Annotated in this window: 40 protein-coding genes and 1 pseudogene; 28 read left to right on the top strand and 13 right to left on the bottom strand. The window is 64.8% G+C overall.

Annotated elements, in window-relative coordinates; genetic code table 11:
- Nucleotides 1–348: 348 nt before the first annotated feature.
- Nucleotides 349–819, top strand: coding sequence for a GNAT family N-acetyltransferase (locus EV292_RS21730; protein ID WP_132911362.1), 471 nt, complete (start codon nucleotides 349–351; stop codon nucleotides 817–819).
- Between the two features lie 200 nt (nucleotides 820–1,019).
- Here EV292_RS21730 and EV292_RS21725 read toward each other — a convergent pair whose 3' ends face one another.
- Complete coding sequence (locus tag EV292_RS21725) at nucleotides 1,020–1,202, bottom strand: hypothetical protein (RefSeq protein WP_132911361.1); 183 nt, start codon at nucleotides 1,200–1,202, stop codon at nucleotides 1,020–1,022.
- 247 nt (nucleotides 1,203–1,449) lie between these two features.
- Between EV292_RS21725 and EV292_RS21720 the strand changes: the two genes are divergently transcribed.
- Together EV292_RS21720 and EV292_RS21710 are read left to right on the top strand one after the other, a co-directional pair.
- Entirely contained in the window at nucleotides 1,450–1,998 is a 549-nt protein-coding gene (locus EV292_RS21720; RefSeq protein ID WP_132911360.1) for a MucR family transcriptional regulator, read from the top strand.
- Between the two features lie 1,255 nt (nucleotides 1,999–3,253).
- On the top strand, nucleotides 3,254–4,471 hold the full coding sequence (locus tag EV292_RS21710) for an aldo/keto reductase (RefSeq protein WP_243693911.1): 1,218 nt from the start codon (nucleotides 3,254–3,256) through the stop codon (nucleotides 4,469–4,471).
- 2 nt (nucleotides 4,472–4,473) lie between these two features.
- Here EV292_RS21710 and EV292_RS21705 read toward each other — a convergent pair whose 3' ends face one another.
- Nucleotides 4,474–5,721 carry an MFS transporter gene (locus EV292_RS21705; RefSeq protein ID WP_132911358.1) on the bottom strand — a complete coding sequence of 416 codons (1,248 nt, stop codon included), beginning with the start codon at nucleotides 5,719–5,721 and terminating at the stop codon, nucleotides 4,474–4,476.
- Between the two features lie 116 nt (nucleotides 5,722–5,837).
- Nucleotides 5,838–7,088, bottom strand: coding sequence for an MFS transporter (locus EV292_RS21700; protein ID WP_132911357.1), 1,251 nt, complete (start codon nucleotides 7,086–7,088; stop codon nucleotides 5,838–5,840).
- Between the two features lie 259 nt (nucleotides 7,089–7,347).
- On the opposite strand from EV292_RS21700, the gene EV292_RS21695 reads away from it, so the two are divergent.
- Nucleotides 7,348–8,163 (top strand): class III extradiol ring-cleavage dioxygenase, encoded by an 816-nt coding sequence (locus EV292_RS21695; protein WP_132911356.1) that lies wholly within the window; start codon nucleotides 7,348–7,350, stop codon nucleotides 8,161–8,163.
- An 8-nt stretch (nucleotides 8,164–8,171) separates the two neighbouring features.
- A complete protein-coding gene (locus EV292_RS21690; protein WP_132911355.1) occupies nucleotides 8,172–8,666 on the top strand; it encodes a VOC family protein in 495 nt (164 codons plus the stop codon).
- Between the two features lie 147 nt (nucleotides 8,667–8,813).
- Here EV292_RS21690 and EV292_RS21685 read toward each other — a convergent pair whose 3' ends face one another.
- The 4 genes from EV292_RS21685 to EV292_RS21670 all read right to left on the bottom strand — a co-directional run bounded on the left by EV292_RS21685 (nucleotide 8,814) and on the right by EV292_RS21670 (nucleotide 13,540).
- Complete coding sequence (locus EV292_RS21685) at nucleotides 8,814–9,920, bottom strand: TauD/TfdA family dioxygenase (protein WP_132911354.1); 1,107 nt, start codon at nucleotides 9,918–9,920, stop codon at nucleotides 8,814–8,816.
- 110 nt (nucleotides 9,921–10,030) lie between these two features.
- The gene (locus tag EV292_RS21680) at nucleotides 10,031–11,533 is read right to left on the bottom strand and encodes a carboxylesterase family protein (protein ID WP_132911353.1); all 1,503 of its coding nucleotides are present in this window, start codon (nucleotides 11,531–11,533) and stop codon (nucleotides 10,031–10,033) included.
- A gap of 19 nt (nucleotides 11,534–11,552) precedes the next feature.
- Nucleotides 11,553–12,542: a bile acid:sodium symporter family protein gene (locus EV292_RS21675; protein WP_207913543.1), complete on the bottom strand. Its 990-nt coding sequence runs from the start codon at nucleotides 12,540–12,542 to the stop codon at nucleotides 11,553–11,555.
- 17 nt (nucleotides 12,543–12,559) lie between these two features.
- Entirely contained in the window at nucleotides 12,560–13,540 is a 981-nt protein-coding gene (locus EV292_RS21670; RefSeq protein WP_132911352.1) for a PDR/VanB family oxidoreductase, read from the bottom strand.
- 231 nt (nucleotides 13,541–13,771) lie between these two features.
- Here EV292_RS21670 and EV292_RS21665 point away from each other — a divergent pair, with 231 nt between their 5' ends.
- Together EV292_RS21665 and EV292_RS21660 are read left to right on the top strand one after the other, a co-directional pair.
- Nucleotides 13,772–16,078 (top strand): acetamidase/formamidase family protein, encoded by a 2,307-nt coding sequence (locus EV292_RS21665; RefSeq protein ID WP_132911351.1) that lies wholly within the window; start codon nucleotides 13,772–13,774, stop codon nucleotides 16,076–16,078.
- A gap of 448 nt (nucleotides 16,079–16,526) precedes the next feature.
- Entirely contained in the window at nucleotides 16,527–17,426 is a 900-nt protein-coding gene (locus EV292_RS21660; RefSeq protein WP_132911350.1) for a ribokinase, read from the top strand.
- A gap of 251 nt (nucleotides 17,427–17,677) precedes the next feature.
- Here the strand turns inward: EV292_RS21660 and EV292_RS21655 are convergent, their stop codons facing one another.
- Nucleotides 17,678–20,128, bottom strand: a complete 2,451-nt coding sequence (locus tag EV292_RS21655; protein ID WP_165927236.1) for a TonB-dependent receptor plug domain-containing protein — start codon at nucleotides 20,126–20,128, stop codon at nucleotides 17,678–17,680.
- Nucleotides 20,129–20,391: 263 nt separating this feature from the next.
- Here EV292_RS21655 and EV292_RS21650 point away from each other — a divergent pair, with 263 nt between their 5' ends.
- The 4 genes from EV292_RS21650 to EV292_RS21635 all read left to right on the top strand — a co-directional run bounded on the left by EV292_RS21650 (nucleotide 20,392) and on the right by EV292_RS21635 (nucleotide 24,720).
- Nucleotides 20,392–21,204: an oxidoreductase gene (locus EV292_RS21650; protein ID WP_132911348.1), complete on the top strand. Its 813-nt coding sequence runs from the start codon at nucleotides 20,392–20,394 to the stop codon at nucleotides 21,202–21,204.
- Between the two features lie 142 nt (nucleotides 21,205–21,346).
- The gene (locus tag EV292_RS21645) at nucleotides 21,347–22,549 is read left to right on the top strand and encodes an SRPBCC family protein (RefSeq protein ID WP_132911347.1); all 1,203 of its coding nucleotides are present in this window, start codon (nucleotides 21,347–21,349) and stop codon (nucleotides 22,547–22,549) included.
- A gap of 97 nt (nucleotides 22,550–22,646) precedes the next feature.
- Nucleotides 22,647–23,747 (top strand): acetamidase/formamidase family protein, encoded by a 1,101-nt coding sequence (locus tag EV292_RS21640; protein WP_132911346.1) that lies wholly within the window; start codon nucleotides 22,647–22,649, stop codon nucleotides 23,745–23,747.
- Nucleotides 23,748–23,760: 13 nt separating this feature from the next.
- Complete coding sequence (locus EV292_RS21635) at nucleotides 23,761–24,720, top strand: helix-turn-helix domain-containing protein (protein WP_132911345.1); 960 nt, start codon at nucleotides 23,761–23,763, stop codon at nucleotides 24,718–24,720.
- Between the two features lie 400 nt (nucleotides 24,721–25,120).
- Here EV292_RS21635 and EV292_RS21630 read toward each other — a convergent pair whose 3' ends face one another.
- Nucleotides 25,121–26,026: a LysR family transcriptional regulator gene (locus tag EV292_RS21630; RefSeq protein WP_132911344.1), complete on the bottom strand. Its 906-nt coding sequence runs from the start codon at nucleotides 26,024–26,026 to the stop codon at nucleotides 25,121–25,123.
- Between the two features lie 145 nt (nucleotides 26,027–26,171).
- Here EV292_RS21630 and EV292_RS21625 point away from each other — a divergent pair, with 145 nt between their 5' ends.
- From EV292_RS21625 to EV292_RS21590, 8 genes are all read left to right on the top strand, one after another.
- The gene (locus EV292_RS21625; protein ID WP_132911366.1) at nucleotides 26,172–27,155 is read left to right on the top strand and encodes an aldo/keto reductase; all 984 of its coding nucleotides are present in this window, start codon (nucleotides 26,172–26,174) and stop codon (nucleotides 27,153–27,155) included.
- A gap of 20 nt (nucleotides 27,156–27,175) precedes the next feature.
- Complete coding sequence (locus tag EV292_RS21620; protein ID WP_132911343.1) at nucleotides 27,176–28,030, top strand: aldo/keto reductase; 855 nt, start codon at nucleotides 27,176–27,178, stop codon at nucleotides 28,028–28,030.
- Nucleotides 28,031–28,120: 90 nt separating this feature from the next.
- The gene (locus EV292_RS21615; RefSeq protein ID WP_132911342.1) at nucleotides 28,121–28,633 is read left to right on the top strand and encodes a nuclear transport factor 2 family protein; all 513 of its coding nucleotides are present in this window, start codon (nucleotides 28,121–28,123) and stop codon (nucleotides 28,631–28,633) included.
- A 32-nt stretch (nucleotides 28,634–28,665) separates the two neighbouring features.
- Nucleotides 28,666–29,832, top strand: a complete 1,167-nt coding sequence (locus EV292_RS23290; RefSeq protein ID WP_132911341.1) for a carboxymuconolactone decarboxylase family protein — start codon at nucleotides 28,666–28,668, stop codon at nucleotides 29,830–29,832.
- A 17-nt stretch (nucleotides 29,833–29,849) separates the two neighbouring features.
- Nucleotides 29,850–30,476, top strand: coding sequence for an aldehyde dehydrogenase iron-sulfur subunit PaoA (paoA, locus tag EV292_RS21605; RefSeq protein ID WP_132911340.1), 627 nt, complete (start codon nucleotides 29,850–29,852; stop codon nucleotides 30,474–30,476).
- Complete coding sequence (locus EV292_RS21600; RefSeq protein WP_132911339.1) at nucleotides 30,473–31,441, top strand: xanthine dehydrogenase family protein subunit M; 969 nt, start codon at nucleotides 30,473–30,475, stop codon at nucleotides 31,439–31,441. The genes paoA and EV292_RS21600 overlap by 4 nt, the downstream gene beginning before the upstream one ends.
- Nucleotides 31,442–31,445: 4 nt before the next feature.
- Nucleotides 31,446–33,704 (top strand): aldehyde oxidoreductase molybdenum-binding subunit PaoC, encoded by a 2,259-nt coding sequence (paoC, locus tag EV292_RS21595; RefSeq protein ID WP_132911338.1) that lies wholly within the window; start codon nucleotides 31,446–31,448, stop codon nucleotides 33,702–33,704.
- A 919-nt stretch (nucleotides 33,705–34,623) separates the two neighbouring features.
- On the top strand, nucleotides 34,624–35,433 hold the full coding sequence (locus EV292_RS21590; protein WP_132911337.1) for a hypothetical protein: 810 nt from the start codon (nucleotides 34,624–34,626) through the stop codon (nucleotides 35,431–35,433).
- A gap of 122 nt (nucleotides 35,434–35,555) precedes the next feature.
- Here the strand turns inward: EV292_RS21590 and EV292_RS23415 are convergent, their stop codons facing one another.
- The gene (locus EV292_RS23415) at nucleotides 35,556–36,596 is read right to left on the bottom strand and encodes a diguanylate cyclase (protein WP_279432448.1); all 1,041 of its coding nucleotides are present in this window, start codon (nucleotides 36,594–36,596) and stop codon (nucleotides 35,556–35,558) included.
- 311 nt (nucleotides 36,597–36,907) lie between these two features.
- Here EV292_RS23415 and EV292_RS21580 point away from each other — a divergent pair, with 311 nt between their 5' ends.
- The 7 genes from EV292_RS21580 to EV292_RS21550 all read left to right on the top strand — a co-directional run bounded on the left by EV292_RS21580 (nucleotide 36,908) and on the right by EV292_RS21550 (nucleotide 47,456).
- The gene (locus tag EV292_RS21580; protein ID WP_165927235.1) at nucleotides 36,908–37,309 is read left to right on the top strand and encodes a hypothetical protein; all 402 of its coding nucleotides are present in this window, start codon (nucleotides 36,908–36,910) and stop codon (nucleotides 37,307–37,309) included.
- 678 nt (nucleotides 37,310–37,987) lie between these two features.
- Entirely contained in the window at nucleotides 37,988–38,518 is a 531-nt protein-coding gene (locus EV292_RS21575; RefSeq protein WP_132911334.1) for a sigma-70 family RNA polymerase sigma factor, read from the top strand.
- A complete protein-coding gene (locus EV292_RS21570; protein WP_132911333.1) occupies nucleotides 38,515–39,537 on the top strand; it encodes a FecR domain-containing protein in 1,023 nt (340 codons plus the stop codon). The genes EV292_RS21575 and EV292_RS21570 overlap by 4 nt, the downstream gene beginning before the upstream one ends.
- A 74-nt stretch (nucleotides 39,538–39,611) precedes the next feature.
- Nucleotides 39,612–42,824: a TonB-dependent receptor gene (locus tag EV292_RS21565; protein WP_207913535.1), complete on the top strand. Its 3,213-nt coding sequence runs from the start codon at nucleotides 39,612–39,614 to the stop codon at nucleotides 42,822–42,824.
- A gap of 118 nt (nucleotides 42,825–42,942) precedes the next feature.
- Nucleotides 42,943–45,324: a glycoside hydrolase family 127 protein gene (locus tag EV292_RS21560; protein ID WP_132911332.1), complete on the top strand. Its 2,382-nt coding sequence runs from the start codon at nucleotides 42,943–42,945 to the stop codon at nucleotides 45,322–45,324.
- A 294-nt stretch (nucleotides 45,325–45,618) separates the two neighbouring features.
- Nucleotides 45,619–46,122 carry an FCD domain-containing protein gene (locus tag EV292_RS21555; protein WP_243693909.1) on the top strand — a complete coding sequence of 168 codons (504 nt, stop codon included), beginning with the start codon at nucleotides 45,619–45,621 and terminating at the stop codon, nucleotides 46,120–46,122.
- On the top strand, nucleotides 46,119–47,456 hold the full coding sequence (locus tag EV292_RS21550) for a mannanase (protein WP_207913533.1): 1,338 nt from the start codon (nucleotides 46,119–46,121) through the stop codon (nucleotides 47,454–47,456). Before EV292_RS21555 ends, EV292_RS21550 begins: the two co-directional genes overlap by 4 nt.
- Before the next feature lie 16 nt (nucleotides 47,457–47,472).
- On the opposite strand, the pseudogene EV292_RS21545 reads toward EV292_RS21550, so the two are convergent.
- Nucleotides 47,473–47,697 (bottom strand): annotated as a pseudogene (locus EV292_RS21545) (hypothetical protein); the annotation flags it as partial.
- A 157-nt stretch (nucleotides 47,698–47,854) separates the two neighbouring features.
- Between EV292_RS21545 and EV292_RS21540 the strand changes: the two are divergent.
- Entirely contained in the window at nucleotides 47,855–49,273 is a 1,419-nt protein-coding gene (locus EV292_RS21540) for an ISNCY family transposase (RefSeq protein WP_132911330.1), read from the top strand.
- A 1,409-nt stretch (nucleotides 49,274–50,682) separates the two neighbouring features.
- Nucleotides 50,683–51,084, top strand: coding sequence for a hypothetical protein (locus tag EV292_RS21535; protein WP_132911329.1), 402 nt, complete (start codon nucleotides 50,683–50,685; stop codon nucleotides 51,082–51,084).
- A gap of 328 nt (nucleotides 51,085–51,412) precedes the next feature.
- On the opposite strand, the gene EV292_RS21530 is transcribed toward EV292_RS21535, so the two are convergent.
- Both EV292_RS21530 and EV292_RS23280 read right to left on the bottom strand, forming a co-directional pair.
- Nucleotides 51,413–52,231, bottom strand: a complete 819-nt coding sequence (locus tag EV292_RS21530; protein ID WP_132911328.1) for a hypothetical protein — start codon at nucleotides 52,229–52,231, stop codon at nucleotides 51,413–51,415.
- Between the two features lie 35 nt (nucleotides 52,232–52,266).
- Nucleotides 52,267–52,959 carry a PEPxxWA-CTERM sorting domain-containing protein gene (locus EV292_RS23280; protein ID WP_243693908.1) on the bottom strand — a complete coding sequence of 231 codons (693 nt, stop codon included), beginning with the start codon at nucleotides 52,957–52,959 and terminating at the stop codon, nucleotides 52,267–52,269.
- Nucleotides 52,960–53,409 lie beyond the last annotated feature (450 nt).

The following is a 53,409-nucleotide window of genomic DNA, read 5'->3' as shown; positions in this document are numbered from 1 at the left end:
TCACCGTCGTTGTAACGCCTGGTCGTAAGCTCAGTCATATGCCTCACTCTTATCCAAGAGCGAGGCCCTGTCAGGTCAATTAGGGGGCCACCTCACGCCCACGCCGGTCCGCTCATAAATCCGCAGCGTAGTTGCAACGGTAATGCGTACCGATCCTCATCACGCTAAACCAGCGAGATAGCTGCGCCGAATGGTCGGATCACCTCGGAGGCCGACATGAACGAGTGACCGGAGTTGGGTGGCCGGCAGGTGGATCTGAGTGACCGAGCTTGGGTCTTGAAACGAGAGGACAGCGCACCGCAAGCGCCGCGATGGCGGATATATGCTGCCTAGTTTAAGGAGCAGCTTATGCACATCCGCTCCTTCTCCTCCGCCGACGGTCCCGCCCTCGCGCAACTATTTTACGAGACAATCCACCGCATTGCGGGACAGCACTACTCCTTCGAACAGGTCCAAGCGTGGGCACCAGGCGTACCAAGCGTTGAGCGGTTCGAGTCTTGGGCGCGAGACGGCCGACTCTTCCTTGTGGCGGCCGGCGAGCAGGACGAGCCGCTCGCTTTCTGTGATCTAGAGCGTGATGGGCACATCGATCATCTTTTCTGCCGCGCCGATTTGGCAGGTACCGGCGTGGCTTCAATGTTGTACGATGCTATCGAGCGCGAGGCGCAGAACGACGGTCAACAGCTCCTCTACGTGGAGGCAAGTGAACCGGCGCGGCGCTTCTTCTCACGCAAGGGCTTCAGCCTGGATCATCGCCGCGACCTCCTCGTCAGCGGAGTGCCCATTCACAACTATCGTATGACCAAGCACCTCGAGTGATGGTCGGAAAACGACCGCTTTCCTGCCAAGCCTCGACCAGATCAACGGCCTTGCGGCGCGTCACGGGTGTCGGTGGCGGAGATGAACGGGCGTCCGAAAATGGGAGCCGGGCAGGGCGCTGAAAGTGACCGGTTTTTTGGGTCCTCGGCACGAGAGGGTATGGGTCGCTAGCGCACTGATACCGGTTGGCACTCCTGACGCTACCAAGCTCGAGGTACTCCGCCGACTCTCTTAGCAGCGGCGGCCTCAACCTCGTTCAATTCCGCTTGCGTCAACACGCTGGCACTAAGAACCTTGCGCATCAGCTCGTCTAACAGCGCAGCGAGGAAGTGAACTTCGGCGCGCTCTGACTCAGTGTCTTCACCCTCTGCGTTCACCTGCATGCCGCGGCTCCCTCGATCGTTGAATGCGATCCAGGCATGACCACGGCAGCGGAGGGCACGCAAGAGGCGTGAACAGATGACGGCAGGCTCATGTTCGAGGGCGAGTGAGGCGCCACGCGTAACCGCGCCTGGGTCTCAGCATCAAAAGGTGACTTAGAGATCAAAAAACACACAGTAGATTGGAGAGGGGCGATCAGAACGCTGGACAGCGGATTTCCCGCCTCACTAGACCCAAAGAACCACCATTATGACCTCCGAGCCAAGCGCGCATGCGCCCGATACCATTGCGCTCGCCGCGGAATTGACAGCGGCCTGGCTCACTAATCCACACACGCGTGCAAGCTCGGCCGAGGTACTCGCCTTCCTGACGTCGATGCACGAGGCTGTGGAGGGTTTGTCGAGCCGCACTTCGGTCGCAGACGCCACGTCAGCGGCTGAGCATATGCCGGCGGTGTCGGCCCGCAAGTCGCTCGCTGATCCGGATCGGATCATCAGCATGATAGACGGCAAGCCGTACGCCAGTTTGAAGCGTCATCTCGCCAGCCACGGGCTCACGCCTGCTGAGTATCGCGAGCGCTTCAACCTCAAGTCAGATTATCCGATAGTGGCGCCGGGATACAGTGAGCGGCGCCGCTCACATGCGAAGCAGATCGGACTGGGGCGAAAGGCTGCGACAGGGGTGGAGAGCGCCGATGCTGCCATCGAGCAGGTGGCCGAGGAGGTCGTCGGCAAAGCGGAGAAGAGCGGCAGAGCCGCGCTTGGCGCCGCGCGCAAGACGCTGGGTATCCGCACTTAAGCTCGCTGCGCAGTGCGCCTTAGCAAGTTAGCAGCCGGTTGAACGACACGCCGTCTGGTTAGACGTGGGTCCTCGAAGAGGTCGCGAATGGCTCGGCGCCGGAACCTATTCCACCAACGTTGCCAGCGGTGCTCCGCAGCATCGTGGACCAGATGACAACGCTGGCAGAGCGCAGCCAGGTTGGAGCGCGCATTGTTGCCGGGATCGTGGTCGAGATGGGCGCAGGCCAGCACGACCTTGGTCGATCGCACAGACGAGAGTGCGAGATAGCCTGAGAGCGAAACTCGTCTTCCCAGATGCGATCGCCAGCACCCGGCGTCCGCGTCCCACCACCTACCATCTCCTAGGTGGATGATCCTGCGCAAGTGAGGGCGGCCACAGTGGTCGCACCGCGAACCTGCGCGTTTGAAGCGTACCGTTGCCGACAGCTGCTCCCAGTCAATGGGGTAGAGCCAGCGGTTCTCGGGACGTATCGGCATTCGGATTCTATGAGTCAGCGAGCGCGAGAACAAAAGGGAAAACTGACGGTATGACGGAAGAGCAGCTGGCGGTGGTTGCCGCTGTTGTTAGCCGGGCACCTGACTGGATCCGCCGGGATCTGTCATCCACCAACCCGGCCTTGAGGCAAAGGGCTGAGGAAGCGCTGGCCGCTATGCTCGCGGCAGGCCTTGGACACGCTCATTGAGCGAGAAGAGGTGCGGCCTGTGTGTGGCGTAGGTCGACGCATCCAGATGAACGAACGACGAAGGTCGGAAAGCGACCAGCGCCCTCTGGGTGACTGCTTTTGGATCCGCCACGCTTTCGGCATTGCTCGCGCGTAAACGGCGCCCGGATTGCGGCAGGGCAGCCTTGCAGCGTCATAGATTGAAGCGTATATAGGCCTGGCTGCGATGTTCTATGTCTATAGGTCATCCCCTGAGCCCCGAGCGTTCCAGCGTTCGGGGCTCAAACTTTTTTTAAGGACGCCCCGACGTTCCAGCGCCGGGACGTCCCCAACTCGGCCTAGTGGCGCGACAGCTCGATAATTTTCACTACCAAGCTGAGGAGCGCGACGACGAGCGTCGCGACGCCGAGTACCAGTGCTACGATTGTTGCGGTGTCTATATATATCACCTCCCTTGACCGCCCGGGTTGGGCTGCCACGGTCCGGATAGGCTCTATGGCAGTGATAAACTAGCCTTTCGACGCGGAGATGGTGGGGCCGCTCCGCTGAGGTGAGCCGACACGCCCTGACAGTGCCGGACAGCCGAACCATGTGTTGATCGCCGACAGCTCCGGATCGCTGCAGGCGGTTTTTGTTGCGGGCGCATACGCCCCGGGCAGTTTCAACGGTTGCACACAAACGAAAACGCTTCGTCACAAGGCGCAATCAAGAATAAGGGGTCTGTGGGTCAAGCCATTCTCCCTCGCGGCGGCGCTAAGGACGCTCATTCGAGAGAGGAATTGGGCGATGCAGGTCAGCAACATGGTCGCGACGTTGCCGGTCGTCGACCTGGGTAGCACCGGTCTTGCGATCACGCGGGTCGGCTTCGGCGCCTGGGCGATCGGCGGGGCGGACTGGGCGGTCGGCTGGGGCGCGCAGTCGGACGATGAGTCGATCCGCGCAATTCGCCACGCGGTCGATCGTGGCGTCAATTGGATCGATACGGCCGCGATCTATGGTCTCGGCCATTCGGAGGAGATCGTCGCGCGCGCGCTGGCGGAGTTACCAGAAAGCGGACGCCCTTATGTCTTCACCAAATGCGGGCAGGTGTGGGATCCGGCGGACCGCTACAGTAAGCGGCGCGTCGGGCGGCGCGACAGCATCCGGGGCGAGGTAGAGGGCTCGCTCCGCCGCCTGCGCGTCGATGTGATCGATCTCTATCAGATGCACTGGCCCGCTGAGGACGGATCGCCGCTGGAAGAATATTGGGGCGCGTTGCTCGAGCTGAAGGCGGAGGGCAAGGTGCGCGCGATCGGCCTGTCGAACCATGACGCCGCGCAGCTTCAGACCGCTGAGGCGATCGGCCATGTCGACACGCTCCAGCCGCCGCTGTCCGCGATCCGGCGTAAGTCGCTCGCCGCCGAGCTGCCATGGTGCCGCGCGCACGGCACCGGGGTGATCGTCTACAGTCCGATGCAGTCGGGGCTATTATCGGGGGCTTTCTCGGCCGAGCGCGTCGACGCGCTGGCCGATGATGACTGGCGCAAGCGGCATGCGGATTTCTCGGGCGAGGCGCTGCTCCGTAACCTGACAGTGGCCGAGGCGATCCGCGAAGTTGCGGCACAGCGTGGGGTGAGCGCGGCGGCGGTGGCGGTCGCCTGGGTGCTGGCGGTGGAGGGGGTGACGGGGGCAATCGTCGGCGCGCGTGCGCCCCAGCAGGTCGATGGCTGGCTCGCCGCCGCCACGCTGTCGCTTGGGGCGGCGGACCTCGCGCACATCAATGCAGCGATCCGGGAGAGCGGTGCAGGCGGTGGCCCGATCCCGGACTGATCTCAAGCGCGGTACAGCGCCGCAGCCGCGACTTTGCGAGGCGCGCGCGCGATCCGCGCCGGCAGTGGTACTATCGCCAGCGTCGCGATCAGCATCACCATCTGCATCGCGTCAATAGCGGGGCGATATGATCCGGTCGCGTCGAACACCGCGTTAAGCCCCGCGGGTATAAACCCCGAGACAACAGCAACGATGCCATAGGCCAGTGCCGAGACCTTGCCGAAATGCACCAGCCCGAACCAGCGCGACAGCAGCACCGGCAGCGCGCTATATTCCGCTCCCAGGCACACCCCCATCATTACCGCCGCCGCCAGCAGCGAGGGAACGGTGGTTGAACTGGCCAGCAGCCACAGCCCCGCAATGCCGACAAGGTAGAAGGGCACCAGCACCGCCGGTCGCTGAAACCGATCAATCAACATCCCGATCGCCCATTGCGCGCCCGCGCAGACCAGCGCGAAGGTGCTCACCGCTGTCACCGCCTCGCCCATCGCCATCCCGTTCGACAGCGTGATCGGCACCACCTGCGTGAACATCGCGGTCATGCATCCAGCGCAGATCCCGACGCTGAGCATCAGTCCCCAGAAGGCGGGAGTGTGGAGCACCTGCGTCAGCGTCAGGCCTTCCGCCGCGCCCCTCTCGACCTCGCGCGGTGGCGGGTCGCGGAACAGCGCGAAAACCACCGGCACGCCGAGAAGCAGGATGATCGCGGCGATCAGCATCACCACCCCGCGCCAGCCGAGCGATGGCAGCGCGCTCCCCGCGACCACCGGGAAGACCGCGGATCCGATACCGGTGCCCAGCCCCGCCGACAGCCCGATCGCGGCGCCGCGATCGCGGTCGAACCAACCGGCCAACGCCTTGGCCAGCGTCGGCCCTGCCATCGGCGCGCCCAGCGCGCAGATCAGCCCAAAGCCGGCGTAGAAGATCGTCACCTCGCCCGGCAACGTGGCGAACACGATCAGCCCGATCGCATAGAGCGTCAGCGCGCTCAGCAGCACGCGGCGTGGACCGAAGCGATCGACCAGCGTTCCGACGAGCAGCGTGAGCGCGAGCGCCTTGACCACCACAAGGCTCATCACGCCCGCCACCAGCGCGCGCGGCCAGCCAAAATCGGTCGCGATGGGGACGAGCAGGATGCCGAAAATTCCCAGCATTGTCTGCGACAGGCCTAGCCCGAACCCCACCGCCGCCGCGATCGCGACCCCGGTGGCGGGCGCCACAAGGCCGGTGTTGCCGATCGAACGAACCATCGCGCCACCTCCGTCACAGGCCGCGCCGCGGGGACGCCGCCTTGTGACCTCAGTCTATGCGCGGGCGTGTGTGATGCTTGCCCCTGCGCGTCCGCAAAGTTGACGTGCCGCGCGCTTTACAGCCCGACATGCGCCAGCCCGGCGACATCCTCATGCGTCACCCGGCGCGCGCCGAACGGCGGCAGCACCAGCATCAGCGCGGAGATACCCAGCAGGCACGCCTCGATCAGCAGGATCGACGGTGCATAGCTGCCATAGGAATCGAACATCCAGTCCATCGCCACCGGCGTGCCGCCCTGCGCGAGCATGACGATCGCGTAGATCACTCCGCCTATCGTGCCGTAACTGCGTAGCCCGAAATAACGCGAGATGAACAGCGGCAGCGCGCCGAACACCGCGCCTAGCCCCACGCCCAGCATCGCGCCCGCGACCAGCAGCGTCGCGCCGTCGCGATGTTCGAGCAGCCACAGCCCGGCGGTCGCGATCGCGAACGCGGGGGCGACAACCCGCGGCGAGGCGAAGCGGTCGAGCAGCGACCCCGACAGGATCTGCGCGGCGCTCGTCACCAGCGCCAGCGTCGACATGACGGAGGCGGCAGTGGCAAGGTCGAACCCGCGATCGGTCAGCACCGGGATGACGTGGGAGAACACCGCCGTCAGGCACCCCGATCCCAGCCCCAGCGTCGCGAGGATCAGCCAGAAGGCGGGCGTACGCAGCGCCTCCGCCAGCGTATGCCCCGCCAATTGCGGCACCGGTGCATTGATGCTGGCTGCGACGGGCGCGGGATCGCGCAGCAGGAACCATTGCAGCGGGAAACCGACGACGAAGATGATCGCGCCGATCAGCGCGTAGCTGGTCTGCCATCCCAAAGCGGCCAGGCTAGCGGCGGCGATGATCGGCATGATCGTCGCTCCCACGCCATTGCCGACCCCGGCGGAAATGCCGAGCATCAGCCCGCGCCTTTTGTCGAACCAGCCCGACACCACCTTGGAGAACATCGCTGTACACGGGATAGAACCCGCGAGCCCGACCAGCACGAAATGGCCGTAGAAGCTGGCGACCGTGGCGTGCGCCAGACTAATCGAGGCGACGCTCGCCGCTAGCAGGACGTTCCCCGCCAGCAGGATCGGGCGCGCGCCGAAGCGGTCGATCGTGCGGCCCACCAGCGGATAGGCGAGCGCGTTGATGATCGCGATTAGCCCCAGCACGCTTGTCACCTGCGCGCGCGGCCAACCGAAATCCTGCGCGATCGGGACCAGGAACACCCCGAACACCGCGCTGACCGTTGTTGTCATGCACAGCATGTTGCCGATCGTGCAGGCGATGACCACGCCCAGAGCGGTTCGCGAATTCTCGGTGGCTGACATGAAAGACGCGCCTCACAGAGTCGGTTGCCCCGGCAGACGAACGCCTCGCGGGCTCCACGTCAAAGCCAAAGCGACCAACGCCCGCGTCGGACAAGAAACAGTTCGCGAGGCGTCTAGTCCGATCCGGCCCTGTTCCGCTCGATGGGTGGGCTGGATGCGCGCAACAACTTTCCCGGCGCATCCCGACAAGTGGAACTGCGCGCCGCGTGGCTAGAACCCACTAGCATCATCCACTGTATCGAAACGGGGATTTCATCGCATGACGGGCGTAACGCAGCCGACCTTGTTCATCCCGCACGGGGGCGGGCCGTGCTTCTTCATGGACTGGTCGCTGATGGGCGAACCGGCGGATACATGGGACAAGACCGCTGCCTGGCTGCGCGGGCTCGCCGCCGACCTGCCGGAGAAGCCCAAGGCGATCCTGGTCGTCTCGGGGCACTGGGAGGAGGCGGAATTCACCGTGGCCTCAGTGCCGGCGCCGGGGATGATCTACGATTACAACGGCTTCCCGCCGCACACCTATCAGCTGCAATATCCCGCCCCGGGATCGAGCGACGTCGCGCGCCGCGTCGTCGAGCTGATGCAGGACGCCGGAATCCCGATCCGCGTGGATGTGCGCCGCGGGTTCGATCACGGGGTATTCATCCCCTTCCTGCTTGCCTTTCCGGACGCGGATATCCCGGTGGTGCCGCTGTCGCTCAAATCGAACCTCGACCCCGCCGAGCATATCGCGGCGGGCAAGGCGCTGGCAGCGTTGCGCGATGAGGGCGTGCTGATCGTCGCGTCTGGCATGAGCTATCACAACATGCGCGCCTTCCGCACGCCGATGGCAACCGCACCCTCCGCCGCGTTCGACGGCTGGCTCACCGACGCGCTGGGGCAGGACGACGCCGGTGCGCGGTTGGGGCAGCTCGCCCAATGGAGCGAGGGTGATGCCGCGCGCAACGCGCACCCGCGCGAAGAGCATCTGCTGCCGCTGATGATCGCGGCGGGCGCGGGTGCCGACTCTCCCGGTGAGCGCATCTTCTCCGACGTCGTCATGAAGGCGACCGTCTCCGCGTTCCGCTTTGGATAAGGACCGACATGGAAAACCCGACCACCCTGATCTTCGTCGATCTCGCCTCCGATGACCCCGAGGCGACCGGCGCCTTCTACGCCGAGGTCTTCGGCTGGACCAATGAGGGGCGCCCGACGGGGGTCTATCACCGCCTAGTCCCGGGCGGGAACTTCCGCCACAAGGACGGCACCGAGAGCGCGATCGGCAACCTCCACGTCGGCATCTACAATTCCGCCAATGCGCGCCCGCATCCCGCTACCGAGGGTGCCGGCCCGCGCCCGCTGTCGCGCGGCACCGATCACAAGGCCCGCATCTGGCTATTGATAGGCGACAACCAGAACGCCGACGACATCCTCGCCGCCGCTGAGGCGCGCGGCGCCAATGTGCTTTGGCGCAACCATTATTGGAAAGAGTTCAACGGCCTGAACTGGGCGTTTGAGGACCCTTGGGGCAATGAGATCATCCTATGGGGCAAGGCCGGAGAACCGGCGGTGGTACCCGAGGGCTTCACCCGCGAATAAAGCGCGCTTGAGTCGGAAAATGAAAAGGGGGCCGGACATGCAGCGTGTCCCGCCCTCTTTTCTTGTCCCCCGGCGCTCCTGCGTGCGCAGAAGCACATAAGCCGGCTTCGCCTTCCCTCCTGCGATCGAAGAAGCCGGGCTCCGAGCTTAGCCGTGGTCCGCCAGCAGGCGCGGCACCGGCGCGTCCTTGATGCGGAAGAAGCCTTGGTCATCTACGGTCACGCCCTCGCGCGGCTTGTGGCGCACCTGCACCACGCCGTTCTTGCCGAAGCCGTCGATCACCGGGCGGTCGCCCTGCCGGCTCAGCCACAGGCGAAGCAGGTGCCGACGGCGCTGCGGCTCGGGGTAATCGTCGAACCCGGTACGCGCATGCAGCGCGGCATAGTTCGACAGCCACTGGATATCGCCGGGGCGAAAATCCATCTCGATCGCCATGCCGGGCTCATAAGCGATTTCGTCGAACAGCTTGAGCACCTCGATCTGCGCGTCAGTCAGTTTCGGCACGCCCGGGTAATCCTGCGCGGTCAGGATGTAGAGCGATCCCGCATACATGCTGAACACGCCGTCGGTCAGGTCAATGATCGGCGAGGTATAGGTGTCGGCGGGCGCGCGCACGTCCTGGCGGCGCCAGTCCCAGTGGTATGGCTCGAGCAGCAGGGGCGCGAGATCGGGGCGGCGGCGCAGGATCTCGTTGTAGATCTGCGCGCCCGAGACGAGGCACGACGCGCCGCCTTCCTTGGCCGGGCGCAGGCACATCAGCGCGACGATGTCCGACGAGTCCGAATGATAGACGAGGCCGTCGCGCACCTTGGACGATTTGGCGGTGGGATCGTCCATCGTCTTGTCCGAGGTGGCATAAACCGAATCGATCAGGTCGCCCTTCTCATTCTGGCGGATCGGATCGCCCATGTGCAGCCCGAGGATGTAGTAGATCGCGGCCGACAGCGCATCCGAATAGAGATGCGTGCGCAATCCGCGCACCAGCACAAAGCCGCGCCCGCTATCGACATCGCGACCCCATTCCAGCACCGCTTCGGCACAGGCGGTCAGCGGATATTCTTCCTTCTGAACAAAGCGCAGATCGGGATCGGCCTCGACAAAGCGCGTACCGAGCTCTTCCAGCTCCGCCAGCTCCTCGGCGGACAACTGGTAAATCCAGCCGTCGCCCTTTGATAGCACGTCGCCGCGCCATGCGGCTTCAGTGTGGATTTCCTCCAGCGGAGCAGCGGGCGTGATCGCCGCGGCGATGTTCATGATGATGGGCCTCCAGCCATTGCCGGGTTCGGGGGAATATCCACCCGACCATCGTTAGGATAACAGCGCCCCCGCCGATCGACTTGTTCGTGCGGACCCCATTGCTTGATCTACCTGGCGTCCGCCGATCCTGCCGCCGCCTCGATCAGATCGAGGCGCGGGCGCGCGAAGTCGATGACCGTGCTGGTGCCATAGGCGTTCATCAGTTGCAGGCGGTCGGCGTGGGGGGTGAACGCGGGCCAGTCGGGCGCACCGGCATGGTTGGGGTTGCCCGTCCTCGCGAACGCGAGCCAATAATCCCCCATCAGCCGCGCGGTCGCATGATCCGCCGCGGTCCATTGATAGCCCGGGCGCGGCGGGCCGTTGTCGAACACGAACGGTATTTCGTCGGCATGGCCCACGCCAGGCGTGGTCGCGCGCAATTCTTCGGGCACATAGGCGAAGCGATAGAGATAGACCGGCGCGCCGTGCGCCGCCTGCAGCTTGGCGCGCCAGCGTGCGGGTTCGGTCATCGCATTCTCGCCCCAGAGCCGCCCGATCTGCCTTTCACGCGTATTACCTAAGGCGGCGTAGGCGGCGAGCAGCGCGGGGGCCTTGTCGCCGAACTGGCGCACCATCATCTCACCTCCGCCGGGAAACCAGCGCAACAGGCTTTCCTCGAAATCGTTGGCGCCGACCAGATAGGGTACCTTCGCCGCCAGCCCGATGCGGAACGCGACATCGGTGCGCGCGACGACCAGCTTTCCGTCGATTACCGGGCGCGCGGGGACGATGACCGGGGCGTCGAGGATCGTGTCCGCGCCGAGCGCACGCAATTGCGCGAGCGTCGTCGCGTGCTTGGTCGTAGCCCAGGCGCTGCATTTTGCGGCGGCGGCCTCGACCGAATCGAGCACGTCGTTGCGCCCGCCAGACTCCGATATCGCCTTGGCGAACAGCCCTTTGGCGGCGGGTGAGGTCATCAAGAAATTGACCGACGAGGCGCCCGCCGATTCGCCGAAGATCGTGACATTCGCGGCATCGCCACCGAACGCCGCGATATTGTCGCGGACCCATTTGAGCGCGGCGATCTGGTCCATCATCCCGTAATTCGCGATCGGCTGCCCCGCCTGTTCCTTGAGAAGTTCGGGATGGACGAAGGTCCCGAACCGCCCGAGCCGATAGTTGAGCGTCACCACGATCGCGCCGCGAGCCGCCAGCGCGGCACCGTCATAATCGGGCATTGACCCCGAACCCATGATGAACGCCCCCCCGTGAATCCACACCATCACCGGCAGTCGCGCGGCGGGCGTCCCGTGCGGACGCCAGATGTTGAGAAACAGGCAATCCTCGCTCTGCTGATTGGTGTAGCCGGCGGGGAGCGGGTTGTTCTTCGAATCCTGCACGCAGTCCGCGCCGATCACGCTCGCCTGCCGCACTCCCGTCCATCGCGATGCCAGGGCGGGCGCGCGCCAGCGCAGCGCGCCGATCGGCGCCGCGGCATAGGGCACCCCCAGAAACGCTTCGACCGCCCCCGTGTCCTTTCCCTCGATCCGTCCCGCCGGCGCATCGACACGCGGACCGGCGAGGGCAGGCGAAGCGATCGCGCACAAGACGAGCAGGGCAAAGCGCTTCATACGGGTCGCTCCCTTGAGGTCAGGCGGTGGCGGGGTTCGCGGCGGCTGCATCGTCCGCGCCGCGCGCGAACGCCTGCGCCATCGCGGCGCAGACGATGAGCTGGAGTTGGTGGAACAGCATCACCGGCAACAGCACCGGCCCCAGCGCCGCCGGCGGGAACAGCGTCGAGGCGATCGGCACCCCGGTCGCGAGGCTCTTCTTCGAGCCTGCGAACAGCATCACGATCCGGTCCTCGCGCGCCAACCCGATCCGCGCCGATGCCCACCAGGTCAGCGCCATCACCGTAGCCAGCATCGCGGCGGAGACGAGCAGGATCGCGGCGATATCGGCGGCGTCCACACGATTCCACAAGCCCTCGACGACCGAGGCGCTGAATGCGGAAAAGACGATCAGCAGGATCGAGCTGCGATCGACGCGGCCCACCAGCTTGCGATGCCGGTCGATGACCTTCCCCATCCACGGGCGCAGCAAATGCCCGGCGGCAAATGGCAGCACCAGTTGCAGCACGATCTTCTCGATCGCAGTGGTCGATACGCTTGCGCTATGTCCCATCAGCAGCGCAACGAGGAACGGCGTCGCCATCACGCCCAGCAGGCTGGAAAAGGACGCGCTGCACACCGCCGCTGCGACATTGCCGCGCGCGATCGCGGTGAAGGCGATCGACGACTGGACAGTGGAGGGCAACAGGCACAGGAACAGGATGCCGTCGAGCACGCCCGGCGCCATGTGCCCCGTCAACGCGGCGCGGATTGCCAGCCCCAGCAGCGGGAAAAGCGCGAAGGTCGTCGCCAGCACCGCCGCATGGAGCCGCAGGTTGCTGAACCCCGAGACGATCGCCTCGCGCGACAGCTTGGCGCCGTGAAGGAAGAACAGCAGCACGATGGACACTTCCGCGGCGATCTCCACCGCCTGCGCTGCGAGCCCGCGCACCGGCGCGATGCTGGCGAGCACCACTAGCCCCAGCATCAGCACGATGAATGGATCGACCCAGCCGATCGTACGGGACATTATGCGCCGCAACGCGCTCACAGGTCGAGCACCAGATGCGCGGACTTGGCCCCTGAACAGCAGACCATCATTGTCCGGTTCGCGGCCTTTTCCGCATCGGACAGCACTTCGTCGCGGTGATCGGGCACGCCGTCGAGCACCGTCGCCTCGCACGCGCCGCAAATCCCCTCGGCGCAGGAATGCGGGATGTTGATCCCCGCCGCCTTCAGCGTCTCAAGGATCGTCGATCCTTGCGCGACCGCGTAGCAGCCGCCGGTGCGCGCCAATTCGACGGTGAACCCGCCCTCGGTCGCTGCGATGCCGGTGCCCGAGAAGCGCTCCAGATGGACGACGGCGTTGTTCACCCCGGCGGCCTCTGCCGCATCGACATAGGCATCGAGCATCCCGGACGGCCCGCAGGCATAAAAATGGCTGCCCGCGGGTGCCTCGGCAAAGATCCGCGCGAGATCCAGCCGCGCGCCGTGATCCGCCTCGAACACCGTCTCGAACGTCGTCGCCAACCCTTTCAGCACCGGCGCGATCTCGTCGAGCAGCGGCGCGGTTGCGGCGCTGCGCGCGCCGAAATGGAAGGAAAAGGGCCGTCGCAGCGTGCGCAGCCGCTGCGCCATTGCCCAGAGCGGCGTCACGCCGATTCCGCCCGCGATCAGCACACTGTGCGCCGCGTCCTCAATCAGCGGAAAATGGCAACGTGGCGCGCTGACGGTGATGACGTCGCCTTCGGAGACCTGTTCGTGCAGGTGCCGCGACCCGCCCCGGCTGTCGGCGTCCAGCGCGACCGCGACGACATAGCGCCCGCTGTCCGCCGGATCGTTGAGCAGCGAATATTGCCGGATCAGATCGGGGGTCAGGTGGAGGTCGATATGCGCGCCCGCGACGAACGGCGGCAGTATTTCGCCGGCGTCGGGCAGCAGATCCAGGATCGCCACCGCCCCGGCGCTGCCTGTCGCCCCCGTCACGCGGATCCGATCGACCCGCACGCTGATCTGTTCGACGTCCACCGCTATCTTATCCCGCCCCCTGCGCGCTCAAAATGCTGCGACTGCGTGAGCATAGGTGACATGGCCTGCGCGCGACGGCTTGCCTGATACGGCACGAATTCTTGCGCGTAGCCGGCTGTCAAGCGCGGCCGTGGCGTCCCGCTATGGTCACCGCTGCTGCGTTGCGGCATCTTTATCATCGCCGGATAGCCGAGCATGCTGCGGGTGCTCGGTAGATGCGGGGATGTTGAATTGCGGTTCACCACCAATGCCTATCCCAAGGAAGAACGCTGGGAGGCGTGGCGCTTCGCGCTGAAGCGCAAATCGGTACTGCTCAACGTCATGAGCGAACCGGCCTATGGCGAGCTGTCGAGCCATCGCGGCGCCAACGGGCCCGAGTTCATCAGCATATCCTCCACCAGCCAGAACGTCACGATCGACCTGTCGGATCGCGCCGATCATATCTGGATGGTGCAGCTGCTGGAGGGCGAGCTTTCCGCCACGCTCGGCGCGCAGACGCTTGTCGTGCGTGAGGGTGACGTGCTGATCGGCGGGAACGATGCACGCGCGGTGCTGGATCTGCCGCGCGATCATCGCTTCCTGATGATGCACGTCCCGCGCGCGTTTTTCGGCCCGGCGGTGCGCAACCTGCTACCCGCCGATCTTAGCCTGATCGCATCGGATACCGGGGCGGGGCGGTTGCTGTCAGCGATGCTGCGTTCGGTCGCGGATACGATCAACGAGCTCACCAGCGACCGGCTGCGACCGGTCGAGCTCAGCCTGTCCGAATTCCTGCTCACCGCACTGCTGGAGGGCGCGCCCGCGCGCTCGCTCGGCGGGTCGGCGGGTGCGCGCGCGATGCTGCTGGAGCGCGTCTTTCAGTCGATCGAGATGCATCTGTCCGATCCGACGCTCAACCTGCAATTCGTCGCCACCGAGCACGGCATCTCGATGCGCTACCTCCAGAAGCTGTTCGAATCGATCGACGACAGCTTCGGCCATTATGTGAAGCAACGACGGCTTGAACGCTGCCGGATGGACCTGGTCAGCCCGCTGCACGCGCAGAAGTCGATCTCCGACATCCTGTTTCAATGGGGCTTCAACGATTCGGCCTCGTTCAGCCGAAGCTTCCGCGAGCGCTACGGCGTGTCGCCGCGCGAATATCGCAAGGCCTCGCCCGGCGGCGAGGACGACAGCGTTCCCCAGCGCGGCAGCCCCGTCGCGCGCACCGCCGACGCGCCGACCGACGAACCGCTGGAGCTTGAGGCTGCGACCGAACCCGGCATCGGCGCCGACGATGTGGTCCCCGCCGGCGACGTGCGCCATCATCATCTGCGCGCGACGGTGGATACCGTCCATTGGGGCTATCTCAGCCGTAACCTGCGCCCGGTGCTGCGCGTCCGGTCGGGCGATTACGTCACGATCGAGGCGGTCACTCATCACGCCGGTGACGATCACGAACGGATGATCGACGGCGACCCGGAGGTCGAGCGCATCTACCACTGGGAAAAGGGCGACAAGGCCATCAACCGCCGCGGCGCCGGGCCGATGGATGCCTCCGCGGTCGGGCGCGGCGCGGGCGAGGGGTTCGGTGTCCATATCATGACCGGCCCGATCGCGATCGCGGGGGCGGAGCGCGGCGACGTCGTGGAGGTGCGCTTCCTGGAGATGACCCCGCGCCCCTCGGGCAGCGCAAAGTTCGCTGGGCGCAGCTTCGGCAGCAACGTCGCGGCCTATTGGGGCTTTCATTACGGCGACATGTTGACCGAGCCTAAGCCGCGCGAGGTCGTCACCATCTATGAGGTCGAGCGGCGCCACGGCGGGCATTGCGCGCACGCCGTCTACAATTACCGTTACGTGCCGCAGACCGACCCCAATGGCGTCGTTCACCAGCGCTATGATTACCCCGGGGTGATCGTCGATCCCGAAATGGTGACGAAGAACTTCAACGTGCTGCGCGACGTAGAGGTGCCGGTGCGCCCGCATTTCGGCTTTGTCGCGATGGCGCCCGCGCATGACGGGCTGATCGATTCGGTCCCGCCCGCCAATTTCGGCGGCAATATCGACAACTGGCGGATGGGCGCAGGTGGATCGGTGTTCCTACCGGTCAATGTCGCGGAAGGACTGCTGTCATTGGGGGATCCGCACGCGTCGCAGGGCGACTCCGAATTGTGCGGCACCGCCATCGAATGTTCGATGAGCGCGGTGATCCAGATCGTGCTCCATCGGTGCGGCGACCAGCCCGAGAAACTGCGCGACCTCGATTACCCGTTGATCGAGACGCGCGACGAATGGGTGATCCTGGGCTTTTCGCAGCCCAATTACCTGCGCGATCTGGGCGGCAAGGCGCAGAGCGACATCTACAAGCAGAGCTCGATCGAAAGCGCGATGCGCGACGCCTTTCGGAAGGCGCGCCGCTTCCTGATGACGACACGAGGGCTGACCGAGGACGAGGCGATCTCCTTGCTGTCGGTGGGGGTGGATTTCGGGGTGACACAGATAGTTAACGGCAATTGGGGGGCGCATGCGATCATCCGCAAGGCGCTGTTCGTGCATTGATGGAGAGCACCGATTACGGAAGCGGGCGAATGTCCGGTTGTGGTGGGGAAATGTCGTTCCACCCTCCGTTGGGTTCGATCAGCATCGAGCTGGCCGAGATGCATTGGTCGAGATCCCGTTTGGCGTCGTGGCTCCCCGACATTTCGACTCCAAGTCTGAGCTTCGCTTGACTCCGCGCTTGAAGCGAGCGGGTTCGTTCAGCAGACATTCGTTCGTGCTGAGGAGAGGCTGAGGTCGTCGAAGCCTCGTCTCGAAGCACCGTGGACCACCGCCTTTCGAGCGGCCAGATCGACAAGCTTAATGATTCCGCAGGACGAACGGAGTTCGTGAGGGAACCGCCGGAAAATGCGTGGACTCCCGACCCGCCAACCGACCATGCACCTGACGACAAGTCGCCGTGTGCGCAGCATCAACGCGCGGGGGCGTCGGCTGCGCTAGCATCGCGGGCATGAGCATCGCGCCCCGCATCGCCGTCGTCGGCAGCATCAACACCGACATCATCATCGACGTGGCGGCACTGCCGCGCCCGCACGAGACGATCATGACCCGCGGGCTGCGGCAGGGGATCGGGGGCAAGGGGCTCAACCAGGCGATGGCCGCGCGGCGGATGGGAGCGCGTGTGAGTATGATCGGCGCGGTCGGCAACGATGCCGAGGGGGCGGCGGCGTGCGACCATCTGCTCGTGGCGGGTATCAACATTCTCCATGTCGATGGCGTCGCGGCGCCGACCGGGACCGCGCACATCATGGTCGCGGCCGATGGCGTCAATGTCATCGCGGTGACGGCGGGCGCGAACGCACTGGTGACACCCGCGCTGGTGGAGGCGGCGGAGGCCTCGATCGCGACCGCGGGGTTGCTGATGGTCCAGCTCGAAACTCCGTTCGACGCGATCGAGGCAGCGCTGCGCGTCGCGCGGCGGCACGATGTCCGCACGCTCCTGAACCCCGCACCTGCCGATCGCGCGGCGCTGTCGATGTTACCGCTGGTCGATCTGGTGACGCCGAACGAGACCGAACTGGCGAGCCTGACCGGCACCGATGACGTGGCGGCGGGGCTGAAGGCGCTGGTCGCGGCGGGGGCGGGCGCCGCGCTGGTAACGCTAGGGGGAGATGGCAGCGCCGCGCTGATCGGCGACGAACTGGTGCGCCAGCCCGCCTTGCCCGTGTCGGTTGTGGATACCACAGGGGCGGGGGACGCCTACAACGGTGCGTTGGCCTATGCGCTGGCGCTGGGCGAGCGCCTGCCCGCCGCGATGCGGCTGGCGGCGGCGGCGGGCGCGTTGGCGGTATCGCGCGCCTCGGCGGATGCGGCGCCAACCTATCGCGAGGCGCTGGCGCTGCTGGAATAGCGCAGCGGCGCTCCTTCGCGTCCTGCCAGCAACGGCTGGCATCGCTATCTTCTTAGGGAATTGCTGCCCTGCGACGGCCAGAAATATGGACCTCGCGCCCCAATGGGATGAAGATGGCGTGATGCGCGGCGAGGCGCCGCCGCTCGCATCAATGCGCTCCCCCGCGGCTTCGGACAAGGCGCTTCGGTGTAGACCTAGCGAACTTTCACTCCGCCACCCGCGCCCATCTGGGAGCGGGTGGCGCACCGCCATTAAAAGTTTCGGCTCAGGCGGACCTGTACGGTGCGGCCGATGCCCGGCAGGACATTGGCGTTGGCATCGGTGTCGTAACCGGCGATGAAGTACCGCTTGTCGAACAAGTTGTTCGCGTTCACGTCCACGCGCCACGGGCCGTCGATAACATAGGCGCCCGCGCGGAACAGCGCATAGCCCGGCACCTTGATCGCCCCAGGCAGATAGCCGCCGGTCTGTGACGCATAGGTCACGCCGCCGGTCAGCCCCCAATGCCCCCGCCGGTCATAGGTGGCGAATAGCGATGCGCTCGTGTTCGGGGTGGCATGCAGGTAATAACCGTCCTGAAGCTCCGGGATGCGGTTGGCGTTGGTGAAGACATAGCCGCCATAGCCGTCGGTGCACGCAATCCCGGCAAGGCACGACGGCACCGTTAGGAAGAAGCCCGCACCCGCGGTCGGCAGCACCTTGGTCCGCTGATGCGTGAACGTGCCGGTAACTCCCAGCGAGCGGGTGACGAGATAGCGCAGCTCCGCTTCGATGCCCCGCGTCCGCCGCGCATCGACCGACTGGACCCCGGTGGGAGGCGTGGAGAGATACGAGCGCTGCTGCTCATAGGCGTCGATCGCCGCGAACAGTCGCCCACCGAACTGCGAGGTCTTGATCCCCACTTCCTTCAGCTTGGACGGCCCGAGATAGGCGTCGTTCTGCACCAGCGCGGGGTTGATCCCGCCGCCTTGATCGACCTGGACCGAGCGCGCCTCTGCATATGTGCCGTAGAAGGTCGCCCATTGGAATTTGTACGCCAGCGAGGTGTTGAAGCTGCCCGTCGTGTCAGTTGCGCGGAAGGTTTGGCGCGCGTCGTCCACCTCGCTGCCGGTGTTGAGCGACTTCACCTTATAATTGTCGATGCGCCCGCCTACGGTCAGGCTGACCGGCCCCAGCGTCGCATCGACCAGCGCGAACCCGCCGATGTTACGGATCGTGCTCTGCACGTCGGTCGCCCAGGCAAAATTGTCGACCGCGAACGGATTGTTGAACCGGTCGTCGATCGTCGCCCCGACGCTCAGATCGCGACGGTCCTCGGACAGGACGAAGTCGTTTAGGCTGCTCTGCACACGCGCGTCAGTGAAGCGGTAATTTCCGCCGAATACTGTCTTCCACTCAACCGGCCCGGTCGCAAAGTCGGCGAGATAGCTCAGTCGCTGCTCTGTCACGGTCGAGCGATAATAGCTCCCGAAGCCGTAGCTCTGATAGTTGCGCGACCTTAGCGTGTTGACGAAGCTTTCGAACTTCAACGTGCTGCCATTGTCGAACGCATAGGCGAGGCGACCATAGCCGGTGTTGGTATAGGCCTCGTTGACGTCCACGCCCTCGTCAATGAATGTTGTGCGCGGGCTCAGCTTGACCGTACGGATCGTCGCCGGATCCAGCTTGGTGAAATCATTCGGCGACACCGGTACTCCGATCGCGGGGCCGTAGAACATCAGCGTCGACCCGCCGGTCACCTGAAAAAATTGCTGGGGCGTGATATAGGGCGAGACGCCATCGGAGATCTGCGCGATTGGGCGACCGGCGACGTAATTGCCGTTGTCGATGAGATCCTGCGTTACGCGGTTCCAGCCGATGTTCTTTAGATAACCGTCCGAATGGATGTATTGATAGGTCAGCTCGACCGACAGTTTCGACGTCAGGTCACCCGCATAGGATGCCTGCCCGATCTGCGACTCGGGGTGCATGCCCTTGTAGAAACTGTCCGAGTCTTCCAGCTTGCCGAACAGGTGCAGCCCGCCCGCATTGCCGCCGATGCCGAGCGGGATCGCGACATTGCCGGTCAACTCGCGCTGGTTGTAGCTGCCCAGCACGCCCGTCAGGTTGCCGCTCAGCTCGTTGACGTATTTCGTCTTCTCGCCATAGCCGGTCTTGGGGATGAAGTTCAGGTACCCGCCGACCTGCCCCGCGCCAAAGACGGGCGAGGCGGGGCCGCGAACGATCTCGATCGAGGAGGTCGCATCGACCGGCGTCGGGTAATTGGCGAAGTTCGACAGCCCCTGGAAGCCGTTGAAGTAGTTGTCCGCCATGTTGCCGCGCAGATTTAGGCTGCCCGGCACGCCGAAATATGAGCCGGTCGAGGCGCCCGCCGACACGCTGGCGAGATCGAAGACGTTGCGGATGTTGTAGCGCGACAGCAGTTCGTCCGAGACGGCGGTGATCGAGCGCGGGGTGTCGACAAGCGGCTTGTCGATGCCGAACACGCTTCCGGTCGATCCGGCCTGGATCACGCCGTTCAGGTCGCGCGCGCCGGTGACGACGACGTCGGCGCCTTCCTGCGGAGCATCCGCAGGATCGGAGGCGGCGGTCGCGGCGGCGGCCGGTACGGCTTGGGCGTGCGCCGAACCGGCGGCGAGTGCCAGCGCGACCGCGGATAGGCTAAGCGATTGCAGGCGCAGAATGCGCGGCGGATCGAACATCGATCGTCCCCCTCTATTTGGTTGATCCCCGGCCCGGCGCGGCATGGGCGTGTTCGCTCTCCTGCCGACGGGTTCCCGTGACCCGAATGTTCGATGCGGGCCGGCCGATCGTCTTGTGTCGGCGCGCACTGGAACTTTGCGTGGCGCACCTTCTGCCGCCGCCCTCTCAACAAGCATGACGCGCAGCGACAAGAGCGGTCGGCGCGGCTGTGGCGAAGGCGGCGAGGGCTGCGATCGGCGCGGCATGGCGGTGGGATAATCGAATGCGGTGGTTCATCACGGGCGCGTCGAAGGGCTTCGGGCGCGCGATCGCACAGGCGGCGCTGGAGCGCGGCGACACGGTGTTCGGCACGGTGCGCGGCGAGGCGGATGCGGCAGCGTTCGCGGCGCTGGCGCCGGGGCTGGCGACCGGGCTGGTCGCCGATGTCATCGACCGCGCGGCGATCAACCGCGCGGTGGCGGCGGCGGGCGAGATAGACGTGCTGGTCAACAACGCGGGAGTCGGGATCACCGGCGCGATCGAGGAATATAGCGGCGAGGATGTCCGCGCGCTGTTCGATGTCAACGTCTTCGGCGCGATCGCGGTGTTGCAGGCGGTACTGCCGGGGATGCGCGCGCGTCGGGCGGGGCGGATCCTCAACATCACCTCGGTCAGCGGCTGGGCGCCGTGGGCGGGAACCGCGCTTTATGGCGCGACCAAGTTCGCGCTGGAATGCGTCGGGCGCACGCTGGCGCAGGAGGTCGCGGACTACGGCATCCGCGTCACCAACGTGGCGCCGGGCGGGCTGCGCACCGACTTCTCGGCCGGCTCGCTGCGATCGGCGTCGAACCCGATTGAGGGCTATGAAGGGCCGGCGCACGAGGCGGAGCGGACGTTGCGCGGCCATGCGGGCGAGGAGCCGGGCGACCCGGTGCTGGCGGCGGCGGCGGTGCTGCGCGTAGCTGACTCCTTCGAACCGCCGCTTCGCCTGCTGCTGGGCACTGATGCGCTGGGCTATGCCGAGGGCGAAATGGCGGCGATGAAGGCCGATATAGACGCCTGGCGGGAGACCACGCTGTCGATTGCCTATCGGTGAACCGAGGCGCCGCGCAACTTTGTGTGCGCCGCCAAACAAGAGAGGCGGGCGGCAGCAGGGGTAGCAATGGGACGTTGGCATCCGCCGGCCACATGTAGTCTGCCGGGGCGCTGCCACGATACGAGTTGCTAGGAGCGCCGTGATGGTCGCTTTGCCTAACCAGGAATTCATCGCCTCGCTGAACACGTCCGCCATCGACCTTGCCGATGCCGAGACGCTGCCGCCCGCCTGCTACACCGACGCCAGCTTCTACGAGTTCGAGAAGGAAGCGCTGTTCTTCCACGAATGGCTGTGCGTGGGTCGTGAGAGCTGGGTTGCGGCGTCGGGCGACTATTTTACTACCACGATCGTCGGTGAGCCGATCGTGGTGGCGCGTGCGCGCGACGGGAAGATCAACGCCATGTCATCGGTCTGCGCGCATCGCGCGATGTTGGTCGCGGAAGGCGCGGGCAACACGCGGATGTTCCTGTGTCCCTATCATCACTGGGCGTATGGGCTGGACGGCAAGCTGGTCGGTGCGCCCGCGATGGAGAAGACCTGCAACTTCCAGAAGGAGGACCACGGCCTCGCGACCTTCAAGGTCGAGCTGTGGCAGGGGTTCATCTTCGTCAATTTCGATCATCAGGCTTCGCCGCTCGCGCCGCGCCTCGCCGCGGTGACCGAAGCGATCGCGGGCTATGACCTTGCCAGCGCCGAGGGAGAGAAGCCGGGCGAGCCGGGCGTTTTCGCTTGGAACTGGAAGGTCATGTTCGAGAACAACAACGACGGCTATCACGCGTCGAAGCTGCATCAGGGGCCGCTGCACGATTTCGTGCCGTCGGAACTGTCGGTGTTCCCGGACGCCGACCCCGCTGACGCCGGCTTCCTGCGCTACAATGGCACGCTGCATCGGGACGCCAGCTTCAACGCTACCCAGAAGGCGCTGTTGCCGGTATTCCCGGGGCTGGACGAGACTGCGCGCAGCCGCATGACCTTCGCCAACATCCCGCCGACGCTATCCCTGGTGATGATGAGCGACATGGTGATCTACCTGATCCTGCGACCGACCGGGCCGGAGACGATGGAGCAGGATACCGGCGTGTTGGTCGCGCCCGGCGCGTCGAAGCACCCGTCGTTCACGCACAAGATGGCGATGAACATGACGGCGGCGTCCCAAATCATCGATCAGGACATGCACGTCGACGGGCTGGTGCAGGTCGGGCTGCGCTCGCGCTTCGCGCCGCGCGGCCGCTATTCGTGGCAGGAAGGCGCACAGATCCAGTTCAATCGGTGGCTGGTGACCCGCTACCGCGACACCTGGGACCGGCTGAACGGCGGCGCGAGGCCGATCGTCCGCGCCGCCTGAGGTCAGATAATCCGGATTGAGACATCCCGTCGGCGCCGATCACGCCGGCGAACCACCCGGCGCGTGCCGGACGACAGATCATACGAAGGGGGTTCTCATGTTGATGACCACTGCGACCGGCGAGAAGCGCTTCGATACCGAGGCGCGCGCGCTACATTTGCTGAAGGCGACCCCGGAGACGATCCATTGGGGCTATTTTCATCCCGAGGTGAAGCCCGCGCTGCGCGTCAACTCGGGCGATCTGGTGATGGCCGAGGCGATCACGCATCACGCGGGCGATGCGCCCGAGCTGATGATGGACCCGGCGATCCACCGCATCTACGCCGAGGTGCCCGAGGCGGATCGCAACCCCGGCGTCCACATCATGACCGGCCCGATCTATGTCGAGGGTGCGGAGCCCGGTGACATGCTGGAGGTGCGTTATCTGCGCATGGTCCCGCGCAACAATCATGGCTCGAACCTCGCCGCCAACTGGGGGCATCTGTACGAGGAGTTCGGGAAGAAGGAGCGCGTGACGATCTACGCGCTCAACCCCAACACCAACACTGCGACCGCGGAATATGCCTATGATTTCCCGGGCACCTATCTGACCCCGGGCACGATCACGCATTGCCCCGAATGCGACCGGATGCCCGCGCTGGAGGGGATCACCGTGCCCGCGCGCCCGCACCTGGGCACCGCGGGCGTCGCCCCGGCGGTCAACGAACGCGTATCGACCATCCCGCCCGGGCTGCACGGCGGCAACATCGATAATTGGCGCATCGGCGCGGGCGCGACCATGTATTATCCGGTGCAGGTGAAGGGCGGGCTGTTCTCGATCGGCGATCCGCATGTGTCGCAGGGCGACGGTGAAATCTCGGGCACCGCGATCGAGGCGTCGCTCGACGTGCTGTTCCAGATCGTGCTGCGGAAGGACTTCAGCTTTCCCTCGCCGCTGCTGGAGACGGCCGATACCTGGATCGTTCACGGATTCCACGAGGACCTCAACCAGGCGATGAAGAACGCCTCGCTCGATATGCTGACGCTGTTGACCGAGCACCAGCGGCTGTCGCGCGACGACGCCTATTCGCTGATGTCGGTCGCCGCGGACTTCGGGGTCACGCAGGTCGTGGACGGGACACGCGGTATCCATGTACGCATCGATCGCGGCATCTTCCCGTCGAAAGGCGTGGTGAAGGACCCGCGCCGACTAGAGTGACGATGAAGGTGGCATGGCAAGCTGGAGCTTTTCGCTAGACGAGATCGAGGCAGGGGAGCGGCAGTCGGCGTGGATCGACGTGCTGTCGCGCCTCCGCCTGCCCGTGGCGGATCCCGGCTCGATGCAAGCGGCGGCTGGCGCGGTGACGGTCGCCACCGCGCCGCTGGGCACTGAATTCGCGCTGATGAGCGCGTCCGCGCAGACATTTTCAGGGCGCAGCGTCGATCTTCGCTCGAGCGCGTGGATCGTAGCGATCATCGCGGGCGAGGGCGTGCTGGCGGGCGCCGGCGGGGAGACCCCGGTGGCGCGCGGATCGTTGATCGTCGGGGCTCCGGAGATCGACACGACGCTGCGGATGGACAGCGATTTTCGGCTGCTCTTCGTTCGCTTCCCGCAGGTTGCGGTCAGCTCGCGGCTGGTGACTCCGGTGGAGCGGACGGTGCGCGCGGTGTGGCCGGATGCGGGCTTCAATGCTCTGTTCTTCGGGTTTCTCGACACGCTGGCGGAGCAGATCGGAGCGCTCGGCGAGGATCACCTGCCCGCGATCGAGCAATCGACGATCGAACTGCTCATCACGCTGGTGGCCAGTTCGGGCGGGATGGCGGCGCGCGGCGGCGCGGCGGGGGCGCGCGCCAGCCATTTGCGCCGCCTGTGCCAGCGGATCGAGGCCCGCCTGTCCGACCCCGAGCTGTCCCCGGTCGGGATCGCAGCCGAGGATGGCATTACGCCGCGCTATCTTCAGAAATTGTTCACCGCCGCCGGCCTTCGTTTTTCCTCTTATGTGCGCGAGCGGCGGTTGGAGCGCTGCTATGCGGATCTCGTCAGCCCGATCCACGCGCAGCTGTCGATCTCCGAAATTTGCTACCGCTGGGGCTTCGGCGACGCGCCCCATTTCAGCCGTGCCTTCCGCGCGCGCTACGGCATTTCGCCGAGCCAGCATCGCGATAAAGTCGCAGAGGCGGAACTAGCTTAGACATTGGGTCTTGCTTTGGGAGCAGTTGGCGGGATGCCCCTTGCGTCCGACGTCGTGTGTAACAGGTCCGACAGGGCCTAGAACACGAAAGGACATTAGCGCATAACGCTACGCGCTCCCATCTAGCGCCGGGACCACGCGCTGCATCTCGATCCTTGCGTTTAAATACCTACTTGCCCGATCTACCAGCCCCTCTCGGAAGGCCCGAGCGGCAAGATTAACAAGCGTCCGACATCGGGAGGCGGGTAAACCGCTTTGGATGACCGGTATTGGGTCAAATGGCTGGCAATCTCAATGCCAGCTACTGAGTATGACACCGCAAGTAAATAACAAACTGGGCAGAGCTGCGCATTAACGTGAAAGCATTTAGTCGCCGTATCGTCTACGGTATTGAGATAGTCTAACTACCTGTGCGCGCACGTAAGCGTAGGGCTTCAAGGACAAGCTGAAATGCCGGCGAAGGCTGCCGTCGGCTGGGATAGTATAGGTAGTAGCCATCGAATGGCTCACACCATCCGTCAAGCACGCGCACGAGCCGTCCGCTCGCCAGATGATCCAGCACGTGGTCCTCAAGCATGAAGCCGATACCGCGCCCGGCCAAGGCAGCCTGCGTGATGAGGTCGACATCGTTGAACACGAGCTGTCCCTCCGTCTTCACCTTGAGTTCCTTTCCGCCACGCTCGAACTCCCAAACGTACAGGGCGCCGGAACCGGGGAATCGCAGATTGATGCATGAGTGCCGCGACAGGTCGTACGGTGATGACGGTGTTCCGCATTCGGCGAAGTAGGAGGGCGCCGCGAAAGCTGCCATACGCAGCTTGGGACTGATCGGCACCGCAATCATGTCTTGCTCGAGCCGCTCGCCGAGCCGCACGCCGGCGTCGTACCGGTCGGCCACGATATCGACGAGGCCGGCCTCGACGTTGACCTCGACGTTGACGTCCGGGTTGTCCGCCGTCACGCGCTCGATCGCCGGCCACAGCACCTTCCTGGCGGCATGAGCGCCCGCCGTGATGCGGACCGTACCAGCGGGCTTGTCGCGCAGCTCCGTCAGCGCCGCCAGCTTCTGTTCGATGAGGTCGAGCGCCGGCCCCAGCGTCTCGATCAGCCGCTCTCCAGCCTCGGTCGGCGCGACGGAACGAGTGGTCCGTGTCAGCAGGCGAATTCCCAGTCGCGCCTCGAGCCGCCGCATCGCATGGCTGAGCGCCGACTGTGAGATACCGAGACGCGCGGCAGCCCTGGTGAAGCTGCGGTCTTCCGCGACGGCCATGAACATGGCCAGGCTACCCAGTTCCTCTCTCCTCATCCGCCCGCCCGCATGGTCCGTTTCATGACCTCAGGTCATAGACCCAAGCGATTTGGCCTGTCTAATCTGCGGACCTCACGTGCGCTAAATCACTGTCATGACGACGCGAACGAGCGTCGATCCGCGAACGACGGGACCGGGCAAGATGCAGAAGCGAGAACTTGGCCAAGGTGGCCTCGAGGTATCCGCGCTGGGGTTGGGCTGCATGGGGCTGAGCTTCGGCTACGGTCCGGCGACCGACCGTGGCGATGCCGTAAAGCTGATCCGTGCCGCGTTCGACCGGGGCGTCACCTTCTTCGACACGGCGGAGGCCTACGGCCCGGGTGACAACGAGGAGGTTCTCGGCGAAGCGGTCGAGCCGTTCCGCGACCAGGTCGTGATCGCCACCAAGTTCGGGTTCCGGAACGGTAAGCCAGGCGAGGGGGCGGACAGTCGGCCCGAGCGCATCCGGCAGGTGGCGGAAGAGTCGCTGCGCCGGCTGCGGACCGACCGCATCGATCTCTTCTACCAGCATCGCGTCGATCCTGACGTGCCGATGGAGGACGTCGCTGGCGCCGTGAAGGAGCTGGTCGGTGCGGGCTCCGTCGGGCACTTCGGGCTCTCGGAAGCAGGACCGGAGGCGATCCGGCGTGCTCACGCGGTCCATCCGGTCGCGGCGATACAGAGCGAGTATTCGATGTTCTGGCGCGAGCCGGAGAAGCAGATCCTCCCCCTACTCGAAGAGCTCGGCATCGGCTTCGTGCCGTTCAGCCCGCTCGGCAAAGGCTTCCTCACGGGCACGATCGACGCCTCCGCCACCTTCGGTCAGGACGACTTCCGCAGCGTCGTGCCGCGCTTCCAGGCCGATGCGCTCGCTGCCAACCAGGCGCTCGTCGATCTGGTCAGCTCGATTGCCGCGGAGAAGAAGCGGACGCCAGCGCAGGTCGCTCTGGCGTGGCTTCTCGCGCAGCGACCCTGGATCGTGCCGATCCCGGGCACGACGAAGCTGCGCCGTCTCGAGGAGAACCTCGGCGGCGCCGACGTGGAGCTGACGTCCGACGATCTCGTGCGGATCGGTCAGGCGCTCGACCGGATCGAGGTCCAGGGCGAGCGCTACCCGACGTCACACCAGCGCCTGATCAACCGCTGAGCGCGCGGGGAGACATCGACATGACCACCGTCCCGACCGTCACGCTCAACGACGGCAACAGCATGCCGAGCCTCGGCTTCGGCGTGTTCCAGGTGCCCGACCCGGCCGAGTGCGAGCGCAGCGTGCGCGACGCGATCGATGTCGGCTACCGCCTGCACGACACCGCTGCCTCGTACGGCAACGAGGAGGCGGTCGGCACCGCGATCCGGCAGCATGGCATTGATCGTGCCGAGCTGTTCGTCACGACCAAGCTGTGGGTCCAGGACGCCAGCTACGAGGGTGCGAAGGCCGCCTTCGAGCGCTCGATGAACAAGCTCCAGCTCGACCATATCGACCTGTACCTCATCCATCAGCCGTACGGCGACGTGTATGGCGCATGGCGGGCGATGGCGGAGCTGCAGCGCGCCGGGCGGGTGCGATCGATCGGCGTCAGCAACTTCTATCCCGACCGGTTGGTGGACTTCGTCCTCCACAACGAGGTGAAGCCGGCGGTCAATCAGATCGAGATTCACCCGTTCCACAGCCAGGAGGACGCCGAGGCGATCCTCCGCGAGCACGCGATCCAGGCAGAGGCGTGGGGACCGTTCGCCGAGGGCAAGAACGGCCTGTTCTCGAACGATGTGCTGCGCTCGATCGGCGAGAAGCACGGGAAGAGCATCGCGCAGGTGGTGCTGCGCTGGCTGAACCAGCGCGGCATCGTCGCGATACCCAAGTCGGTTCGCAAGGAGCGCATGGCCGAGAACATCGCGATCTTCGACTTCGCGCTCGATGCGGAGGATCTCGGCGCCATCGCGACCCTGGATCAGAAGGCGAGCAGCTTCTTCGACCACCGCGACCCGGCGATGGTGAAGTGGCTCGGCGAACGGAAGCTCTGATGTGATTTCCTGGCCGACGTCTTGGCGTCGGCTTTCCCCCTTCGACCTCATGCGGGAGCAGTTGCGATGGACCTCCGATCGACTCAGCGAATGAAGCGGCTTCGCGTGGCAGGTGCCGTCGTCCTGTCGCTGCTGCCAGTGCAGCCCCTGCTGGCGCAGGACACGCCGGCACCGCCCACGGAGACGATCAGGACAGCCGCCACGCATACCGCGGCCGAGCAGCGGATCATCGACCTGTCGAAGACCAAATGGGACTGGATGGCGGGCAAGAAGGTCGATTCCCTGGCGGCGCTCTTCGACGATCGGGCCATGTTCACCCACATGGGCGGAACGTGGGGCAAGACGACGGAACTCGCCACCATCAAGAGCGGCGGGATCTGGTACAAGAAGGCGTCGATCTACGCGGTCGACGTGCGGGTGTTCGGTGACACCGCGATCGTTCTCGAGGACCTGGACCTTGAGGCCGTCGTCGGTGCTCGTACCGTCACCAATCCCTTCATGGTCACCGAGGTCTACACCAGGCGGGCCGGGCAGTGGCGCTTGGCCCAGCTCACATTCTCGCGGCTCGTTCGTCCGGTGAAGGCGAGCGCTGGCGGCGATTGATCCTGCCGGGGATCGGAATGGGAGACGAAACGATGAAGGTCGCTTCTGCAACTGCCGCCGCGCTGGCGATGGCCGTGCCGGTCGAGGCGGAGGAGCGTGCGTCGGTTGCGCCCAGGAACATGCAGGCGATCGCGCCGGCGCTCGCTGGGTACACCGACCGGGTGCTGTTCGGCGACGTGTGGGCGCGTCCCGAGCTCGCCCTCCGCGACCGGAGCATCGTCACGCTGTCGGTCCTGATCGCTACGGGCAAGACCGCGCAGATGAAGGGCCATCTTGGGCGTGGTCTCGATAACGGCATCAAGCCGTCCGAGGTCGCAGGCATGATGACGCAGCTCGCCTTCTACACCGGATGGCCGAACGCCGTTTCGGCTCTGAACGAAGTCGAGAAGGTGTTCGCCGAGCGCCGCATCGATCCGATTTCGCTTGCCGCTGTGCCTCCGGCCACCGCGCCGCTCCCCGGCTCAGATCCCGCGCGTGCGGCGACAGTGAACAGGACGCTTGGCCCGATCGCGCCCAAGCTCGCGCAGCTCACCAACGACGTCGTGTTCGCGGATCTGTGGCGGCGCACCGACTTGTCGCCCCGCGATCGCAGCCTCGTCACCATCGCCGCGCTTGCCGCGGGCGATGATGGCGACCAGCTCGCCTTCCACGTTCAACGTGGTTTCGAGAACGGGCTGACACAGCCGCAGATCGTCGAGGCGCTGACTCACCTGGCCTTCTACGCGGGGTGGCCGAAGGCGAACGCCGCCATTGACGTCGCGGGCAAGGTGTTCGCCCAGAAGGAGGTTGTCGCAGTGTCCGACGTTCAGATCATCCATCCCGGTCAGGAGCCGAAGTCCGGCCCGGCCGAGTATTTCACCGGCAGCGTGTCGGTCGCATCGCCCTTCAAGAGTACTGGCGATGCGCGCCTTGGCGGCGCGACGGTGACGTTCCAACCGGGAGCGCACACGAACTGGCACTCGCATCCACTCGGCCAGCTGCTCATCGTGACGGCTGGGCACGGGTGGGTTCAGGTCGACGGAGAAGCCGCGAAGCCGATCGCGACGGGCGACACCGTCTTCATCTCGCCGGGCGTCAGGCACTGGCATGGTGCGGCACGCGATGCCGCAATGACCCATGTCGCCGTCTCGGAAGCGCGGGACGGTACGTCCGTGACCTGGCTCGAACCGGTCGCCGACGCCTTATACAACAAGCTGTAACGGGAGAGACGGCGATGATGAGCGAGATCGAAGTGTCGAGGCGCGGCGTCCTCGCCGGCAGCGCCGCCAGTGCGGTCGCCGCCGCAGCTCCGGCCGGCGCAACGCCGCAGCGGACGCCCGCGAGCGCCACCCCAACGATGCCGGTGCGCCTCACCGTCAACGGCGAGAAGCGCGAGCTGGTGCTCGACCCGCGCACCACGCTGCTCGATGCGCTGCGCGAGCATCTCCACCTCACCGGCACCAAGAAGGGCTGCGATCACGGCCAGTGCGGCGCGTGCACCGTGATCGTCGAGGGGCGGCGGATCAACTCTTGCCTGAGCCTCGCGCTCCAGCACGACGGCGACGCGATCACCACGATCGAGGGGCTGGGCACGCCCGACAAGCTCCACCCGATGCAGGCCGCGTTCGTGAAGCATGACGGCTATCAGTGCGGCTATTGCACGCCGGGGCAGATCTGCTCGGCGGTGGCAGTGCTCGACGAGATCAAGCGCGACGTGCCCAGCCATGTCCAGGGCGACCTCACCGCCAGGGCGCGCTTCAGCAACATGGAACTGCGCGAGCGGATGAGCGGCAACATCTGCCGCTGCGGCGCTTATTCGAACATTGCCGAGGCCGTCGCCGACGTTGCGGGAGAGCGCGCATGAGAAGCTTCACCTACGAGCGCGCCACCGACGCGGTCGCCGCGGCGCGCGCGGTGGCGCTGCGGCCCGGCGCCAAGTTCCTGGCGGGCGGCACCAACCTGCTCGACCTCATGAAACTGGAGATCGAGACGCCGACGCACCTCGTCGACGTGCAGGACCTCGGCTTCGACACGATCGAGAAGACGTCCGACGGCGGACTGCGCATCGGCGCGCTGGTGACCAACACCGATCTTGCCGCCGACGCGCGCGTGCGGCGCGACTATGGCGTGCTCAGCCGCGCGATCCTGGCGGGCGCCTCGGGCCAGCTGCGCAACAAGGCCTCGACCGCTGGCAACCTGCTCCAGCGGACGCGCTGCCCGTACTTCTACGACACCAACATGGCGTGCAACAAGCGCAGGCCGGGCGACGGCTGCGCCGCGATCGGCGGTTATTCGCGCCAGCTCGGCGTCATCGGCGTGAGCTCGTCGTGCATCGCCACCTTCCCCGGGGACATGGCGGTGGCGATGCGCGTGCTCGACGCCGTGGTCGAGACGGTCGATGCCGGCGGCCAGCGTCGCAGCATCCCGATCGCCGACTTCCATCGTCTGTGGGGTGACCATCCCGAGCAGGACACCAGCTTGCGCCCCGGCGAGCTGATCACCGCGGTACTGCTGCCCAAGCCGCTCGGCGGCCAGCATTTCTACGAGAAGGTGCGTGACCGCGCGTCCTACGCCTACGCGCTGGTCTCCGTCGCGGCGGTGATCCAGCGCGACGGCACCGGCCGCGTGGCGTTCGGCGGCGTCGCGCCCAAGCCGTGGCGGGTCGAGGCGGCGGAGGCGCTGCTGCCGCAGGGCGCGGAGGCGGTGACCGCGCGCGCCTTCCAGGGCGCCACGCCGACCAAGGACAATGCGTTCAAGCTGCCGCTGGCGACTCGCGCGCTCGCCGCGGTGCTCGACCAGGCGGGCACGCCCGCGCAGAAGAAGGGTTGAGGCCATGAAGTTCGACACACCCGCCGGCACCAACCCGATCGATCGCCAGACCGTGATCGGCAAGCCTCACGCCCGGATCGAGGGACCGCTCAAGACAACCGGAACGGCGGTCTATTCCTACGAGAACCACGAGGCCGCGCCGAATGCAGCCTATGGCTACATCGTGGGTTCCGCCGTCGCCAAGGGACGCATCTCGGCGATGGATCTGAGCGAGGCGAGGGCCGCGCCCGGCGTCCTGGCGATCGTCACGGCCGATAACGCCGGCCCGATCAAGACGCAGGGCTTCTACGTCGCCAAGCCGCTCGCCGGCCCCGAGATCGAGCACTACCACCAGGCCGTCGCGCTGGTCGTGGCGGAGACGTTCGAGCAGGCACGTGCGGCCGCGGCACGGATCCGCATTGACTATGTGCGCACGAAGGGCGCCTTCGATCTGGCCGCTAGCCGCGAGGGTGCGAAGCCCCACCGTCGCCAGCCCGACGTTCACATGGGCGACTTCGACAAGGCGTTCGCCGCCGCTCCGGTGAAGGTCGACGCGACGTTCACGACGCCGGACCAGAGTCACATGATGATGGAGCCGCACGCCACGATCGCGCGCTGGGACGGTGACCAGCTGACGATCTGGTCGGCGCAGCAGATCGTGGGCTGGGCGCGGCGTGACCTCGGCAACAAGCTCAGCATACCGCAGGACAAGATCCGCGTCGTCGCCACGTACATCGGGGGCGGGTTCGGCGGTAAGGGCAGCGTCTGCTCGGACGCGGTCCTTGCTGCGCTCGGCGCCCGCGCGATCGGCCGCGCGGTAAAGGTCGCGCTCCCCCGTCCGCTGATGCCCAACAACACAACCCATCGGCCCGCGACGATCCAGCGCGTGCGCCTGGCCGCGGGTCGCGACGGCAGACTGGTTGCCGTCGGACACGAGACGCTATCCGGCAACCTGCCGGGCGGCGGCCCCGAGATCGCCGCGGCGCAGACGCAGCTGCTCTACGCCGGCGCCAACCGGCTCAACCTGACCCGCCTCTCGACGCTCGATCTGCCGGAGGGCAACGCGATGCGGGCGCCCGGCGAGGCGTCGGGCCTGATGGCGCTCGAGGTCGCCATGGACGAGCTCGCCGAGAAGCTCGGAATGGACCCTGTCGAGCTGCGGATCCTCAACGACACGCAGACGGTGCCCGATGATCCCGGCCGCGGTTCGCCTACCGACCCGCAGTCTGCGAGCCCCAACCAGGGCGCTCAGGACGAACCGGGACGCCCGTTCTCGATCCGGCAGTTCGTCACATGCCTCCGCACCGGCGCCGAACGCTTCGGGTGGAAGGAACGGAGAGCCACGCCCGGCACACATCGTGAGGGAAGGTGGCTGATTGGCATGGGCATGGCCTCGGCTATCCGCGGTGCGCCGATTATCCCGGCCGGCGGCCGTGTCACGCTCGGCCATGACGGGATCGTCACCGTCGAGAGCAACATGACCGACATGGGCACCGGAAGCTACACCATCATCGGCCAGACCGTCGCCGAGATGATGGGCCTGCCGCTCGACCGCGTGGTGGTGAAGCTCGCGGACTCGAACTACCCCGAGGCGTTCGGCGGTGGCGGACAGGGTGGCGCGGCCTCCGCAACCGCCGGCGCCTACGCCGCGTGCGTGAAGCTACGCGAGGCGGTCGCGACCAAGCTCGGCTTCAACTCGTCCGACACCGAGTTCGTCGACGGCGAGGTGCGCGCGGGTAACCGGCGTGTGCGGCTGGGGGAGGCGGCCAAGGACGGGCCGATCACCGCCGAGGACAAGATCGAGTACGGCGACCTGTCACGGCGCTTCGAGCAGCAGACCTTCGGCGCACACTTCTGCGAGGTCGCCGTCAATTCGTACACGGGCGAGATCCGCATCCGCCGCATGCTTGCGGTGTGCGCAGCGGGGCGCATTCTCAACCCAGTGACCGCCCGCAGCCAGGTGATCGGCGGCATGGTAGGGGGCGCCGGGGCCGCGCTGATGGAGGAGCTTGCCGTCGACAAGCGCTTCGGCTTCTTCGTCAATCACGATCTTGCCGGGTATGAGGTGCCGGTCCACGCCGATATTCCGCACCAGGAAGTCGTCTTCCTGGAGGAGGTCGACCCGACCATGTCGCCGCTCAAGGCGAAGGGGGTCGGTGAGCTCGGCATCTCGGGTGTGGCCCCAGCGATCGCCAATGCCGTCTACAACGCGACCGGGGTACGAGTTCGCGATTATCCGATCACCATCGACAAGCACTTGGGAGAGTTGCCGCAGCTATCGTAACGATGCTCCACACGCGGTTAGATGCCTCTCGAAACCACGGGCGCAGACGCTGATCATCAGTGTGTACAGCCGCCAAACGGGCTATCCGGGAGTAGGCGATCTGGCAGCATGAGCGGAGATGAACGAATGGCCGAAGTTGAGAAGGAGCTAAGTCGCCGTCAATGACCGCAAATGGGTCGCCTCGCGTCTGCGAAGGAGGCTTCCGCCTGGATGCGAGCTCAACAAGCCTGTCTGCGATCACCTTTGCAGCGCCGAGCAAAGCGCCGCGAGCGGCATCGCTGAGCGTCGGGCAGGGCACATCCGCCAACGTGCTGATGACAGCTGTGGGTTGTCGATCCCCAAACCTTGCTAACGCTGCCGCAAAGCTCGAAATCGAGCAACCTCACCATCGATCCAAGGGTTCTCAGAGAACTGCTCATCGATCGACAGATCGGGTCCTCACCCGAACATCGATCACCATGCTCGCCCAGGCCAACCAATCCAGGCAAGGTGTGACGAAGCTGCTCAGCTGACGGCGTCCGCTAGCGAATAGTTCCATCAAAGCAGATGCTCACGGGCGACAGCCGGCGTGGCGCCTTTTCACCCGCAATGGCGTTCTGCCGCAACACCTCCGACTTCGGTCTGATATGGCAGGGCGCTTAACCAATCAATAGCTCCGGCTCGTCATGGCGTCTCTCAGGAGGTTGCCTTGACCCTTTCCCATCGACCGATTGTCATCTCCAAGCACGGCTTGATGTTAACGGCGTGTCTCGCGATCGCAGCTTGTGGGGGCGGAGGTGGGGGGGCGTCAACAGGGCCAACCGCTTCGACCCAGGCGGCGGCGCCTGCGCCGCCCGCTGCGACGCCGACACCAGCTCCGATACCAAGGGCGCTCAGCTTCACGACGGTCGAGGTTGGCGTCGACACCGACGCGTCGGGCGTGCTGCAGATGTCGATCCCCGCGGAAAGCTCCTCTCCGGTCATCGTGTCGGATCCGCAGGCGCCGGCAGCTATACGCTTCGAAGACTTCCGCCTTGATGGCAACGAAACGATCAGAGCCAGCGGCTTTGGCTCGCACAGCGGCATCAGCATCTCAGCATCGCCAGCGACCTATCAGGCGTCTTCCGTTCTGCGGTTCACACAGATGGGGGCGCTGCCGCGACAGATGCCAGTGTTGATGTGGACGTCGGCGAGTGACTCCGAACCGCTCGCTATGCCGCTCGCAGAAACGGTCGAGAAGCTTCCGGGCACCAGTGGCACGACCGGTATGCTGCCCAAGCACGCACGCCTGCTGGAGATTGGGAACCCGAACTACCGCGGCATACGCATCTTCGGTTCGAACACGCTAACGAGCTCTGTCCCGCAGAAGGGGAGCTCGCGTTACGTTGGCGAGCTTTTTGGAACGGTGTACCCGACCGGCGAGGCATCTAGTCGGATCGTGGGCGACTGCGTGCTCAACGTCTACTATGATGGTGCGCAGCCATACGTCACCGGGCTGATCAAGCTCTCGCAATATGAGCGCACCGACAATCGTGGAACTGCGCTGACCATTGACTTCGTTGCGGACATTGTCGGCGGCAAATTGGTCACTCGCTCGATCCAGGTGACTGGCACGGGTAACATGGTTCAGTACGGGGCGGTGGCCGGCGGCTTTTACGGCGACGATGCGAGTGAGCTCGGCTTTACGATCTCGGCTCGAGGTCCGAGCGGCATCCTGATCGGGGGCGCGATTCTCGGGTTAGGCCACTAGACGTCACAGAGAATGCGTCTCGGGATATTTGCAGTGATGGGGATCTCGCCGTCGAGGCGCCCACATTCGGTTGGCTCGTTGACTTGCGAGCGCTTTCCACGGCCATGAAGCAGCTTAAGGGCCTAGGCGCGGGCGCTAAGCCGATGCCGCCGGACCGATGAGGCACATGCGGCACGAGCGCGCTTGTGACGCCGCAGCGCCGTGTCTGCTTCCTCGAGGAGGAAATTCATATCGCCGGCACGGCTGGACGGCCGGCTCGAGCCGATGCTGGCGCCGACGCTGACAGCCTGCCCGTTGATCTGGTAAGGGGTGCTCAACCGCTGCACGATCTCGTGAGCCCGATCGGTGACCGCGCTCGTCGAAGAAGCACCGTTTTGTATGACGACGAATTCGTCTCCACCGAGACGCGCGACAGCGTCACCGCGTCGAGCCGAGGCCGTCAGGCGTTCGCCCACAGCACAAAGGAGCGCATCGCCGACAGCATGACCGAGCTGGTCATTGATTTGCTTGAAACCGTCGAGATCAAGGTAGTGAAGCGCATAGCTGCCCTCGGCCGCACCTATTCGATCCGAGTTCGCGATCGCCTCTGCCAGCGCGAAGCGGTTCATCAAGCCGGGCAGGTGGTCGCGGCGCGCGAGCGCGGCGACGGCGGAACTGGTAGCGGACTGCCGCTCCTGAGCGAGGTGGCGCTTGGCTAGACTACGGAGCCCCCCTGTCAGCAGCGCGACGAGGCACAACGGAGCGACAGCATGGTCGGGCTCTGCCCCCGAGGCCAAGACCAGGACGGGCGGCAGAACCGCCACCAGGACGCTTCCCCCGGCGATCAGCGGCCGTAAGGCCGTGGTGGCGACGGCACCCGCGGCATAGCCCACAACCAAAATCGCGACTGAAAGGTGAAGCGATGGGATGGGTATCATCAGCGCCCGTGCAGCAAAGCAGCCGAACAACGCTGCAAAGACGAGGTAGGACGCGCCGAATCGGCGCTCCAGCTTGACCGCGTCATCCCTCGACAAGACCGCTGCACCGCATCGCGCTTGGCCGCGATAAAGGAGTCGTAGTCGCCAGCCGCTGGCTGCTACGCCGACTATCAGGAGCAGCGACGCGACGCCATCGCGCGAGCGCAGGGACACAAGCGTGGCCACTAGCAGGAAGAGCGCGCTCATAACGGTCGCGGGCATTCTCGTTGCGAACAGGCTAGCGACCCGCTCGGCGTAGGGATCCTCGTGTTGAGGCGCGTGTTCTAGGGGCGGAAAAGACATGTCGCCCTCAACCCTGACGGTGACAGATTGAGATCATAAGAAGCCGCGTTACCGTGAAACGGTGCGATCATGCACGCCCCGGCCGAACAGCGCGCAATGCGCGTTGCCGTCCTACAAAGGTCGTATAGCCAGCAGTCGAGCTAGCAGGCGACAAGGCGCGTTAACGCCTTGCGACCAATCCAACGATCTTGTCGGTCACCAAAGCGGATAAGTTCATGAAGGCTATCCACGTTGCGGAGCACCGCCAGCTGCTCGATCTCGCTGCCGCGATCCTCGCTGAAACGTCAGCGCAGCAGCCATGCCGGCGTGACAGTATCGGCCGACTAAGGCTGAGCTTCTCTCGATTGGTGAATACACACTGCGAGGAGGAGGGCAGAAACATCCGAGCGGCCGTCGACGCAGGACATTTATGCCCGCGCATCGCTGCCACCTTACATCGCGAGCTGCAACAATGGCGTGCTGCTCTGGTCTGCCTCAACAGCGCCTGGCCGAGTGCCCGCATCGAGCATGACCAGCGCGGCTTCGTCTGTGCGTTCCGGCCGCTCATTAAAGGTCTTCGCGACTACATCGAGCGCCAGGAGACTCAGATCCTCGACAAACTCCAGCAGGCTCTCTGATCGCTTGCAGCGCGTGGTAATGTCGGGTGGAATGAGGGTACCGGTGAAGCTGAATGAATGACCGAAGTTGGGAACCTTGCGAGAGGCGCTGAACGACCGCAAGTGGGTGTCGACGCGAGAGGGAGGGGCCCGCAGGCGGCGAAGACGCAACGGTCGGCTGATCAAGCCTGGGGCACCCTCGTGGGCGAGGATGAACGTGCTCCGGTCTTTGATACTCGGTGCCCGAAGGGTTGGTCCTTTTTACGACGTCGAAAGGCCTTTGCAGTACCAGCCTGGCGCCGGTCTTCGTAAGGTACACGTAAAGCGTACCCGCGACGAGCTGATGAAGAGCACAGCTTTACAGGTGGGGGGGCGGCGATCGGTCCGCTCACGCTCAGCGCCGTGATCGACCTCCTTTGAGCGACAACAACCACTACTCGGCACAGGTTGCCATCAGGATGCTGAACGGCACCATGCCGTACTATCCGGAGATAGACGTCGATGCGTAATCGACATGCGGCGGAATGTCCGCATGGCGCGCTCATGCCTTGGCAGCACGCCCGGCATGTGGCCTGCGATCGTCGACGAAATAGGTGCTGCCTTACAGCCTTATGTCCGCTAGGACGGCGTTAGATCTCACCGGTCCGAGTGCGGACGACACATAACCGGGTCCATGCGATACGTCGGTAGCCTTTTACAATGACCGACCTGCAATCTGGCGCGACGCCCTCAGAGAACCTACTCGGGATCAGCGAGGTTGAGCGGTTCCGCTCCTCGTTGCATCGGTATTTTGTCCGGCGCGTTCGCGACCAGGCCGAGGCAGAGGACCTCGTCCAAGACGTCTTCGTCCGCCTTGCCAGGCGAGGAGGTTTGGGTGACGTTGCAAACCTCGCAGGCTACATATTCGAGACCGCCGCAAGCGTGCTGCAGGATCGCGCGAGGAGGAGGCAGGTCCGAGCGGCCGACGCGCACGGCCCGTTCGATAGCAACCACCACGCAGGTGAGGATTTCGCTCCGGATCGCGTCTTTGACGGTAAGGAGCGTCTCCGACAGGTTGGCGTGGCGCTTCTGGAACTGCCGGAGCGGACCCGGCACGTCTTCGTGCTGAGGCGATTGGAAGGCATGCGCTACAACGACATCGCTTCACAGCTGGGTATATCGGTGAGTTCGGCCGAAAAGCACATGCAGCGCGCGATTGCCTTCCTGACCGAACGGATGGGTGGTTCATGAGCGATCAGGGCAGCCCACCTGCACCCTCGTCAACCGCGCCTGGGGAGGCGGCAGCCTACTGGCGGGTTCGGTACGATCGTGGCGACATGAACGCGCAGGAGAATGCGGAGTTTGGACGCTGGCGAGCCACATCGCAGGCGCATGAGGCTGCGTGGCAGGCGACCGGTGACTTGTTGGCCTTGTTCGACAACGCCGACGATCCTCACCTCGAAGCGATGAGGGCGGCCGCTCGCTCGGCGGGAGGTGCAAGACGTTCCTGGGTGAGGTCGATGGCGGCTGCTCTGGCGCTCATCTCCGTTCCAGGTGGGGTCCTCATCATCGCCCGCTCGAGCCTCTGGTCGGACCTGAGCGGCGGACGCACTAGCCTCACGAGCAGGTACGAGACCCAGCGTGGCGAGCGCGCCACTGCTTCCCTCTCTGACGGTACCGTCGTCAGCCTCAACAGCGACACCGCTCTGGAAGTCACCTTCGATCAAGCGGGCCGGCATGTGCAGCTGTGCAGGGGACAGGCACTCTTCGAGGTAGCGAAGGACAAGCACAGGCCGTTCGTGGTCCGTGCAGGCAACAGCGCCGTTACGGCGTTGGGGACGGTCTTCGATGTCAAGATGGCGAAAGAGGCCTTCCGGGTCGTCCTCGTCGAAGGCCGCGTTGCTGTAAACGCCGAAGCCGATCCACGCTCGGCCGCTGTCATATTGACCCAAGGCCAGGAGCTGCTGAAGAACCGCGTCGGCGACATCCGTGTGCAAACGACAGATGCAGAAGCCGCCCTTCTATGGCGCAAGGGCCTTGTCGAGTTCAACGATGTGACGCTCGCGAATGCGGTCGAGCAGATAAACGAGACGTCCGCTCGATCGCTTCGCCTGACCGACAGTCGCATCGGCGCACTGCGATTGAGCGGCATCTACCGGACGGGCTCGCCCGAGCGCTTCGTTGCATCGATCGCCCAGGTTCTGCCGGTCAGCGGTAGAGGCACCAGTGAGGGTATCGTGATTGAGCCGCGGGAAAAAAAGTCGGAGTAAAGTACGGGTTTTCGAAATCGCTGCGTCCTTGATCACTGAGCGGCCGTCATAGGCCGCCGTGATGGGGAGAGGACATGAAGGTTCATCGTACGCTACGGTCAATCGCTCTCGGGGGCACGGCCCTGGCGGCCTGCGGCGCGCTGCCGGCGGCCGGTCAGTTGCAGAGGGTCATACCCTTCGACGTGCCGGCACAGGACCTTGGGCAGGCGCTGACGAGGCTTGGTCGCCAGGCAGGCGAGCAAATCGTCTTCACGCCCCAGACAGTGGCGGGCCGACATGCGAATCCGGTCCGCGGCAGCATGACGAGCGAGCAGGCGCTCCAGTTGCTACTTCGCGGCTCCGGCCTCGCCGCGCATAGCGGCGCAGGCGGTGGCTTCGTCATTGGCGGCTACATGCGGACGGCAGCCGTCGTTGCGCAGCAGCAGGCAGCTCCTTTAGCCGCTCAGGGCACGATCGACGCCGTCGAGGAGCCGGAGCAGGCTGTCGACGACGTTGTCGTTCTCGGTGTGCGTGGCGCTCAGCGGGCGGCCATCGACATCAAGCGCAACGCACCTCAGATCGTCGACAGCATCGTTGCCGAGGACATCGGCAAGCTGCCCGACACGACCATCGCCGACAGCCTTCAGCGAGTCCCAGGCGTGCAGATCGGCCGCTCGGCTGGCGAGGGATCGACCGTCAACATCCGCGGTCTGCCGCAGGTGCTGGTCACCTTGAACGGCGAGCAGTTCCTGGGTGGTCAAGGCATCATCAATGCGCAGCCGGATTTGTCGGACATCCCACCGACCCTGTTCTCAGGCGTCGACGTCTTCAAGTCGCCTACGGCGAGCCAGCTCGAGGGTGGTGTCAGCGGCACCATCTCGCTCAAGACGCGTCGTCCCTTCGACCTCACGCGTGGGCTGACGGCGGCTGCGAACGTCGAGGGCAATTACGGCAGCCGAACGAAGAAGCTCAACGAGCTGTACTCGGCGCTGGTCGGCTGGCACGGTGAGCGCTGGGGCGCGCTGCTGTCCGGCTCCTACTCGAACTCAACCCTGGCGAACATCTCGTACGATGCCGGGAACAGCTGGCGAGCCACCACTGCGCAGGGCACGCCCTTCAGCCCTGCGGCCGGCGGCGCCTACTACTACCAACCCGACGTGGTGACGTTCTCTAACCAGAGCGTCGCGCGCAAGCGGTATGGCCTGAACGGCTCAGCCCAGGTCCTGATCGGCAGCGCCTTCACTCTCACCGGGGACGCCGCGTACAACCGTTTGGAGAATCGCACCCGCAACGTGGGTGTGCAGTTCAACAGCGGCTACAACTCGTTGGCGCTGCTGGGCGGCTCGCAGGTCGACGAGAATGGCGTCGTGCAGGTCGGTTCGTTCAGCGAGCCTCGGTGGCGTACGAGCTCGTACAATCGGCCGGCGACGTCAGAGGCGTACAACACCAATCTGGAGCTCAAGTACGACGCCGGCGAACGGCTGAAGGCGACGGTGCGATGGGTACATGGCAAGGCGACCAACAACTACGAGCAGTCCTTCGTGGACAGCCTGCCGACGCTGAACGGCGTGTTGCCTCGTGGTGGTCCGGTCACCTGCGGCTCGGTGCCAAATTCGCAACCCGGCGGCGAGTGCGTTTACGCCAATCCCAACGGCTTCCCGGCTGTCGTCGGCTCGATCGACTACACCGGCAAGTATCCGAAGCTCGGCTTCGTCACGGACGTCTCGAACCCTGCCAATTACAGCCTGACCTCGACCTGGGCGGACGGCGTGGCCGAGGAGTCCAAGCTGGACGCCTTCCGCGCCGACATCAGCTACGACACCACCGACCTGATCCCGTTCATCACGTCGTTCGACTACGGCGGTCGGTACGGCAAGCGGGACGTTCGCCACCGCGAATTCCGCTACCTTGCACCAGGCCGAGCCGATCTGACCTCGCCGGCTGATCTCTACTACTACAAGGATGCAGGCATCCTCCACCAAGGTCCGACGGTCGCCGGCTACTCGATCCTGCCGCTCCTGCCGTTCCCTTCGGTGTCACAGTACGTCGGTAGCTTCTCCAACTTCGGTCCGTTGGGCGGCGTTCCCGCGGGCGGGATTCCGGCGATTGATCCAAGAGCCATGGATGACCCGCTCGCGTTCCAGAACGCGCTCTTTCCCGGCAACGTCGCCTATGATGACCCTACTCGCACCTTCCGTGTCGAGGAGAAGACCAGCACCGCGTATGTGCAGGCCAACTTCCGCAGCGAGCAGGGCATCCTCGGTATGCCTTTCGGCGGCAACGTCGGCGTGCGCGTGATCGGGACAAACCGCACCATCCACTCCTTCCTGACCAACCCGACCGAGTTCATCGGTACGAACGGCAACTGGAACGGCGTGATTCTGGTGGAGCGGGAGCTCACCGCCACCAAGAAGTATACGGATTGGCTGCCGTCCGCCAATCTGACGTTCGACGTCGCCAGCGACCAGCGGGCACGCTTCGCCTTCGCCAAGGTCGTTGGCGCTCTCAACCTCTTCGACATCGGCGCGGGTGCGAACTACTATTACGGCGTGAACGGTGATCCGCCCCGCATCCCCGGTCTGCCGTTCTTCGCGTCGCTGTTCACGAGCGGAAACTCCGGCAATCCGGACCTCGAGCCGTACCGCTCCACCAACTACAACGCGTCGTACGAGTGGTACTTCGGCCGGGGCGGGCTGCTGAGCGTCGGCGCCTTCCTGTTCAAGGTAAAGTCGTTCCCTCAGACCGTCACCCAGATCCAACCTATCCCCGATCAGGATGGCGTGGTACGCCTTGGCGGACCGGTGACCACGACAGCGAACGGAGGCGGCGGCACGATCAAGGGGCTGGAGTTTGGGTACCAGCAGCAGTTCGACTTCCTGCCTGGCCTGCTCAGCGGCTTCGGCATCAACGCCAACTACACCTACTCCGACAGCCAGAGCTCCAACACCGACCTGAACGGCGAACAGACGCCGGTGCCGGACAACTCGAAGCATCAGTACAACATCATCGGGTTGTACCAGAAGGGCGCCTTCCAGGGACGTGTGGCATACAACTGGCGGAGCGAGCGCTTCGTCGGCTTCCAGACGATCCAGAACTCGAACCAGAGCAATCTGGCGATCTGGGCCAAGCCGCAGGGCTACCTCGACGCGTCGGTCAGCTACGACATTACGCCCAAGCTCACCGTATATGCGCAGGGCACCAACCTGACCAACGAGTTCGAGGAGCGGTACCTGCAGTTCCCGAACCAATTCTATCTGCAGAACCTGTTCGAGCGCCGCATCTTCGCCGGTGTCCGCGTGAGGTTGTAATGGCACAAGCCCCGTCCGATGCGCCCTCGGGCGGGGCAGCGCGAGACCCCGGTGGATCATGGTGATTGGGTGGTCGGCGCCTGACGCGATGTAAGATGGTAAAGATCGAGAGTTCGAGATGATGGACATGGACACGCAGCGCGGCATGGATGGCACGACAGCCGTTGATCGCCGGACCCTGCTTCTTGGCGGAAGTGTGCTGGCGGCAGCCGCAGCGACGCCGATCGCTGCCGCCCCGTCGCCGGGTCCAAGGATGCGTCCTCTCCCGCAGGGTAGCGTGAGGCTGACGCCGTCGATCTGGGCCGACGCGGTCGAGGCGAATCGCAAGTACATGATGTCGCTTGAGCCGGATCGACTCCTCCACAACTTCCGCAAGGGGGCTGGCCTGAAGCCGAAGGGCGCGATCTACGCGGGCTGGGAGGACCAGAGCATCGCCGGCCATACGCTTGGCCACTACATGTCGGCGCTGGCGCTGCTGCATGCGCAGACGGGGGATGAGGAGGCGCATCGGCGGCTGCGCTATATCGTCGCAGAGCTGGCCGAGACCCAGCGCGCGCACGGCGACGGCTACGTCGGCGGGACGACCCTTGTGCGCGACGGTCAGACGATCGACGGCAAGATCGCTTACGAGGAGCTGCGTCGGCGCAAGATCAGCCGGAACACGACCGTCCTCGGCGGCTTCAACGACAGCTGGGTGCCCCTCTACACGTGGCACAAGGTCCATGCGGGCGTGATCGACGCCATCCAGGTGGCCGGCGTCACGGAGGCCATGCCGGTTCTTCGAGGCATGAGCGACTACATGGTGGGCGTGTTCCAGCCGCTCTCCGACGCGGAGGTCCAGACTGTCCTGGACCAGGAGTTCGGCGGACTGAACGACAGCTTCGCGAACGCGTACGCGGTCACGAACGACTCGCGCTATCTCGCCTTCGCCCGCAGGCTGCGACACAAGGCCGTCCTGGATCCGCTGGCCGCTGGGCGTGACGAGCTGGCCGGGCTTCACGCCAACACGCAGATCCCGAAGGTCATCGGCCTGGCCCGGCTCTACGAGCTTGCCGGCGACCCGCGTGACGCAGACGCCGCGCGCTTCTTCCACCGCACCGTTGTCGAGAACCACACCTACGTAATCGGCGGCAACTCCGACCGGGAGCATTTCGGCAAGCCGCGCCATTTGTCGACGCGGGTCTCCGATCGCACGTGCGAGCACTGCAACACCTACAACATGCTCAAGCTGACGAGGCATCTGTACGCGTGGCAGCCTCGAGCGGAGCTGTTCGACTATTACGAGCGCGCTCACCTGAACCACGTCATGGCGTCGCAGAATCCGGCCGATGGCTCCTTCGTCTACTACATGCCGCTCAGCTCGGGTGCGCGACGCACCTTCTCGTCACCGACCGAGCACTTCTGGTGCTGCGTGGGCTCCGGCATGGAGAGCCACGCCAAGCACGGCGACTCGATCTATTGGGAGAATGGAACGGCTCTCTACGTCAACCTCTTCATACCTTCGGAGCTCGACTGGAAGGAACGTGGTCTCAGGGTTCGCATGTCGACAGCATTCCCTTATGGGGAGACGGTCCAGCTCGACGTCAATCGGGCGGCGAAGGATCCGCTCACGATCGCTCTGCGGCTGCCGGCCTGGGCAGCTGAGCCCAGCATCAAGGTCAATGGTTCATCGACGCCGATCCGTCGAAGCGGTGGCTATGCCATGCTCACCCGTCGCTGGAAGCAAGGTGACAGGGTCGAGCTCTCTTTGCCCATGTCGCTTGCCGTGGAATCAATGCCCGACGATCCGCGCATGGTCGCCTACCGACATGGGCCTGTCGTACTGGCAGGAGATCTCGGTGACGAGATCGGCGCGTGGCACGGGCTGGCGCCAGCCCTGCTGGCTTCCGGTCCGCCGTCGTCGCCGGAGCCAGTAGACCGGGGAAGGCACGTGTTCGAGCTGCGTGACGCCGCGCCTGGCAAGGTGACCTTGAGGCCTTTCTTCGAGCAATATGGTCGTCGTACGGCAGTGTACTTCCCGCTGATGCGAAATGAGGAATGGGCCGCCAAGGAGCGCGCCCATGCCTCCAACGAGGCTGAGCGACGCGCTGTCGAGGCTCGCACGATCGACCTTCTTCAGCCCACCGACAGGCAGCAGGAGCGCCAACACGGGCTGAGGACACAAGACACCGAGATCTGGTCCTACGCTGGCCGGGGCATGCAGATGGCGTGGTGGACCCCTGGTAGCTTCGTCGAGTCCTCGTTGAAGGTGGGCTCGGGCGAGAACCTACTGCGCGTCCTCTACTGGGGTGAGGATGTGAATACCGACTTCCTCATCGAGGTGAACGGCGAGCCGTTCATCCGAGAGAAGCGGTTGGCCAAGCCGATCAAGGACTTCGTGGCTGTCGAGTACCCGCTGCCGCGGAGGCTGATCGCCGGGCGCGACACTATGACCGTGCGCTTCACATCGGCAGGATCGGCAGCGTCGGTATACGAGTTGCGCACGGTCAAGCCTGCTTGATCGATGTTGACGTCGTCGGCTTAGGGCTTTGACGTGTCAGAAGGCATCCTTCCATCAAGAGGCCTCGGTACGGGTCGACGCCATCGTGGTTCGGTGGTCCAGTCGCTAGGACGCGCCATCCTCTCCGGCCGCTATGCGCCGGGAGAAGTGCTCGATGGGGAGGTGGCGGGAGCACTCGCTTACGGCGTCTCTCGGGGGGCCTATCGGGAAGCCGTACGGATGCTCGTCGCAAAAGGGCTTGTGGCTAGCAGACCAAGGCACGGAACAACAGTGCTGCCGCGACGATGCTGGAACATGATCGACACCGAGGTACTTGCCTGGGGTCTGATTGACGATCCCGACCCAAGGCTTGCGCGCAGCATCGTCGAGCTCAGCTCGATCATTGAGCCCGCAGCTGCCGCTGTGGCGGCACGACGGCGCTCTCAGGACGACATGGACGCGCTGCAAGGAACGTTGGGCGAGATCAGGCAGAGCCGCGTCGGAACCGTACAGCGTGGCGGCGCCACCCGTGCCCTTCACGGGCACATCCTGCTCGCGTCTCGCAGCCCTGCCCTTGTGGCGATGGGGCCAGCAATATCGGCGGCAGCCGATCAGCGGCTGTTGCTGGCGGAAAGCGGGCTCACTCTCCCGCGAGACGAATTGCCTATCTATGCGGCACTGGTGGACGCCATAGGCGTGGGCGATCCGGGCCGCGCGGAAATGGAGATGCGGCAATTGGTCGCTGAGGCTGCCGTCGTGAGCCACGGCACCGAGATGGCGAGGGTTGAACGGGCGTCAGCTCAGGGAGATTTTTCTTGAAGATCGAGATGGATCGGCGCGCCTTGCTGCTGGGCGGTGTGATAACAGCGGGATGCGCGACTCTTCCGAGTCTAGATCCGTCACCGCCCGACCTAAGCGCATTTGTGCGGCGCGTGGGTTCGCGCTTGATGCTGGGTGATAGGCCGTATCGCTATGTCGGTGCAAACATGTGGTACGCTGCCTACCTCGGCGCCGACGCCTCGTATGGCGATCGGGCACGTCTCGGTCGCGAACTCGACACGCTCGCGGCGCTGGGCGTGCGCAATCTACGGATCATGGCGTCGGCGGAGGAGGGGCCTCTGCGGAACTCCATCAAGCCTGGCTTCCGGAATGCACGCGGCGTCTTCAACGAGGCGCTGCTGGGCGGTCTCGACTACGCGCTCGCCGAGATGGGTAAGAGAGGTATCCGCGCGGTCTTGTGCCTGACCAACTTCTGGGAGTGGTCGGGCGGCATGATGACGTACCTCTCCTACGTCAACGGCGGTCGCTTCGTTGATATGAACGATCCGGCGCACCCATGGCCTGCCTTCGCGAATGCCAACGCGAGCTTCTATCGAAGCCTGCGAGCCAACACGCTGTACCGCGACTGGATCAAGGCGCTTGTCACGCGCACAAACAAGATCACGGGGGTGGGCTATCACGACGATCCGACGATCATGGCGTGGCAGCTTGCCAATGAGCCACGGCCCGCTGGCGATCTCGCGCACGCGAACCTGCCGGTCTTCTACAGTTGGGTGCAGGAGAGCGCTCGATTGATCAAGTCGCTGGATACGAATCACCTCGTATCGACGGGAAGCGAGGGCCTCAAGGGTGCCTTGGAACAGCCGGAGATCGTTCTTGCCGAGCACAATCCGCCCGAGATCGACTACCTGACGGCTCACATTTGGCCGAATAACTGGACGTGGGTCAACCAGAACGACCTGCCCGGGACCTACGCACGCGGCGAGGAGCTGACTGCCGATTACGTGAGCGAGCACGTCGACCTGGCCACGAGACTGCAGAAGCCCCTCGTCATCGAGGAGTTCGGATACCCGAGAGACGGCGGCAGCAACGATCCGACGGCTTCGACCGTGTACAAGGACCGGTTCTACAGGCAGATCTACTCGTCAGCCCTGGCGAGTATGGCAGCAGGTGGGCCGATCGCCGGGACCAACTTCTGGGCTTGGAACGGGGAGGCTCGTGCCCAGCATCCCGACTACCGGTTCAAGGAAGGCGACCACCAGTACATGGGTGATCCGCCGCACGAGCCCCAAGGGTGGTACGGCGTCTTCCAAGGTGACAGCACCATCCGAACAATTGTCGACCATGCGAGGGCAGTGGCGAAGCTATCGTAGCGCCAGCTCGCTTCGCTCAGGCAGTCGCTGAGGCCATTGCTGGCAGTCGATCGAGGTGCTTGTCGAGGGTGAGCGGGTACTCCCGCACGCGCACACCAGTGGCGTTGTAGACGGCATTCGCGACCGCGGGCGCCACGCCGGTCAGGCCCAGCTCGCCGACGCCCTTCGCCTTCACGGGCGAGACGGTCGGATCGACCTCGTCGATGAACCAGGCGTCGAGGTGGGGCACGTCGGCGTGCACCACGTCCTCTATTTAACATAAGCTCTATTATCGATCTGGCCCCGTGTAAGCGCTAAGTACAAATGGCACCAGCCCGCTAGATAGAAATGGCACTCTGCGGTGCTATCGGCGGGTCGCCGGTGTCATAGCCGTTCTCGGCAACGAGGACGCGCATTGTATGACGGTGCTGGCGATGAGTGCTGCTGAGATCACCCGGTTCGACACGCTGATGCGGCTCGACCGCGGCGAGATCCGGGTCGCGGACGCGATGGAGCTGCTCGGCCTTGCGAGGCGGCAGGTGTACCGGCTGCTGGGCCGCCTGCGAGAGGACGGCGCCAGCGGCCTGGTGTCGCGCAAGCGAGGACGCCCGAGCAACCGACGCTACAGCGACGCCTTTCGCGCCGAGGTGGTCACGCTGGTGCGCGAGCACTACGCCGACTTCGGACCGACGCTGGCGCGCGAGTACCTTGCCGAGCGCCACGGTATCGGCCTGTCGTGCGAGACCCTGCGGCGCATCATGCTGGAGGCCGGGCTGTGGCAGGACCGTGCGGCCAAGCGCCCTCGCCCGTACCAGCCCCGCTACCGGCGCGACTGCCGCGGCGAGCTCATCCAGGTCGACGGCTCCAAGCACTGGTGGTTCGAGGGCCGCGGTCCGCAATGCACGCTCCTGGTCTTCATCGACGATGCCACCAGCGAGCTTATGCACATCGAGATGGTCGAGAGCGAGAGCACCTTCTCTTACATGCGCGCGACGCGGACCTACCTCGAGCGGCACGGCAAGCCGGTCGCCTTCTACACCGACAAGCACAGCGCCTTCCGCAACAACACGGCCTCGGCAAAGGGCGACGGCATGACCCACCTCGGCCGTGCGCTGGACCGACTCAACATCGAGCTGATTTGCGCGAACTCGCCGCAGGCGAAGGGGCGCGTCGAGCGGGTCAATGCGACGCTGCAGGACCGTCTGGTCAAGGCGATGCGGCTCCACCTCATCTCCACCATCGACCAAGCCAATGCCTTCCTCCCCTCCTACATGGCGCAGCACAATCGTCGGTTCGCCAAGGCGCCGTTCGACCCGCGCGACCTTCACCGGCCGCTGGCCATCCACGAAGACCTGGAGGCGGAGCTCGTCTGGCGCGAGCAGCGCACCGTCACCGGCGCCCTCACCTTGCACTACAACAAGGCCATGTTCATCCTCGAGCCCTCGCCTGCGACGCAGGCGCTCGCGCGGAAGAAGGTGGACGTGTGCGAGTACCCGGATGGCCGGCTCGAGATCCAGCACGAGGGCAAGGTCCTGCCCTATCGCATGTTCGACAAGATGCGCCGCGTGAACCAGGCTGCCGTGGTCGACAACAAGCACCTCGACGCCGCGCTGGCGCTGGCCCGCGTGATACAGCAGGCTCAGCCGCATCACGCCAAGCGCAACAACAACGAGCCGGCGCGTACCGCGCAGCCCGTCGGCCCGTTTAAGGCACCCTCCCCGGCTTCATCCGTCCCCAAACTCGACCGTCGCACGCTCGGCAACAACAGGCTCAAGCGCGGGCCACGCCTCTCCAATGAGGAGCTCGTCGCGCGCGGCCTTGGCGAGTACGCCCTCTAGCGTCCGAAACCGCCCATACGCAGACACTGACTAGCGCCTAAGATCTCGAACTTGGACGCTATAAGGGCCATCATCGAGCCGCGGGTTCAGGTGCTTTACAAGCAATTGTCCGGTTGTATTGTCGCGCCACACAGTGCGGCAACGTTCGCCGACGAACCAGCGGCTGACGACAGCGCTGGCGTCCGGAGATACGCAAAGCTGTCCCTTTGACACCCTCCACTTCCCTGCAAACGGCACCGGTCCGCGGGAGTAGTAGAACCCCCTCCATATTCCGCCTTCGTGGTATTCCTCGTGAATGCCGGCGTCTGCCCACCCGCTAGGAGAGTAGCTGATTGAAAAGCCGGTGAAGGCTTTTGTTATCTCCATCCCGCTCAGCGCCACTCTCTGTTCGGAGCCACTCACGACGGCTTGCGTCTTAGTGGCACACACCACGAGCAAAACTGTCAGCCTTACCGGCAGCCTCATCCACTGACCCCGCCATGAGTTAGGAGGAGCTGCAACTTGCCAGTACCACCTTAACGTCCGCTTTCCTGCCAGTTGCGGACCTCACCGGAGGACGAATAAGAGATGGCATGGCAAAGATCGGACCCGACGATTGGCTCGAAGCCGAACGGCTTGAACGGCAACGATCAAAGGCTGGCCTTGCCGGGATGGCTGCGGCGGGACCCTGGACGACCGTGCCCGCGATAGCGTCTCTCCCAATCATGGCTGTAGCTGGTGAAGGCGACTACATCATTCCCGTTCTAGGACTCATGTGGGGCGCTCTGATGGCTGTAGCCATCCGCGTTCGTCGCAGAAGCGAGGCCGGCTCCATACGTCGTTCGTGCGCTACTTGGGTTGCCTCTTACAGCGCCGTACTTACAGTCATGATGGCAGGGCTCACAATCGTCTACGCTTCCGCTGGTGTCTGGTGAGCGAAGCGGCCTCGGCATACGTCGCCGTTCACGCCTGCTGGATCTGATTGCTACCTTCCGCCATCGTCCGTTTACGCCCAGATACGGACGCTGGGAGGGGTGGACCTCGGCCCTGAAAGCAGACATTCTGCCGGCGTGACCTCCAAGCCTTCGCAGATTAAGTTGTGGCTGTTCCGGCTCGTTGGGGCCGTTTGGTTGGCAAGCGCCATCCCGATGGCTTGCTGAGCGCCTTCCTTCTGGAGGTTCCCCTCTCGCCGACGTTAAGTGACGAAAGCTCGCTCGAGGGGATAGGGCTTTGGACCGTGATTGCGGCATGGTTCTACATAACGCCAGTGGCGCTGCTCGTCATCGGTCGTTGCTGGAGTAAACGGTCCGCTTCTTGAGGTGAGCGCCCCGAAGCAGACGGTCAGCTAACTCCCTAGCGGACATTGGCCCAGGTTGTGCTGCGAACGTGACGGACGCATAAGTCGCTGTGCGCAGAGGACAAAAGACCGGATGGACGAGGTGATACCGGAACGCACGCTTAAGCTGCGTATTCGCAACAACATCATCGACTATTTGGAGTTAGCCGCGTCGCCTGCTGAGCAGCGCGCCTATGAATGTCGGATTTCCATGGCACACGTACCCGACGAGTTAATTTATAGATGGGAGGACCTCATCCCAGGCGCTGACTGGAACTGGTATTCTGAACCAGAATTTTCTTCGCAAGAGCAGGAAGCGCTTAAACGTTTCAACAGGATCTGGGACTCTGTTGCGGACGCTACCCCCGATCCGATGCCAAGCACCGTCAACGATCTTCTAGGCACGGCGATCTGGCAGCGTCTCATCGATGGCGCCAGCGAAGCGCTAAACGTGTTCAAAGAAAGAGGGCGACTAGACGAGGGCACGCCGCTCTAGGTCCGCTTTCCCTGCTAATATCAAACATCTATCCAGCGATTGGCAGGAGCAACGTGGGCTGCTAGGTTGCACTCACGATGAAGCGAAGCGCTCTGTCATGGCTTATCGCGGGGCTGGTGTTCTGGGGCTGGATCTTCGTCACGAACATTCGCCAAGCCATTGCGGCGCTTGTATTCGCTATCCTCGTCAGTGCGGTTGTCGCAATCGGAATGTTGAGCTTTCACATCCTTCGAGCGAAGCTTGGACGGTAGGCCAGCGCTTCATTAGTTGGTTCGAGGCAGAGAGCGCGAATGGCACGTAGGCGAACGATATCTCCGCCGAAACCGGTCTATTGGCCGAGGGCTTCCGTGGACGGCACGAGCCGCCTGATCGCCTCGATTGCGTCTGCTGGGTCGGGTACACCGAACAGGTCGACCTCCGAGACTTCGGTACGACGTACCTGGGTGAGGACAATCCAGGCGCGGCGGCCATCGCCCTCGATAAAAGCGACGTCTCTGATCTCGTCCCCCGGAATCTCCCTGTATTGACTGCCACGCGGGCTGCACCAGGCGATGCGCCGATCAGTGACGACCATTTCGCCGAGTACATCGTTGACGAAGGTGCGACCGGGCTTCGACATGAGTGGCGCTACCGTAGCGCCAAGTGCAACTGTGGCACAGAAGCTCCAGAAAAGCTGCAAGACTAATGGATTGGCCACTGTCCAGATGTGCAACAGCCACCAGACATACAGCGCCGGCCCGATGCACGTCAGGACTGCCATGCCTAAGCGGATCCGGTCGATGCCGCGCAACCCCTGCTTACCCCGCCACGCGATGATCTCGCCAGCCGCCAAGGCAAAGCCGGGCCGCTCCGCTTGCCTTGTCGCCCATAGCCAGTAAGCCCCGCGAGCCATCCTCGCTATGACCACGCCAGCCAAAGGAACCGCGACACTCAGCACGCCGATCTGCACGGGAAGCGTCGGCACGAGGGTGTATGGACCGCGGCGACGCCCAACCTGCACCGTGTCACCCGGAATCAACAGTACGGAGGCGATCACCGTGGCAAGGAAGAGAAAGATCGGGAGATAGGCCGCGACCGCGAGAGCGACACGCTCACGCCGCGGAGGCAGCTGAATGCCTTCTCCCTCTCTCTCACTCTCTTGGCTCATCGGTCAGAATGCGGCAGCGCAAACGCGCGTTGCCGTCACGCGCGAGAAGTTACCATAGAACGACGGCGAAGTGACGCCCCCACGACGCCGAAGCCTAGGATCATCAGCGCCCAAGTCTCCGGCTCCGGCACTGCGGAAGTGCTTCGGCCAAGCGTGTCGATGCTGAGAAGCATGCTGAAGAAGCCGACATCGTCGCGGTACAGGCCGAGCCGCGCGTAGTTGGCAGCATGTGCCGCCAGCGACAGGTTTGCGGGCAGGGAGGGGCCGATCGGCTCAGCGCTGGTCGCCTCGAAGCTGAAGTTGAGCAGCGAGAAACCTGAGAAATTGCGGGTCCAGGCGCCGATGCTGTTGCCGAACAGGGCGAAGCGCTCGCGCTGGAACATCGTGTCGTAGCCGACCACAAGATTAGCGAGCGGCAGGGCCTTTAGCTCGTTCTCTATCGACATCGTCGCTGCCACAGGCACGTCGGCGTAGGTGGCGTAGCGTCCGTAGACATTGGTCGAACGAAACGCGGTGTCGTAGGAGAAGGTCAGCGCGTAAGGCGTGCCGAGCTCGTACTGCGCCACAAACGCGTCGATCGCGCGCGTATTCGGGTCATAGCCGGGGCCACCGCTTGGATAGCGGTCGCCCGTCACGCGCCCCGTCATCGTGTAGTCGACGATCTCCGCGTGGGCCGGCGCGCATACGAAGATCACGGCGGCCAGCGCCGCCTTCCAAAGCTTCTTCATGATTCCCCCCATTTGCGACGCTTGGTTAATCCAGGGGCGGAAGTGTCGCAATCGGCTGCGACGGACAGGTTGCGCCCAATAGCGGACATCAAGTGCCCCGGCGACGCACGACAGCTTCCGAGCCAATGGCGGTCACAGCCGAGGCAAGTTGCTTATCTCGGGGGCAACATTCCAGAACGGATCTAGGACCTAGTAGCCGTGCGCGAGCCGTACGGGCGCCGGCGTTGCCCCCGACCGGTTGTGTGACGTTCTGAATGTCAGCTTGCGCGACCCGCGGAACCGAACGCCCTTGCCTTCATTTGACAGGATGATGTCATATGGGAAGCGCGTTGTCGTATGTCGGTTATGAACAATTACGTGCGCGAGCTAGCGTTGGCAGTCTTCGCTGCCAACGGCCGGCTTGTCGGTGCCGGCAACGAGCTGGTCGCGCATCTCGGCCTGACCAGCGCC

This window comes from Sphingomonas sp. BK235, assembly GCF_004345855.1.
In the GTDB taxonomy this organism is placed as follows: domain Bacteria; phylum Pseudomonadota; class Alphaproteobacteria; order Sphingomonadales; family Sphingomonadaceae; genus Sphingomonas.
This window is presented reverse-complemented; position numbering and strand designations above follow the sequence as displayed.

What these genes read in the sequence shown, in the direction of transcription:
- EV292_RS21580 (WP_165927235.1), top strand. Translation starts at nt 36,908, where the DNA reads ATGAAGGCTATCCACGTTGCGGAGCACCGCCAGCTGCTCGATCTCGCT.
- EV292_RS21535 (WP_132911329.1), top strand. Translation starts at nt 50,683, where the DNA reads ATGGACGAGGTGATACCGGAACGCACGCTTAAGCTGCGTATTCGCAAC.
- paoA (WP_132911340.1), top strand. Translation starts at nt 29,850, where the DNA reads ATGAGCGAGATCGAAGTGTCGAGGCGCGGCGTCCTCGCCGGCAGCGCC.
- EV292_RS21560 (WP_132911332.1), top strand. Translation starts at nt 42,943, where the DNA reads ATGATGGACATGGACACGCAGCGCGGCATGGATGGCACGACAGCCGTT.
- EV292_RS21640 (WP_132911346.1), top strand. Translation starts at nt 22,647, where the DNA reads ATGTTGATGACCACTGCGACCGGCGAGAAGCGCTTCGATACCGAGGCG.
- EV292_RS21540 (WP_132911330.1), top strand. Translation starts at nt 47,855, where the DNA reads ATGACGGTGCTGGCGATGAGTGCTGCTGAGATCACCCGGTTCGACACG.
- EV292_RS21720 (WP_132911360.1), top strand. Translation starts at nt 1,450, where the DNA reads ATGACCTCCGAGCCAAGCGCGCATGCGCCCGATACCATTGCGCTCGCC.
- EV292_RS21555 (WP_243693909.1), top strand. Translation starts at nt 45,619, where the DNA reads ATGATCGACACCGAGGTACTTGCCTGGGGTCTGATTGACGATCCCGAC.
- EV292_RS23415 (WP_279432448.1), bottom strand. Translation starts at nt 36,596, where the DNA reads ATGAGCGCGCTCTTCCTGCTAGTGGCCACGCTTGTGTCCCTGCGCTCG.
- EV292_RS21650 (WP_132911348.1), top strand. Translation starts at nt 20,392, where the DNA reads ATGCGGTGGTTCATCACGGGCGCGTCGAAGGGCTTCGGGCGCGCGATC.
- EV292_RS21675 (WP_207913543.1), bottom strand. Translation starts at nt 12,542, where the DNA reads ATGTCCCGTACGATCGGCTGGGTCGATCCATTCATCGTGCTGATGCTG.
- EV292_RS21570 (WP_132911333.1), top strand. Translation starts at nt 38,515, where the DNA reads ATGAGCGATCAGGGCAGCCCACCTGCACCCTCGTCAACCGCGCCTGGG.
- EV292_RS21620 (WP_132911343.1), top strand. Translation starts at nt 27,176, where the DNA reads ATGACCACCGTCCCGACCGTCACGCTCAACGACGGCAACAGCATGCCG.
- EV292_RS21530 (WP_132911328.1), bottom strand. Translation starts at nt 52,231, where the DNA reads ATGAGCCAAGAGAGTGAGAGAGAGGGAGAAGGCATTCAGCTGCCTCCG.
- EV292_RS21680 (WP_132911353.1), bottom strand. Translation starts at nt 11,533, where the DNA reads ATGAAGCGCTTTGCCCTGCTCGTCTTGTGCGCGATCGCTTCGCCTGCC.
- EV292_RS21630 (WP_132911344.1), bottom strand. Translation starts at nt 26,026, where the DNA reads ATGAGGAGAGAGGAACTGGGTAGCCTGGCCATGTTCATGGCCGTCGCG.
- EV292_RS23280 (WP_243693908.1), bottom strand. Translation starts at nt 52,959, where the DNA reads ATGAAGAAGCTTTGGAAGGCGGCGCTGGCCGCCGTGATCTTCGTATGC.
- EV292_RS21685 (WP_132911354.1), bottom strand. Translation starts at nt 9,920, where the DNA reads ATGAACATCGCCGCGGCGATCACGCCCGCTGCTCCGCTGGAGGAAATC.
- EV292_RS21575 (WP_132911334.1), top strand. Translation starts at nt 37,988, where the DNA reads ATGACCGACCTGCAATCTGGCGCGACGCCCTCAGAGAACCTACTCGGG.
- EV292_RS23290 (WP_132911341.1), top strand. Translation starts at nt 28,666, where the DNA reads ATGAAGGTCGCTTCTGCAACTGCCGCCGCGCTGGCGATGGCCGTGCCG.
- EV292_RS21700 (WP_132911357.1), bottom strand. Translation starts at nt 7,088, where the DNA reads ATGTCAGCCACCGAGAATTCGCGAACCGCTCTGGGCGTGGTCATCGCC.
- EV292_RS21660 (WP_132911350.1), top strand. Translation starts at nt 16,527, where the DNA reads ATGAGCATCGCGCCCCGCATCGCCGTCGTCGGCAGCATCAACACCGAC.
- EV292_RS21625 (WP_132911366.1), top strand. Translation starts at nt 26,172, where the DNA reads ATGCAGAAGCGAGAACTTGGCCAAGGTGGCCTCGAGGTATCCGCGCTG.
- EV292_RS21645 (WP_132911347.1), top strand. Translation starts at nt 21,347, where the DNA reads ATGGTCGCTTTGCCTAACCAGGAATTCATCGCCTCGCTGAACACGTCC.
- EV292_RS21705 (WP_132911358.1), bottom strand. Translation starts at nt 5,721, where the DNA reads ATGGTTCGTTCGATCGGCAACACCGGCCTTGTGGCGCCCGCCACCGGG.
- paoC (WP_132911338.1), top strand. Translation starts at nt 31,446, where the DNA reads ATGAAGTTCGACACACCCGCCGGCACCAACCCGATCGATCGCCAGACC.
- EV292_RS21725 (WP_132911361.1), bottom strand. Translation starts at nt 1,202, where the DNA reads ATGCAGGTGAACGCAGAGGGTGAAGACACTGAGTCAGAGCGCGCCGAA.
- EV292_RS21690 (WP_132911355.1), top strand. Translation starts at nt 8,172, where the DNA reads ATGGAAAACCCGACCACCCTGATCTTCGTCGATCTCGCCTCCGATGAC.
- EV292_RS21635 (WP_132911345.1), top strand. Translation starts at nt 23,761, where the DNA reads ATGGCAAGCTGGAGCTTTTCGCTAGACGAGATCGAGGCAGGGGAGCGG.
- EV292_RS21695 (WP_132911356.1), top strand. Translation starts at nt 7,348, where the DNA reads ATGACGGGCGTAACGCAGCCGACCTTGTTCATCCCGCACGGGGGCGGG.
- EV292_RS21600 (WP_132911339.1), top strand. Translation starts at nt 30,473, where the DNA reads ATGAGAAGCTTCACCTACGAGCGCGCCACCGACGCGGTCGCCGCGGCG.
- EV292_RS21615 (WP_132911342.1), top strand. Translation starts at nt 28,121, where the DNA reads ATGAAGCGGCTTCGCGTGGCAGGTGCCGTCGTCCTGTCGCTGCTGCCA.
- EV292_RS21655 (WP_165927236.1), bottom strand. Translation starts at nt 20,128, where the DNA reads ATGTTCGATCCGCCGCGCATTCTGCGCCTGCAATCGCTTAGCCTATCC.
- EV292_RS21730 (WP_132911362.1), top strand. Translation starts at nt 349, where the DNA reads ATGCACATCCGCTCCTTCTCCTCCGCCGACGGTCCCGCCCTCGCGCAA.
- EV292_RS21565 (WP_207913535.1), top strand. Translation starts at nt 39,612, where the DNA reads ATGAAGGTTCATCGTACGCTACGGTCAATCGCTCTCGGGGGCACGGCC.